The following is a 57,156-nucleotide window of genomic DNA, read 5'->3' as shown; positions in this document are numbered from 1 at the left end:
ACTTGGTGCCCTCGGAGGCGGTGGTGGTCGCGCTGGCGTCGGTGGTGGCCGCGTCCTTGGAACCGTCGGTCGAGCAGCCCGCGAGGACGAGGGCGATCGCGGCGGAGCCGGCGACGAGGGCCTTGGTGGTGCGATGGAGCTTCATGGTGATCAATCTGCCTTTCGGTTAATGACGGCCACTCCGGCGACTACGGCGAGGATGATGGCGAGCAGACCGCCGCCGGCGGCCCACGCCCAGGTGGGCACGCCCTCTTCCTCTTCGAGGTCCGACCCTCCCCCTGCGTCGACCTGGTGGTCGCCGACGGAGAAGGACAGTTTGCCGCGGGTGGAGTGCCCGTCGGACGAGGTGATCTGGAACCCGACGATGTACGCGCCGGGCCCCGGATCCAACGTTTCTGGGATGTCGAAGGAGATGACCTGGTCTCGGAGCTCCGGCTGCTCGGTGAGCAGAACTTCCTTCGTGTCCGCGTTGCTGATTGCGACCGTGTTGAAGGACTCGCGTGGGATGCCGGAAAACGTCATCTCGATGCGACGGGGAAACTCGTCCAGGTTCTGGCCGTCGGCCGGTGTGGAGGCAATGACGGAGTCATGCGCGTGGGCGACCGGAGCGTGCTCGGTCCCCTGCAGGGCGGGCGCGAAGGCCAGCCCCGTTGCGAGCACGGCGGCGACGGCCGCCCGCCCGATGAAACCCTTGCGCATGCTCACCTGCATTGTCCTCCATGGCCGGTCTCGGCCGTATCTGTCTCGGGAACCCAGCGGACCGCACGGATTTTCATGCGGCCCACACGAGTAGTCGGACCAGTGGGTCGATTGGTTCCCGCAATGATCGTTGACAACCCGACGAATACCCCCGAGTGTACCCGGACCATGCGTTTACTTCGATAACCCCGAGGGTGATCCCGGCTACTTCCGGGACGGCCCCGGGCATGCGAAAACCGCCGGAGGCATGGCCTCCGGCGGTTGCGGTAGTCCCAACTGGGTTCGAACCAGCGACCTTTCCGGTGTGAACGGAACGCTCTTCCGCTGAGCTATGGGACTGCACGTAGTCGGGACTCGGTCCCGCTTACGGGTGATTAAGTTAGCACGCCTTCCAACGGTGGCCTAATCGCAAGTTCACCGGGCGTTTGCAAGGCATTCGCGTGACGACGGCCCGGCCCACCCGACGTCCACCCGCACCCCGCGAGAGGCGGGCCCGCTTCACGGCCGGCACGCGCTCCCCACTCGCCGGCCCCCTTGGACGGCACCCACGGCCGGACATGACCGGGCATGGCCGGACGCCTCACTCGCCGGGACGACCCGAAACGGCTCACGTCCAGGGGATTTGTGGATTTTCCGCGAATCCCGCTAATGTTCTTCTCGCACCGCAAGCGGGGCACGGGAAACCGGGCAAGCGCAACGGAACGCAGTGCGGATGTAGCGCAGCTGGTAGCGCATCACCTTGCCAAGGTGAGGGTCGCGGGTTCGAGTCCCGTCATCCGCTCGGATTTTCTCCGGAGAGACGCCATCTGGTATAACTTCGGAGTGAATCACGAGAGGCGGCGACGCCACGGTGGAATGGCCGAGTGGTGAGGCAACGGCCTGCAAAGCCGTGCACACGGGTTCGATTCCCGTTTCCACCTCGCATCAAATTGCATAAGCAGTTCTTGCACAAGCGCGTTTAGCTCAGCGGGAGAGCGCTTCCCTGACACGGAAGAGGTCACTGGTTCGATCCCAGTATCGCGCACCAAGGCACTTGGTGCCTCACGCGGATGTAGCGCAGCTGGTAGCGCATCACCTTGCCAAGGTGAGGGTCGCGGGTTCGAGTCCCGTCATCCGCTCCACTTCCCCGCCGGATCTTCGGATCCGGCGGGGTTTTGCGTTGCGCGGAAAACCCGCCGCGACAACGAACGGCACCCCATCAAACGGCACCGTGTCGAACGGCGCCCCATCGAACAACAGCTCATCGATCGGCACTTCCACGCACCGCGAAACGCCCGCCACCGCATCGAACACGCGGTGGCGGGCGTCGAGAAGCAAACGTTCGCCGGAACGCCGGCCCGGGCCCCTAGGCCTGGCCGTTGAGCTCCTCCTGGCGCGCGCCGAGCTCCTCGTCGATGCGCAGCAGGCCGTGGCCGTCGGCGCCGATCAGCTCGATGCGGCCGATGATGTTGCGGACGGTGTCCTCCTCCTCGATCTGCTCGTTGACGAAGAAGTCGAGCAGCGGGCGGGAGTCGACGTCGCGCTCGTCGGCGGCGAGGTTCCACAGGTCGCGGATGGAGGCCGAGACGCGCTCCTCGTGCTCGAGGGCGATGCGGAAGGCGTCGATCGCCTTCTCCACCTTCACCTCCGGCGCGGCGATGGCGCCGATGCGGGCGTGATTGTCGCGGGCCGCGAGGTGATCGATGAACTTCTCCGCATGGACGATCTCCTCCTCGGACTGGGCGCGCATCCACTGCGCCATGCCCCCGAGATCCAGGCGGTCCAGCTCGATGGCCAGCTGGCGGTACACGTTGGAGGCCTGCATCTCCAGGGTCACCTGGTCGTTGAAGGCCGCTTCAAGCTTGTCGTTGAGTCGCATGCCGCAAGGATAGGCGCAGGCGGATAAATCAAACAAGGATTATTCGGCTTAACTGAGAAGGCTGGCCTTGCCTCGGGAGGTTGGCGGCGTCGCCGCGCCGTGCATAGGCTCGGCGTCCATGGACTGGCTGGGAGACATCGACGACCACCCCGAGTTCGTGGCCCCGCGCGACGGGGTGACGCTGATCGCCGTGACCTCGCTGGACGGGCGCGCGGCGATCGACGGGGCGTCCGGCGGCCTGGGCAACCCGGCCGACGCCGAGATCCTGCGGTCGCTGCGCGCGGCCTCCGACGTCGTGCTCGTCGGCGCGGGCACCGTGCGCGCCGAGGGCTACGGGCCCGCCGCTCCCCCGACCCGCCTGGCGGTGCTCTCCCGCACGCTGAACATCGACCCCGAATCCGCGTTGTTCGACGACCCCGAGAACCCGCCGATCATCATCGGAGGCGCGGACGCCGAGCCGGGCCGGCGCGAAGCCCTCGCCCGGGCCGGCGCGGAACTCATCGACCTGCCCGGAACCGAACCCGACCGGGTGCTCGCGGCTTTGCGACGGCTCGGGTTCCGCCGCATCGCCCTGGAAGGCGGGCCCGGCGTCTACCGGGATTTCCTGCGGGCGGACGCCGTCGACCGGGTGTTCCTGACGCTGTCGCCGATGTTCGTCGGCGACGGGCCCGCCACGTTCGGGTCGCGGGAAGAAGCCGGGCAAGAAGCGGGCGCGGATGCCGCGCACCGCGGCCAAACGTCGTCTCTGCCGGCCACCTTCCGCGCCGAAGCGGCCGCGTTCTCCGACTCGCACCTGTTTGTTCGCTATTCCCGGGGCGCCGCCGGGTAGCTTCATACCCGTGAATAGTTCCCCGACGACGATCTACGGCGCCCGCGCGCGGCGGATGGTGGCCCCGATGCTGTGGCCGCTGGCGATCCTCCTGATCATCCACCGCGCCTGGGCGCTGCCCCACCAAAGCGGCGGCACCGACGACTTCACCACCGTCTGGCGTGCCCTGGTCCGGTTCAGCGACGGCAACCTCGTCTACACCGCGAACTACGCCCACGTGGACCCGCATTACCTGTACTCCCCCGGCGGCACGCTGGCGCTGCAGCCGGTGACGTGGCTGGGCGATTACGACCTCGCCCGGGCCCTGTTCATCTTCACCCAGGCGGCGGGGATCATCCTGGCCATCGTGCTGCTGCTGCGGTGGTGCCGCGTTCCGCTGACCAGCTGGATCGTGCCGCTGACCATTTCGCTGGCGTTCCTCACCGAATCGGTGACCAGCACGCTGCGCTTCGCCAACGTCAACGGCACGCTGCTGCTGGCGCAGACGCTGTTCATGATCCTGCTGCTGAGGGACCGCAGGATCCTCGCGGGCCTGGTCATCGGCCTGGCCATCACGGTCAAACCGATCGTCGCCCCGCTGCTGTTCCTCGCGTTCGTGCGCAAGGACTGGTCGACCATCGTCATCGCGTTCGCCATGCCGGTGATCTTCAACGTCATCGCGTGGCCCATGGCCGCGGACCCCATGGCCTACTTCAACCGCACCCTGCCGTACATGAGCGAGGTCCGCCTCCACGCCAACGCGTCCATCGCCGCCGAGCTGCTCTACTTCGGCGCCCCGGATCTGCTGGTCAAGCTGTGGCTCATCGCCTTCGCCGCACCGGTGATCTTCGCGCTCATCCTGCTGCTGCGGTGGCAGTGGCGCGACGAGATCTTCTGGGCGCTGTCCACCTCGGGCGTGCTCATGACCGGCGTCCTGCTGCTCGGTTCCCTTGGCCAGCAGTACTACGCGCTGCTGATCCTGCCGACGGTCATCGGCGTCTTCCACGGCATCTTCGGCGCCCCGGACGCGCAGGGCGACGCCCCTCGCTCGGTGGTGCTCAACGTCCCGGCGGGCCTGGCGGTGACCATGTTCTACTTCAGCCTGAACTGGTACATGGACGACTACGCCGTCGGGTCCCAGCTGTGGATCCAGGTCATGGCCTGGATCGGCTGGATGCTGCTGTGCCTGACCATGTTCGGGGTGCTGATCAAGTGGACCATCGAGGAGCACGCCGAGGGCTACGACTGGCTGGGCCGCAAGAACGCGTCCTCGTTCTTCCAGGGTTTCCCCGGCGGGGGCCGGGCGTCGGGCGCGGCGGAGGGAACATCCGCGGCGGCCGGCGGAGTTGCACGGGGTGGACGACCGACGGAAAGGACGCACGCATGACGCACGACGGCTCTTCCTCCGCCCACGCCGGCTCGGCGGATTCCTCCGACTGGAACCTCACCGACGACGAGTGGCGCGCCCGCCTGAACCCCGAGGAATTCCGGGTGCTGCGGCGGGCGGGCACCGAGGCCCCGTTCGTCGGCGAGTACACCGACACCGAAACCGAGGGCGTGTACTCCTGCCGCGCCTGCGGCGCCGAACTGTTCCGCTCGACCGAGAAGTTCCATTCGCACTGCGGCTGGCCGTCGTTCTTCTCGCCCCTGGCCGGCGACGCCGTCATCGAGCGCGTCGACGACAGCCTGGGCATGCGCCGCACGGAGGTCCTCTGCGCCCGGTGCACGTCGCACCTGGGCCACGTCTTCACCGGCGAGGGCTACCCCACGCCGACCGACCGGCGCTACTGCATCAACTCGATCTGCCTGACCCTGGAGGAAAAGCCCGTCTCCCCGTAGGGCCATCGGCTTTGCGACGGCAACGCCCCCGCCACCCGATGACCGGGTGCGGGGGCGTCGGCGTCGTGAAGCAGCCGCTACGGCAGCGCGTTGATGATCTCCGCGACGTCGTCGACGCGGCGGCCCGTGTGGAACGGGATCTCCTCGCGCACGTGCAGGCGGGCCTCGGTGTAGCGCATCTTCCACATCAGATCGACGATGCGGTCGAGCTCGGGGCCCTCGAAGGCGAGGATCCACTCGTAGTCGCCCAGCGCGAACGCCGGCACGGTGTTGGCGCGCACGTCCGGGTAATCGCGGCCGGCCTGGCCATGCTCGGACAGGATGCGGCGGCGGTCGGCCGGCTCGAGCAAGTACCAGTCGTAGGAGCGCACGAACGGGTAGACGGCGATCCAGCGGCCCGGCTCCTCGCCCATGATGAACGACGGCAGGTGCGACTTGTTGAACTCCGCCGGGCGGTGCAGCGCGGCGTTCGACCAGTGCGGCGTCGACGCGCGGCCCAGCGGGGTCTCGCGCAGGAAGGCGTTGTAGAACGCCTGGATGTCCTCCATCTTCTCGGCGTGGACCCAGAACATGAAGTCGGCCTCGGCGCGCATGCCCGAGACGTCGTAGAAGCCGCGGACGATCAGGTCGACGTCATCGGCTTCGTAGCGGGAGAGGAACTCGCGGGTCTCGGCGACCGCCGCGTCGCGGTCGTCGCCCAGCGCCCCCGGGGTCACCTTGAACGTGGACCACATGGTGTAGCGGATGGTGTCGTTGAGCTTCTTGTAGTCGAGCTTCGCCATGGAACGGCCGTCTCCTTGAATCGGTCCAACTGGGTTGGATCTGGGTGGATCTGGTTGGAACTGAATGTGTTTGGCCCGAACCGGGTGGGACCGGTCCGAACCGGGTGAAACTTCGGTGGATCGGGGCGGAACCGGCCCGGGCCGGTTCCTCCGGGGCTGCGGCGGCACCGCGATACAGGCTACCCGCGCACGCGGACCGGGCGTTTTCCGGCTCAGGCCAGATCGCGGATGATCTTCGCCGCCGCGGCCTTCGCGTCGGTCAGGCACGCCGGGATGCCGGGGCCGCGGTGCCACGCTCCGGCGGCGGCGACGCGCGGCACGTCGTCGAGGGCCGCATCCGCGAACCGCATGAGGTCCCCGTGGCCGACGCCGTAGCGCGGGATGCCGCCCCACCAGCGCTGCACGATGACCTCCGCCGGTTCGGCGGCGAAGCCCGTCAGGGTCTCCAGGTCGGCCAGCGCCTTGGCCGTGAGCTCCCCGTCGGACAGCTTCACCAGCGAGTCGTCGCCGAATCGGCCGAAGGACCCGCGGACGATCGCGCCGCCGCGCTCGCCGAGGTGCGGCCACTTGCGCGACGAGAACGTGAACGCCTTGGCGTCCATGCCCGCGTCCGCTGCGACGAGGATGCCCGAGTACTCCGGCAGCCCCTCATCGGTGGCGAAGCGCATGGCCACGACCGCCGACGACGCCAGGTCGATCCCGCCGATGATGTCGGCGGCGTCCGGGGCGACCTCCGAGAGCAGCGCACCGGTGACCGGCGCCGGGGCCGCCAGCACGACGGCGTCCGCGTGCAGCACGCGGCCGTCGGACAGGGTCACCTCCTTGCCGCCGTCGGCGTCGGAGAGCTTTTCGACGCCCGCGCCCAGCACCAGCTCCGGCGCCGCCTGCTCCACGAGCGCGTCGTAGACCTTCCGGTACCCGTTGCGGAACGTGCGGAAGATCGGCGCGGACACGGCGCCCGAGGCCAGCCGCGCCTCGTTGGCCTCCGCGCGCTGGTCGAGCACGCGCTGCGCCGCCGCCGTCAGGCTCACCGGCTCGCCCACCGCCGTCATCGCGTCGAGCGCGCCCGCCAGCTGGGGCACGGTGGCGCGCAGGCCGAGGTCGTCGGCGAGGCACGAGTACACGCCGCCGAGCAGCGGCGACACCAGATGGTCGACGACCTCGCGGCCCAGTCGGGATTCCACGAGCTGCCCCAGGTTCACGTCATCGCCGTGGACCCAGTGCAGCGGCGCGGTGGCCGCGGGATCGCCTTCCGCGTCGATGCGGGCGCAGGTGTCGTCGGAAAGCAGGCCCTCCAGGCCCCGCGACGACGCCGGCACGCCCATGACCGTGGTGCGCGGCATGGCGCGCAATTCGCCGGCGGCGAAGATGGTCGACGGCATGCCCGACGGCTCGACGAGCTCGTCGCCCAGGCCGAGCGCCTCGAAGAACTCGGTGGCGTCGGCGCGGAAGCCCAGGTACGCCTCGGCGCCCACCTCGATCGGGCCCTCGTCGGTGTCGACGGTGCGCAGCTTGCCGCCCACACGGTCATCCGGATCGGCGACGATGATGCGGGCGGCCGGGCCGAGGCCCCGGCGCAGCTGGTGGGCGGCGACGAGGCCGGTGAGGCCGGCACCCGCGACGACGACGGTCGGCGGTTGCGCGATCACAGCTCGTGCACCATCTTCACGGTGCGCGTGATGGCGTCGGCGTCGGTGTTCGGCGGCACGCCGTGGCCCAGGTTGAAGATGTGCCCGCGGGCGGTGCCGCGCTCGATGGCGCGGTCGGCCTCGCCGCAGATGCGCCGCACCTCCGCCTCGATGGCCTCGTCGCCGGCGAAGAACATCGCCGGGTCCAGGTTGCCCTGCAGCACGCGGGCGTGGTTCGCGCGGTCGCCCGCGGGATCGGCGTCGGCGAGGGCGCCGGAGATGCGCTGCGCGGCCGCGTCGAGCGGGACGCGCCAATCGACGCCCACGACCTCGGACCCGGCCTCGGCCATGGCGCCCAGCAGCTCGCCGGTGCCCACGCCGAAGTGGATGCGCGGGATGCCGGCGTCGGCGACCTCGTCGAAGATCGCCCGCGAGTGCGGCAGCACGTGGCGGCGGTAATCGCGCTCGGTGAGGAACCCGGCCCACGAGTCGAACAGCTGCAGCGCGTCGATGCCGGCGTCGATCTGGGCACGCAGGAAACCGGTGACGATCGGCGTGATGCGGCGCATCAGCTTGTCCCACAGCTCCGGCTCGGAATGCATGAGCGCCTTGGTGCGCTCGTGGTTGCGCGACGGGCCGCCCTCCACGAGGTAGGACGCGAGCGTGAACGGTGCGCCGGCGAAGCCGATGAGCGCCTGGCGGTCGGTGAGCTCGTCGAGGATGAGCCCGATGCCCTCCGTCACCGGCCGCAGCGTGTCGGGGTCCAGCTCCGGCAGGCGATCGATGTCCGAGGCGGTGCGGATCGGCTCGGCGACGACCGGGCCGCGCCCGGCGACGATGTCCAGGTCCACGCCCGCGGCCTTCACGGGAACGACGATGTCGGAGAACAGGATCGCCGCGTCGACGTCGTGGCGGCGCACCGGTTGCATGGTGATCTCCGCCAGCAGCTCCGGATTGAAGCAGGACTCCAGCATCCCGACGTCCTTGCGGATCTCGCGGTACTCGGGCAGGGAACGTCCGGCCTGGCGCATGAACCACACCGGCCGACGGGACGGGGTGCGCCCGGCGGCGGCCTCCAGCAACGGGGCGTCGGACAACATACGGCGATTAGACATGCCACCATCATGCCCCATCCGGCATCGGCGACACCGCCGCCCCCTTCGCGGCGCGCCTCCACTGCGCGCGCGTTGGACCGCATTAGATTCAAGCACCGTGACCGCCACCGAATCCGCACCGCAGCCTTTCCGCGACGCCGTCGAGTCGATGCATGCGGCGCACGTGCGCGCCGAGATTTCGCTGGGCGACATCAGGCCCCCGAAGAAGCTGGCGCCGTTCAGCCACGCGGTCGGCCTGGAGGTGCTCCACCCGGAAACCGAGCTCGTCCCCGAGACGTCGGAGGGCGACGCCTTCGGCCGCCTGATCCTCCTCCACGACCCCCGCGCGGAAGAATCGTGGTCCGGGTCGATGCGATTGGTCGCCTACATCCAGGCCGACATGGACGCCGACGTCGCCTCCGACCCGCTGCTGCCCCAGGTGGCGTGGCAGTGGCTGACGGAGGGATTCGAGGACTGCGGCGCCGGCTTCAGCAACCTGGGCGGCACCGTCACCACCACGAATTCTGTTCGGTACGGCGAAATCGGCGGCCCGCCCGAGGCTTTCCAGCTGGAGATGCGCGCCTCGTGGACCGCCTCCGACCTCGATCTGTCGCCGCACGTCGAGGCGTTCTCACGCGTGCTGGCCAACGTCGCCGGCCTCCCGCCGGAGGGCGTGTCCGAGCTTTCCCGCCAGTAGCTTCATCTCCGGCGGCGGGGCGCGCGATGGCCGCGACCGCGAGCGGCGCCGTCCCGGCTCAGTAGTAGACGGCCAGGCGCCCGCGCGGGCCGTCGACGACCTCGACCGGGGTGTCGAAGACCTCGGTGAGGATGTCGTCTCGCATGATCTCCTCCGGCGTGCCGAAGTGGACGATGCCGCCGTCCTTCGCCGCGCAGATCCGGTCGGCGTAGTGGCCGGCGAAGTTGATGTCGTGGAGCACGATGACCACCGTGCGGCCGAGTTCCGTCGCGGCCCGGCGCAGGTGCTGCATCATCTGCACCGAGTGACGCATGTCCAGGTTGTTCAGCGGCTCGTCGAGGAGGATGTAGTCGGTGTCCTGGGCGAGCACCATCGCCACGTAGGCGCGTTGGCGCTGCCCGCCGGACAGTTCGTCCAGGTAGCGGCCCTCTAGTTCGGTGAGGCCCAGGAAGTCGATGGACCGGGTGATGATCTCCTCGTCCTCCCGCGTGATCCGCCCCTTCGAGTAAGGGAAGCGGCCGAACCCCACGAGCTGCCGGACGGTCAGCCGCGTGACGAAGTGGTTCTCCTGCCGCAGGATGGACACGATCTTCGCCAGGTCCGCCGACTTCGTCGACGTGACGTCATAGCCGGCGACCTCGATGCTGCCCTCGTCCATGCCCACGAGGCGGCCGATCATGGTCAGCAGCGTCGACTTGCCGGCGCCGTTGGGTCCGACGAGGGCCGTGACTCCCCCGGCGGGGATCGTCAGATCCACCGGGCCGATGGAAACCTCGTCGTCGTAATGCTTGGCGACGTTGGTCAGCGTGATCACAGGCGCCCCTTTCGCAGAATGTGGATGAGGAAGAACGTGCCGCCGACGATCTCGATGATGATGCCGACCGACCCTTCCGCGTAGAAGAAGTTCTTGAGCACGAAATACGAGCCGCACAGCACCGTGAAACCGGTCAGCCAGGCGATCGGGAACACGTGCCGGTGGTCGTACGTGTCGGCGAGCTGGTAGGCGATCATGGCCACCAGGAAGCCGAGGAACGTCATCGGGCCGACCATCGCGGTGGACACGGCCATGAGCATCGAGACCATGACCAGGACGACGATGGTGTCCTTCTTGTGGTCGAGGCCCAGGTTCACGGCGGTCTCGCGGCCGAGCCCGAGGACGTTGAGCTTCGTCGAGCGCAGCCACAGCACTCCCCCGGCGAAGGCGACGATCGGCAGGCTCACCAGCAGGTAGTCGGTGTCGGCGTTGGCGATCGACCCGATCAGCCGCGCGGTGAGCACGTCGAAGTCGCTGGGCGTCATCATGCGCTGCATCACCGTGGACAGCGCTCCCAGGCCGCCGCCGAGGATGATGCCGACCAGCAGCATGATCTGCAGATTGCCGAATCGCCCGCCGAACAGCCAGCCGTAGAGGATCGCCGAGAACGTCACCATGATCGCGACCTGCCCCAGGAACTGCGGGGTGCCGGTGACCGCGACGACTCCGGCGGCGCCCAGGAAGAACACCGCCGCGGTCTGGATGACCGTGTAGAGGGACTCGAAGCCCATGATCGACGGGGTCAGGATCCGGTTATGCGTCACCGTTTGGAACGCGATCGTGGCCGTGGCCTGGCAGAACGCGACCACGGCCATCACCGCCAGATTGCTCGCGCGCATCTCGGCGATGAGCAGGAAGCCCCGGGAGCCGAAGGGCATGGGGTTGTCCCACGCCAGGGTGGCCGTCGCAAAGCCCGCCGCGAGGACGAGCAGCACGGCGAAGATGACCCGGTACCGCCTGCGGGCGCGTGCGGTCGGCAACGGCGCGGTGACCGGACGCTGCCCCGTCGGGTCCCCGGAGCGGCCGACGCCCGTCGCCCCGGACAGCTCGGCCAGTGCCCCGTCCGGAAGTCGGGGGGTGGTTCGGTCGATGGCGGTGCTCATGGTTCGCTCCTCTCGTCGCCGGCGACTCAGGCGCGCCGGCGCCCGCGCAGCAGCAGGGTGATGAAGACGACGGCGCCGACGACCGCGAGGATGGTCGACACCGGGATCTCGAACGGGCGGATGATGATGCGGCTGATGATGTCGCAGACCGTCACCACGGAAATGCCGACCAGGCACACCCACGGCAGATTCGACCGGAGGTCGTCGCCGCGGACCATGGAGACGATGTTGGGCACGATCAACCCCAGGAAGGGAAGGTTGCCGACGACCACGGTGACGATGCCCGTGGCGATGGCGATCAGCCCCGTGCCGATGAAGACGATGCGGCGGTAATTCAGCCCCACGTTGGTGGCGATCTCCTCGCCGAGGCCGGCTACCGTGAAGCGGTCGGCGACGAGGAAGACCAGGACGACGACCACCGCGACGAACCACAGGGGCTCGTACTGGCCCTTGAGCACCGACGTGAACGAGCCCGCGAACCAGATGCCCAGGCTCTGCAGCATGTTCGTGGACAGCGCGATGTAGCTTGACACCGCGCCGACGACCGCGGCGAGCATCATGCCGACGATGGGCACGATGACCGACGAGCGCAGGGTCACCCGGCGCAGGAAGGCGAAGAAGACCATCGTGCCCAGGAAGGCGGCGACGACGGCGGCGGTCATCTTCACCAGGATCGACGACTCGGGGGCGACGATCATGACCAGCAGCAGGCCCAGCCCCGCCCACTCCGTGGTGCCGGTGGTGGTCGGCTCCACGAAGCGGTTCTGCGTGAGCAGCTGCATGACCAGCCCGCACATCGACATCGCCGCCCCGGCGAGGACCAGCGCGATGGTGCGCGGGACGCGGGTGATGCCGAACATCTCGGCGCCGTCGTCGGCGCCGAAGATGTCGTAGACGCCGATGAACAGCGACGACGCGACGAGCGCCGCCGTGATGGCCGCGCCGATGAGGAGCGGCCACGTGAACAGGCGGCCCTTCGCGGCGGCGGGTGCCGCCACGGGGTCGGCCCGGTCTTCCGCCGCGGGGTCGGCCGCCGGGGCGGCGTCGGTGCGTGTGCTGGGGGCTGTCATGCGCTCACGGTCTCTCGTGTTGCGGGTGCTGCGGGTGCTGCGGGTGATCCAGGTGTTGCGGATGATCCGCGTGCTTCGGGTGCTCCGCGTGCCGCGGCGCTACTTCTTCTCCAGGGCGTCGGCCAGGGAGTTGAAGAACTCGGTGTAGGTCTGGATGCCCTCGTCCAGGTAGGTGAACTGGGGCATGTAGACGATGCGGTCGTTCTTGACGGCGTTGACGTTCTTCAGCGCGGCGGAACCTGCGATCAGCTCGTTGGCCGGGGTGTACGACTCGCCCTTGTTCGCGGACACCGACGCGTCGCGGTCCATGACCAACATCAGATCCGGGTTGGAGTCGGCGATGGCCTCGACGGAGATGTCGTCGCCCTCGTGGTCGGTGGAGGCGTTGTCGACCTTCAGCGCCGGGGTCAGGCCCAGGATGCCGAAGGCCGGGCCAACGGAACGGCCGGAGCCGGGGGCGGCGTAGTTGATGTTGCCGCCGGAGGTGATGACGCCCATCACCTTGTCCTTCTTGTCGTAGGCGGCCTTCGCCCGCTCGATGGACTTGTCGAACTCGCCGATGAGCTTCTCGGCCTCGTCCTGCTTGCCGAACATCTCGCCGAGGGCGGTGGTCTGGCGGCGCAGCTCTTCGTCGAAGGGCTTGTCCTCGCGCGGGGTGAGGTCGACGATGGCGGCCTCCGGGGCCAGCTTCTTGAAGTCCTCGCCGTACTTGGCGAAGCGCTGGCCGTTGATGATGAGGTCCGGCTGGGCCGCGACGACCGCCTCGAGGTCCGGCTCGCGGTGGGAACCCAAGTTCACGATGGAGTCGTCGGTCTTGTACCCGAGGGTCTTCGGCATCAGGTTGACCGGCGCGGCCGCCAGCTCGATGCCCCAGTCCTCCAGGGTGCGGAAAACGCGGTTGTCCGTGGCGACGACCTTTTCGGCGGGGACCTTCACGGTCTGGGTGCCGAAATTGTCCTCGATTTTCACGGTTGCGGTCGCGCCGTTGTCGCCGGCGGCATCGGTCTTGTCGGAGTCGCCGGAGCAGGCGACGAGGCCGAGGGTCAGGGCCGCGGCGGCGGCCACGGCCACAGTGCGGCGGCGGAGCGTGGTGATCAAGAGGGTTTCTCCTCGTCGTCTCGGGCGGATGCGGCACCGGCCGCACGCGCCCCATCTCATCTGGGACATGCATTGCAGTGGCCCCGAGGGATGCATTGCTTCCCTCCGGGCCTTAGGCCACGCTAACACACGTTAGGTTTGGCCCACATAAACGGGTATCACCGTTCGACTGCGACCAGCGCCGGCGTCCTTCCGCCCGCAAAAGCTCCGGCCCCGCGACCACGGGGTTAAGCTCGATCCCATGTGCGCAGCTTTGCTATCCCCCCGCGACGGAACGCCGGACGTTCTCGTGACGGCCGATGAAATCGCGGATGCGGGACGGCTTCTGGCCTCCGGCACCGGTCCGCTCGCCGTGGACACCGAACGTGCGTCGGCCTACCGGTACGACGACCGAGCCTTCCTGATCCAGCTGCGCCGCGAAGGCTCCGGCACCATCCTCATCGACCCCGAGACCGTCCCCGGTTCCATCGCCGAGTCCAGGTTGGCGGAGTTCCTCAACCCGCTGGATTGGGTCGTCCACGCCGCCGTCTCCGACCTGCCCTGCCTGTCGGATCTCGGGCTGCACCCGCACACCCTCGTGGACACGGAAATAGCCGGCCGTCTGCTGGGCCTGCCGAAAGTCAACCTCGCCGCCATGACCGAGGAGCTGCTCGGCGTCACGCTGGCCAAGGGCCACGGCCGCGAGGACTGGTCGCTGCGCCCCCTGCCCGCGGAATGGCTCGACTACGCGGCATTGGACGTGGAACTGCTCGTGGAGCTTTCCGACGCATTGTCCGCCGCCCTCGCCGAACTCGACCGAATCGAATGGCTGCGCCAGGAGTCGGAGGCCGTCCGTGCCGCGCACGCCCCCGGAATGAACGCCGTGCCCGACGGGGAGAAGTGGCGCTCGATGAAAGGCGTCGGCAAGCTGAAGCGGCCCGAACAGCTCGTGGCCGGCCGCGAACTTTGGATGGCCCGGGACCGGATGGCGCGGGAGCGCGACGTCTCCCCCGTCACCGTGCTGCCGCATGACGTGCTGGCGTCCATCGCCGAGAAGCTGCCGCGCACCGAAGCCGACCTGGCGGCGCTCAAGGGGTTCCCCCGCAGGCGCCGGGGCGCGTCGAAACTGTGGATGCGCGAGCTCCGCTCCGCGCTGGAACTGCCCCGCGACTCGTGGCCCGCGCGCGAACGCAATTCGGGCTCCTCCCGTCCCCACCACCGCACCTGGGAAGACCGCGCCCCCGAGGCCGCGGCCGTGCTCGAGCGGCTCAAGGACGGTCACGAACTGCTGGCGGAGGACCTGGCCATCGCGCCGGAAACCCTCTTCCGCCCTTCGGACCTCCGCGACGTCGCGTGGACCATGTCCGGCGCGGGCGGCGGCGACGTACCCGCCACCGACGGCGAGGTCCGCGGCATGCTCGCCGGGATGGGCGCGCGGCCGTGGCAGGTCGATCTGATGGCGGGCCTGGTCTCCGAGGCGGTGCTCCTGCCCCGCAGGCAGCCGCTCGGCTGAGATCCCGCCGGAACGGGGCCCGGCCGGGGCCGCGGGAGCTAGTCGCGGTTGATGTCCGCCCACCACTCCGACACGTCGCCGGCGATGGCGTCGGCGGTCAGACCGAGCTCCTCCAGGATCTGGCCGCGCGAGGCGTGGTCCAGGAACTTCTGGGGCACCGCGCACTGGCGCATGGGCACGTCGATGGCGGAGGCGCGGAGCACGTCGCCGAGCAGCGAACCGACGCCGCCGTGGACGACGCCGTCCTCGACGACGACGACCAGATCGTGGCGCTCGACCATGGCCACGACGTCGCCCGGAATCGGCGCGACCCAGCGGGGATCCACCACGGTGACGCCGATGCCCTCGTCCTCCAGCGCGCGGGCGGCGCCGAGGCCCGCGCCGGCGAAGGCGCCGACGGCCACGATGAGGACGTCTCCGCTATCCTCGCGGGTGCGGTGCAGCACGTCGACGCCGTCGGCGGTGCGCTCGACCGCCTCGACGTCGTCGACGACCTTGCCCTTGGGGAAGCGGACGACGGTCGGGCCGTCCTTGACGTCCAGGGCCTCCCGCAGTTCCTCCACCAGGCGGGCGCCGTCGCGCGGGGCGGCGACGCGGATGCCCGGGACGATCGACGTCAGCGCCATGTCCCACACGCCGTTGTGGCTGGCGCCGTCGGAGCCCGTGATGCCGGCGCGGTCGAGCACGAGCGTGACCGGCAGCTTGAGCAGCGCGACGTCCATGAGCAGCTGGTCGAAGGCGCGGTTGAGGAACGTCGAGTAGACGGCCACGACGGGGTGCATGCCCGCCAGCGCCAGGCCCGAAGCCGACGCCACGGCGTGCTGCTCGGCGATGCCGACGTCGAAGAAGCGGTCGGGGTGCGCCTTGCCGAACTTCACCAGCCCGGTCGGGCCGGCCATCGCGGCGGTGATGGCGGCGACGTCCTCGCGCTCGCCGCCGATGGTGACCAACTCGTCCGCGAAAACCGAGGTCCAGTCGCGCACCGGGCTCGACTTGGGCTCGCCGGTGATCGGGTCGATGACGCCGGTGGCGTGCATCTGGTCGGCCTCGTTCTCCTCGGCGGGCGCGAAACCGCGGCCCTTGTTCGTCTTGGCGTGGACGATGACGGGGCCGCCGAATTCGCGGGCATGGCGCAGGGCGTTCTCCAGCGAGCGGATGTTGTGGCCGTCGACGGGGCCCATGTACTTGATGCCGAGGTCGGAGAACATCTCGTGCGGCATGACCGTCGACTTCAGGCCCTCCTTCGCCCCGTAGACGATGCGGGCGACGAAATCCCCGGCCGGGCCCATCCGCTGCAGGCCGGACTTGCCCTGGCGCATGACCATGTCGTACGCGGGCTGCAGCGCGAGCGCCGCGAGGTTCTCGGCGAGGCCGCCGATGGTCGGCGAGTAGCTGCGGCCGTTGTCGTTGACCACGATGACCACGGACCGGTCCTTGCCGGCCGCGATGTTGTTCAGCGCCTCCCAGCACATGCCGCCGGTCAGCGCGCCATCGCCGACGACGGCGACGACGTGGCGGTGGTGCTCGCCGCGGATGGAGAACCCCTTGGCCAGGCCGTCGGCCGTGGACAGCGCGGCGGAGGCGTGCGACGACTCGGTCCAGTCGTGCGGGCTCTCGGCCCGGCACGGGTACCCGGACAGACCGTCCTTCTGGCGCAGCGTGTCGAAGTCGCCGGTGCGGCCGGTGAGCATCTTGTGCACGTAGGCCTGGTGTCCGGTGTCGAAGATGATGGGGTCCGTCGGCGAATCGAAGACGCGGTGCAGCGCCATGGTCAGTTCCACGACGCCGAGGTTGGGGCCCAGGTGCCCGCCGGTCGCGGACACCTTCTCCACGAGGAAGTCGCGGATCTCCCCGGCCAGGTCATCGAGCTGCTCCGGGCGCTGCGCGCGCACGTCGGCGGGTGAGTTGATCGATTCGAGGAGAGCCATGAACCGGTACCCGTTCCTTTCACGTCTCGGCGGCCCGGCGGAATGACCGGGTTGGTCTTTCAATGATACGGCCCGCGGGTAGGCCGGGTCACAATCGCACTGTTGGCGCGTCGTCCCGCGGCGGTCAGCGCGCCGGTGCGAGCACCGCCAGCGTCTCCAGGTGGTGCGTGCCCGGGAAGGCGTCGACGACTTCGAGTGATTCGATGCGATAGCCGTTGTCCGACCAGGTCAGGGCGTCGCGGGCGAAGGTCGCGGGGTCGCAGCCGATGTGCAGGACCCGCTTCGGGTGCGCCGCGGCGATGGCCCGGACGGTCTGGGCGCCGGCGCCGGTCCGCGGCGGGTCGAGCACCACCAGGTCCACCGAATGCCCGAGCTTGCCGACGGCCGTTTCCACCCGGGAGGTGCGGAATTCGACCGGCAGATCGGATAGCGCGGCGCGGCCGACCTTCGCGGCCATGGCGAAGGACTCGACCGACGAGACCTTTCCGTCGTCGCCGACGAGCTCGGCCAGGGCGGCGGCGAAGACGCCGACGCCGCCGTAGAGGTCCCACGCGCGACCGCCCGGGACGGCGGGGAGCAGCTCGCCGATGCGGGAGACGTAATGGTCCGCGGCCGCCGAATGCGCCTGCCAGAAACCGTCGACCGGCACGGCGAATTCGCGCCCGGCGGCGCGCTCGACTGCGGTCGGTTCCCCCTCCACCTGCGTGACCCGGCGTTTGCGCCCCTTGCCGATCACGTGCAGCACGTGGCGCGCCCCATCGGCGTCGCGCACGACGTGGAGCTCGCCTCCGGCGGGCACGGCGCCGGCCTCTCCCAGGCCCGTCGTCAGGCCCGCGACGTTCTGCGCGCAACCCGCGCCCGTGACCAACTCGCGGGACTTGCGCTTGCGCAGCCCCGCCCGGCCCTCCCCGTCGACGCCGAGGCGCACGCGCGTGCGCCACCCGGTGGCCGGGCCGAGGGCGGTGACGGCGGGCTCGGGCAGCGATCCGGCATCGAAGCGGCCGATGCGGCGCAGCGCGTCGAGCAGGACGTCCTTCTTCAGCACGGCGGCGTGGGCGGGATCGACGAACCCGAGGTCGCAGCATCCGGCGCCGGCCTCCGCGGCGTCGCAGACGGGCTCGATGCGGTGCGGCGAGGGATCGAGGATCTCCACCGCCTCGCCGCGCCAGAGCTTCGCCTCGGCGTCGTCCAGGGCGATGCGGACGCGCTCCCCGGGGATGGCGCCGCGGACGAGGATCACCCGGCCGTCGAGGAGGGCGATGGACTCGCCGCCGTGGGCGGGCCGGTCGACGACCGCCTCGATGATCGTGGGGCCGTTGGCCGGGGTGCTCATGGCGATCCTCCTGGATCTGCGGGAACTGCGGGGGTGGATGGGTTTCCGGCCGGACGCGGCCGGAAGCCGGGGCCTACTGGCCCTGGTTGCCCTGCTGCTGATCCTGGCCGCCCTGCTGCGCGGCCTGCTGCTGCGCCGCATAGGCCTGGCGGATCTGCTCCGCCATGGCGACGGGCAGGGTGACCGGCAGCGGCTGGCCGGCCGGCATCGGGTTGTCGCCGCGGTTGACGAAGCAGCGGGCCATCATCCCGCGGCCGATCTCGGCGAGCTCGTCGGCGGAGGACGCCGGGCCGGACAGCGTCAGGCGCATCATCCAGCGCGGGCCATCGGCGCCGATGATGCGCATCTGCATGTCGTCGCGCGAGCCCACGACCTCGTCGCCCCACGGGCCATCCTCCAGGTGGACCGCCAGACCGTCCTTCGACAGCCCCTCGGCGATCTCGCGGCCGGAGGTCTCCCACAGCCCGCCCGACGTCGGCGCGGCGAAGGCGACCGGGGTGATGCGCCCGGCGGTGGTGACCACGTGCAGCATCGTCGGGCCCTGCGGGCCCATCTCGACCTGGATGTCGCCGACGTGCGGCACGGCCAGAAGCACGGAGCCGAGGTTCACGCTGGCCTTGGCGAAGTCCGAGAAGTCGAAATCCTCCGGCTTGGCGTCGGCGACGTCGAACGGGCCGGCCTCCGCCGGGTGCGCATCCGCCTGGCGCGGCTCTTCGCGGCGCGGCTCGGCGGCGGCGGGCCCGGCGTCCGGGGCGGCGTCGTCGCGGTCGACGGCGGCCTCGGGTGCCCCGGCGGTCGCGGCGCCGTCATCCTTGGCGCGGTCGTCTTTCTTCTTGTTGCCAAAGGGCCACATGGCCATCGTCTCCCTAAATGTGTTTGCGCGTTTGATGTTCAGCGTAACGGCTACCGCGGCGCGGGGCCGTCGGGCCCGCCCCCTGCTCAGCCGCGGGCGGGCGGGGCGCCGGCGACGCCGGTGGAGCCGTGGCCCCGTTCCCCGCGATCGGTGGCGTCGAGTTCGTCGACGACGACGAACGGGCTGAGCTCGACTTTCTGCACCAAAAGCTGTGCGATGCGGTCGCCCTTGGCGATGGTGATGGGCTCGCGCGGGTCGAGGTTGATCAGGCTGATCTTGAGTTCGCCGCGGTACCCCGCGTCGACGGTGCCGGGGGCGTTGACGATGGACAGGCCCGCGCGGGCGGCCAGCCCCGACCGCGGGTGGACCAGGCCTACGGTGCCCGGGGGCAGCGCGATGGCGATGCCGGTGCCGACCAGGGCGCGCTCGCCGGGCTCGAGCACGAGGTCCTCGGCCGAGGACAGGTCCACGCCGGCGTCGTCGTGGTGCGCGCGCACGGGCGCGACGGCGTCGGGATGGAGCAGCCGCACCCGGACGGGGGCCGCGGGCGCCGAGACCGACGCTGCGCCGGACTCTGCGCCGGGCGCGGTGCCGTGGGAATCGTTTCGGATGTCGTCGTTCACGCCATCCGACGATACGCACCGCGGTCGACCCCGGAGATCGCATGGGTAGGATGAGTGCCCGTGAGCACTACTGACGACAGCACCGTGACGGCCGCCGACGGCGACATCATCTACCGGGAGCGTTTGTGGGTGCCCTGGTGGTACTGGGCGCTGGCGGTTCCCGCGGTCGTCGTGTGCACCGCGCAGGTCGCGTTCAACCGCAGCATCCTCTGGCTCATCATCGGCGGCACGATCATCACCCTCATCGGGCTGTGGATCCTGGTCACCCTGTCGAAGACGAAGGTCCAGGTCGAACTCGACCCCACCGGCGAGAAGTGGCTCCACGCGGGCACCGCGGTGCTGCCGGCGTCGGTGGTGTCGAAGTCCCTCGTCGTCCCCGCGTCCGCGCACCGCAATGCGCTGGGCCGCCAGCTGGACCCCGCGGCGTTCCTGGTCACCCACAGTTGGGTCCGCACCATGGTGCTGCTGGTCCTCGACGACCCGGATGATCCGACCCCGTACTGGCTGGTGTCGACGCGCAAGCCCGAAGAGCTTCTCGACGCCTTCCTGGGCGCCGACCGCCCCAGGGTCTGACGGCGCTGCGGCGCGAAAACGCCCCGGGCGACGGCCGATCCATGGGATCGGGCATCGCCCGGGGCGTTCTCCGTGCACGGCCCCGGTTCAGGGGGCCGCCGCCGTCACGCGCAATCGCGGCAGATCGGGAAACCGTCGCCGGGGTCGTACGCCATCATCGAGCGGTGCTGCACGAGGAAGCACGACCCGCACGTGAATTCGTCGTCCTGGCGGGGAACGACGGAAATCTCCAGCTCCTCACCGGAAAGGTCGGCGCCGGGGAGCTCGTACGGCTCCACGATCTCGCCGTCGTCATCGTCGGCGATGCGGTTGTCTTCGCCAGCGGCCTGCAGGCCCTCGAGCGAATCGGTGGCGATGTCCTCGTCCTCGCGGGTGCGCGGCGAATCGTAATCGACAGCCATTTGTTCGGCCCTCCTCCAGTGGGGTCGCGGCACTTCGTATGTAGCGCCGTATTCTTCGCGGATACTAGGGCAATTCTAAGAATCTGTCATGTCCCCAGGTCAACGGCGCTTTTTGGGCCACTTTTGCACGTCATGTGAATGGTGCGCACCCGCACCCGGCTAACATTGTGCGCATGACGCACCGCCAGCCGGGCGATTCGCCGCCCCGCAATTACCGGCCCTACGGCATCATCGTCGGCGTTTTCGCCGTCTTCGCCGTGGCCGCCTGGTCCTTCGCGTTCGCCCGGACCGCCGAGGAAACGAGCGTCGCCTGCGAGCATCCCGACGCCGGCACGGTCGTGTCCGCGACGGACCTGCTCGGCGAGGCCCCCGCCGCGCCCGGCGACATCCCGGTGCGGGTCTTCAACGCCAACGGCGAATCCGGGCAGGCCACCGAGGTGTCCGAGGGGCTGGTCGGGCTCGGCTTCGCCACGGTCCCGGAGGGTGCGGTGGGCAACGATCCCCTGACCCCGGACCTCGATCTGGGCTGCTACGGCCAACTGCGCTTCGGCGCGGGGTTCGCCACCCACGGGGCGACCCTCCACGCGGTCTTCCCCTGCCTCGAACTCATCCACGACGCCCGCGAAGACGGTTCGGTGGACGTGGCCCTGGGCAAGGGTTTCCGCGGCCTCGATGATTCGGGGCCGGTCCGGGCGGCGATGGAGACGCTCCAGGCGGGCCGCGACGTCGACGCCGCCACGCTGCAGTCGCTCAGCCGCCGTTCCTGCTGATCGGCCCCAGCGCACCCCGGGACTCCAGCGCGCCGAAGAACTCGTCGGCCACCGTCGGCGCTGCTGCGGCGACCAGCTCCCCCTCGGCGGTCCCCGCGCCCGGATCCGGCAGCTTCACCACGGCGCCGGCCTCCTGCGCGATGAGGGCGCCGGCCGCCCAATCCCACAGATTCAGGCCGTGCTCGAAGTAGCAGTCCACGCCGCCGGCGGCCAGCAGGCAAAGGTCCAGCGCAGCCGAGCCGATGCGGCGGATGTCGCGGACGTCGGCAAGCAAATCCGCCACCAGCGCGCCCTGCACCGCCCGGCGCTTCGCGGAGTACGAGAAACCCGTGGCGACCAGCGACACCCCCAGATCCTCGGGTGCGGAGCACCGGAGCTCCACCTCACGCCCGGACGAGTCGCGCAGCGCCGCCCCTCCCCCGACCGCCGCGTGGAAGATGCGCCCGCCCGCCACGTCCGCGACGGCGCCGGCGACGATGCGGCCGTCCTTCTCGCACGCGACGCTGACGCCGAAGGCCGGGATGCCGTAGAGGAAGTTGACCGTCCCGTCGATGGGGTCGACGACCCAGCGGATGCCCTCCGCCCGGGCGCCCGCGCCGCCCTCCTCCTCGCCGAAGACTGCGTCGCCGGGCCGCAGCGACGCGACGAGCCCGCGGATCAGCTCCTCCGACTCGCGGTCGACGACCGTGACGGGGTCTACGCGGCTGGATTTGACGTCCGTGCCCTCGGCCCGGCCGCCGCCGACGCCGACTTCGCGGCGCCGCACCCGGATGTGCTCGGCCGCCGCGGACGCCAAAAACACGGCCATCCGCCGCAAATCGGCGGGCGAGTCGGAGCGGGCGGGGGTGTGCGCGGGTTCGGCTTCTGCGAAGGTCATGGGGCCATTGTCCCCGTTTTCGTACAATCGGCCACATGGCAGAGAACATCGGTTTTGGCGTGGACGTGGGCGGTTCCGGCATCAAGGGGGGTGTCGTGGACCTCGACACCGGGGAGCTGGTGGGCGAGCGGATCAAGATCCTCACGCCGCAGCCCGCGACCCCGGACGCGGTGGCGGAGACCATCGCGGAAATCGTGCGCATCGCCGGGTGGGAGGGGCCGGTGGGCGTCACGCTGCCGTCCGTCATCCGCGACCAGACCGCCCTGCTCGCGGCGAACATCGATGAGTCGTGGGTGGACATGGACTGCCGTGAGCTGTTCTCGCGCCACCTGCCCGACCACCGCACCCACGTGCTCAACGACGCCGACGCGGCGGGGCTGGCGGAGGCGCGCTTCGGCGACGCCCACGCGCGCCAGGGGTCGGTGGTCCTGCTGACCTTCGGCACCGGCATCGGTTCGGCCCTGCTTCACGACGGCCTGCTGTACCCGAACTCCGAGCTCGGCCACCTGCACATCGGGGACGACGAAGCCGAGCACATCGCGTCGGCTGCGGCGAAGGAGCGCGAGGACCTCAGCTACAAGAAGTGGGCCAAGCGCGTGTCGAAGGTCCTGCGGACGTACGAGGCGCTGTTCTGGCCGACGCTGTTCGTGGTCGGCGGCGGCATCAGCCGCAAGCACGAGAAGTGGGTGCCGCTGCTCGAGTGCCGAACCCCGGTGGTCCCCGCGAAGCTGCACAACAACGCGGGCATCGCCGGCGCCGCCCTGGCGGCATCCGAGGGGCTCCTGCCCTGACCGCGGCGCTCCCGGCGCAAACCCCCGCACGGGGGCGCACCGGGGCGATCATCCCCATTGGGTTACACTGGGGAGTTGATTCACGGACGGTTGAACATGACGAAGGCGGGGCGGCGCGACCGAACCCCCCAATACGGCAGCCGAGATCCGTGGCACGAATCATCGACATTGCAGGCATTCGGCCGGCGGTGGCGCACACGCGGCGTCCCGTCCCCCGTCGACCCGATTACGGTCGGCGGGGCCGCGCACCGGTTCTTCCCGGCACGCCGGCGGCAATCGACATCATCGTGAAAGGGCTTTCGTGACAGCCAAAGAATCCGAGCAGCCGAACGGCCGGGAAACTGCGGGCGGCGCCGCCGAGTCGCCGGCCCCGGCCAAGAAGGCCGTGAAGAAGGCGATCAAGAAGGCCGTGAAGAAGACGGCGGCCAAGAAGACCGCCGCCAAGAAGGCCGCGCCGGCGGCGACCGAGTCCGCCGCAGCCGAGCAGGAGCCGGCCGCCGAGGCGAAGGCCCCCGCGAAGAAGGCCGTGAAGAAGGCGCCCGCCAAGAAGACGGCGGCGAAGAAGACGGCCAAGAAGGCCGCGAAGAAGACCGCCGCCAAGAAGACGGCGAAGAAGGCCACCGCGAAGAAGACGGCGGCCAGGAAGACCGCCGCCAAGGCCACGAGCGCCAAGGCGAAGGATGCGCAGGCCGCCGAGGGCGCCGACGAAGACGAGCTCGAGGACGACGATTCGGACCTGGCCATCGACGGCGACTTCGATCCGGAGCTCGACGAGGGCGCGGAGACCGCCGACGACGATGCCGAGGACGAGACGGACACCGTCGACGAGGTCTGGAACGAGGACGAATCCGCGGCGCTGCGCCAGGCTCGCAAGGACGCCGAGCTCACGGCGTCGGCGGACTCCGTTCGCGCGTACCTGAAACAGATCGGCAAGGTCGCCCTGCTGACCGCCGAGGAAGAGGTCTCGCTGGCCAAGCGCATCGAGGCCGGCCTGTACGCCCAGTACAAGATCGACCAGGCCAAGGAAGCCGGCGAGCGGCTCGCCCACGCCCAGCGCCGAGATCTGCGGGAGATCGCGCGCGACGGCCAGCGCGCCAAGAATCACCTGCTCGAGGCCAACCTTCGTCTCGTCGTTTCGCTGGCCAAGCGCTACACGGGCCGCGGCATGGCGTTCCTGGACCTCATCCAGGAGGGCAACCTCGGCCTGATCCGCGCGGTGGAGAAGTTCGACTACTCCAAGGGCTACAAGTTCTCCACGTACGCGACGTGGTGGATCCGCCAGGCGATCACCCGCGCGATGGCGGACCAGGCGCGCACGATCCGCATCCCGGTGCACATGGTGGAGGTCATCAACAAGCTGGGCCGCATCCAGCGCGAGCTGCTCCAGGATCTCGGCCGCGAGCCGACTCCGGAGGAGCTGGCCCGCGAGATGGACATCACCGAGGAGAAGGTGCTGGAGATCCAGCAGTACGCCCGCGAGCCGATTTCGCTGGACCAGACCATCGGCGACGAGGGCGACAGCCAGCTCGGCGATTTCATCGAGGACTCCGAGGCCGTCATCGCGGTCGACGCGGTGAGCTTCACGCTGCTGCAGGATCAGCTGGGCGATGTGCTGGAGACCCTGTCCGAGCGCGAGGCGGGCGTCGTGCGCCTGCGTTTCGGCCTGACCGACGGCATGCCGCGCACCTTGGACGAGATCGGCCAGGTCTACGGCGTGACGCGCGAGCGCATCCGCCAGATCGAGTCGAAGACGATGTCGAAGCTGCGCCACCCCTCGCGGTCGCAGGTGCTGCGCGACTACCTGGAGTAGGCCGCTTCTCCCCCGCCCGCCGTCGCTTTGCGACGGCCCGCGCGGGATGATCCGACGCGAAACGCCCGCCCCACCGCGAAGGTGGAGGCGGGCGGTTCGCTTTTCGGGGCGTGGGTGCCCGGTGTCGCGGGGCCGCTCCGGTAAACCCCATCGACGGGGCGCCCCGTCGTCCCGGGGCTAGTAGACGACGCCGAAGACCCAGCCGAGCAGCGTCATGGCGGCGGCGGAGACGACGACCAGCGCGATGATGTTCAGCCAGATGCCGGCGCGGACCATGTTGCCCATCGAGACGTAGCCGGAGCCGTAGGCGATGGCGTTCGGCGGGGTGGCCACGGGCATCATGAAGGCCGAGGTCGCGGCCAGGGCGACCGGCACGGCCAGCAGCATCTGGTCGACGCCGAGTCCGATCGCCATCGCGCCGACGAGGGGCAGGAACGTGGCGGCGGTGGCGGTGTTCGAGGTGAACTCGGTGAGCACCAGCACCACCAGCGCGACGGCGACGACCAGCAGGGCGATGGGCAGGAAGCCGAGCCCGGACATCTGCTCGCCGATCCAGTCCGACAGGCCGGAGTCGGTGAACTGCTTCGACAGGGCCAGGCCGCCGCCGAAGAGCAGCAGCACGCCCCATGGCAGCTCGAGGGCGTCCTCCCAGCGCAGGAGCTTCACGCCGTCGGGGCCGCCGGGAATGATGAACAGGGCGATGCCCACGGCCATGGCGATCACGGCGTCGACGATGATCGTGTCGGGCCAGATGACGGGCACGAACACCCACGCCAGGGCGGCGGCGACGAACACCAGCAGCACACGCAGCTCGCCCCTGGACATCCCGCCGAGCTTGGCCAGCTCCTCCTTCATCAGGGCGCGGCCACCCGGGATGTGGTCGATCTCCGGCTTGAAGATCACCCCGGTGAGCAAGAACCACGCGGCGGCCATGAGCACGATGGCGACGGGCACGCCGACCAGCATCCACTGCCCGAAGCCGATGTGGACGCCCTGTTTGGCCATGTACCCCGCGAGCAACGCATTCGGCGGCGTGCCGATGATGGTGCCCAGCGAACCGATCGATGCGGCGTAGGCGATGCCGAGCATCAGCGCGATGCCGAAGTTCGACTTCGGTTCGGGGTCGGTCGAGTGCTCCGCCTTCTCTTCCCCATCGGCGACGTCGGCGTCGGCGTCGAGGAGCTCGGAGGCTCCTTCGGAGAGTCCTTCGTCGCCTTCGCCGCGCGCCGGCGCCGCCTTCTCCGCCTTCGCCTCGTCGCGGACGATCTTCACGATGAGCGAGAGCACGGACACGCCGATGGGGAGCATCATCACGGCGGTGGCGGTGTTGGACACCCACATGGACAGGAAGCCGGTGGCGACCATGAAGCCGAGGATCAGCAACTTCGGCGACGACCCCATGGCCACGAGCACCCACAGCGCGATGCGCTTGTGCAGGTTCCACCGCTGCATGGCCAGGGCGAGCAGGAAGCCGCCCATGAACAGGAAGATCGTGGGCGCGGTGTACTCGCCCGAGAAGTCCCCGATCTTCGCGATGCCCAGCGCGGGGAAGAGCACCAGCGGGAGCAGGGCGGTGACGGTGATGGGGATCGCCTCGGACATCCACCACGCGGCCATCAGAACGGCGATGGCGGCGGTGCCGCGCAGCATGTGGTCGAGGTCGGAGGGCATGAAGAAGTACACCGCGACCGAAAGGACGAGGCCCGTGATCAGGCCGAATCGCTTTCGGAAAAGCTCGCGGGGGCCGTCGCCCCGATCTTTCTGCCCCGGGGACAATTCCGCGGCGGTGGTCGCCGTCCGTCGGGTGGCGTCCGTGGTCGACATCGTGGCGTCGCTCCCTTGTGGCGGGCGCCGGAGTTGCCCTGGTGCGGCGGATCACGGCGCGGGTCGAATGTGATTCGCCGCCCACGATATCGCACCGACAACAATGTCCTATTCCGACCCCGCCGTTCCATCGCCCGCTGCGGCCGGCGGCGCCTCAGCCCCTCGGGCCGTAGGTCAGGCGCCGGTGCATGGCCTCGAGCGGGCCTGCTTTTCCGGCCTTGGCCAGCAGCCATGCGCCGATGAGCGTGACCAGCCACACGGCGGCGCCCCACAGGCTGACGACGGTCACCGATTCACCGGAGAACCGGTCGAGCAGCCAGCCGCCCGCGAGCGGCAGGAACAGCACCGACTGGGCGACGTAGCCGGACATCGACCGCTGCCCCAGCGCCTGCATCATCGCCAGGGGCGCCGGCGGGGCGAGGGTCGTCCCCTGGGCCGCGGCCTCGCGGATCCGCCGCTGCACCGGCCTGCACAGCAGGGCGATGACGGCGATGAGGCCCGGACCGGCGAGGATGCCGGCCGACTGGCTCACCGCCTGCGCCCACGTGCCGCCGATGATGCCGAGCTTTGACAGGCCCGACAGGACGCCCGTGGACACCGCGGCGGTCGCCCCGATCGCTGCGACGATGGCCAGCAGTTTCCCGTGCGTCTCCGAATCCTCCAGGATGCGCATGCGGGCGGCGACGACGCCGACGAGCATGAGGGCGATCAGCTGCGGCCCGGCCAGCACGAGGACGACGGGCACGGAGACCACGGTGAAAACGCCGAGGATGAGCTGGCGTCCCAGGTAGCCATCGCCGCCGAAGGGGATCCCCCCGAAGTCCCCCGGTTGGGCGTTGGCCGCGCCCATGCCGGACATCGGGCCCTGCATGAGGAACGCGACTCCGATCGACAGCACGCCCAGCACGGCGGCGATCCACAGGAGCGTTTTGTTCCGCAGCGGCACGAGGAACGTGACCATCAACCCCATCAGGGCGTACGTCAGCAGGATGTCGCCGAAGAACAGGAAGATCCCGTGCAGGACGCCGAACGCCGCGAGCCAGCCGTAGCGTTTGAGCAGCAGTCCGCGGGCGTAGGCCCACGGCACTCCCCTGCCGTATTCCCGCATGACCAGCATGCCGATGCCGTACCCGAAGAGCATGGCGAACATCGGCAGGCCGCGGACGTGGAACAGGACGTCGTTGGCCACGGTCACGATGCCGTCGGTGGGCAGGCTGCGCCGCTGCCCGAGCGGGGCCGAACCGAAGACCATCCACGCGGTCACCGCATTGGCCACCGCGATGCCCAGCAGCATGAAGCCGCGGGCCACGTCGGGGGCGAGGATGCGTTCCTTGACGGCCGTCCGGCGGAAGGTCGGCTTCGGCTTGGCGACGGGCCACTGCGGAGCCGCGTGGCCCGGAGGGGGCGGAAACGGCGGGGGCGGATTGCCGGGAGCGTCGTGAAGCTCTTGCGGGTTGCGCTGGCCCATGGGTTCCTCCGGCGTCCGTCGGCTCGGCGTTCGCGGCGTCACTGCTCGCTGAGCTTGCGCAGGCATTCCGCGTATTCGGGGGACGTCCTGTCCAGGTGTCCGCACTTCTCCTCGGCGTCCTCGAAAAAGTTGAACGCGGCGACGATCAGCGCCAGCGAAATGGCGATCGCCAAGCCGCCGGTGATGACGCCGATCAGCCCCATGCCGAACGCACCGCCGGTGCGGGGCTCGCGGCCGGCCTGCTCGATGCGCTTGTGCGCGCCGATCGACTGCACGATCGCGATGAGGCCCAGGACGACGGCGACCATGCCCAGCGCCGCTCCGATGACGAAGGCCGACGTGATGAGTGCGCCGATTCCGATGACGAGGGAGACGAGCCCGATCTTGCGGCCGACGGCGGAGCCGTCGATGCCGTCGGGGCCGTAACCGTCGGTGGCGGGGTTGCTCATGGTGGTGCTGCTCCTGGTTTTCATGCGCCGGCAGTGGCGGCGGGTGTCGTGGGAGGGGTGGGAGGGAAGGTGTCGCGCGAACGGGTCAGTTCAAGCCGAAGCGATGCATGACCGAGTCCTGGATGCATGCGTCGAAGGCCGCCTGGTCGCCGATCAGGTGGTTGCACTCCGCGGCGACGCCGGCGCCCATGGCGATCGCCCACAGGACGAGCGCGGAAATGACGAGCCCGAGGATCGCCGCCAGAATGCCGATGACGGACATCGCGGTGGTCCCCCCGGTCTGCGTCGCCCCGAGCCGGCGCGCCTTGGCGGCGGTCCGCAGGGCCACCGCGGCGAGGATGATCGCCAGAATCGCCAGCAGGCCCCCGAACACGGCGAACGCGAAGGGAACCGACAGCACGCCGAGGATGAGGGCCGCGATGGCCGGGCCCGTCCCCGTCGGCACCGCCGGAGCGCCGCCGGCCCGAACCTGATGCGGGTTGCGGGACGGGTCGGAGTAGTACCCCTCGTATCCCGGCCCGCCCCCGAAACCCGGGGTGCCCGAGCCGGCGGCCGGACCCGGGTGCGCGGGGCCAGCGGCCGGGGCCGGGTCGTCGAACGGGTCGTATCCGGCGTGGTCGGGGCGCGACATCGATGGTCCTTCCGGCGGGTCCTGCTGCATGCCGCGCCAACGCTACCACACGGGGGCGCAACCAACCGCCCCGACGACCCCGACGGCCCGGGAGCGCGCACCCGCGCCCGACCACTGCGTCACCAGTTGCGCAGGTACCCGATGCGGTCCCGCAACTGCTGCTCGGTGCACAGCGCGGTCGGCGGGCCGCCGCAGTTGCGGCGGACCTCGTTGTGGATTTCGCCGTGCTTGCGGCCGGTGCGCGCCGCCGTCATGGCGACGAGCGTGTTCAGTTCCTTGCGCAATTTCGGGATGGCCTCGCTGGCCACGCCGCCGGGCCGGGGCGACGGCACCGCGGGGGCGCCACCGGGGCCCCCGGCCGCTCCCGCGTCGCGGCCCATCGCCTCGCCGAGGTCGAGCTCCCCCATCTTGCGCATGTGCTCGGCCTTCGCCTCGGACGCCTTCAGCTGCTCCTCCTGGCGCTTCTGCAGCAAGGTGCGCATCTGCTCGGCGTCGAGAAGCCCGGGCAGGCCCAGGTAGTCGGCCTCCTCCTCGGACCCCGCCACCGTCGCGGTGCCGTAGGAGGAACCGTCGTAGATGAGGTAGTCCAGCTCCGCGTCGGCGCCGAGGGACTCGTAGGCGGGCAGGTCGTCGGGCTCGTCCTTGGTGCGGTTTGCCTCCGCGACGAGGTCGTCGTCCCAGCCTTCGCTGGGGCGGTGCGGCTTGCCCAGGATGTGGTTGCGCTGCACCTCCATCTGCGAGGCCAGGTCCAGCAGCACCGGCACCGAAGGCAGGAACACCGACGCGGTCTCGCCGGGCCGCCGCGAACGCACGAATCGGCCGATGGCTTGGGCGAAGAACAGCGGCGTCGACGAGCTCGTCGCGTAGACGCCGACCGCCAGGCGGGGCACGTCGACGCCCTCCGACACCATCCGCACCGCGACCATCCACTCGTCGGTCGAATCCGAGAAGGTCTTGATGCGCTCCGACGACCCCGGCTCGTCGGAAAGCACGAGCGCGACCGGGGTCGAGCTGAGCTGCTCCAGGATGCGCTTGTACGCCCGCGCGGTCGTCGCGTCCGTGGCGATGACCAGGCCGCCGGCGTCCGGGATGTGCTTGCGCATCTGCACCAGCCGCGTGTGCGCGGCGCGCAGGACCGACGGGATCCAGTCCCCGCCCGGGTCCAGCGCGGTGCGCCACGCGCGGGTGGTCTCCTCCGGGCTCATGATCGTGCCCAGGCGCGCGGCGAACTCCTCGCCAGCCGAATCGCGCCAGCGGGCCTCGCCCGAATACGCCAGGAAGACCACGGGGCGGACCACCCCGTCGCGCAGCGCGTCCGCGTAGCCGTAGACGTGGTCCGCGACCGATTTCTGGTGCCCCTCGCCGTCGTCGGCGTAGCGGACGAACGGGATGGCCGCGTCGTCGGAGCGGAAGGGCGTGCCGGTCAGGCACAGGCGCCTCGCCGCGCCGCCGTAGGCCTCCGCGATGCCGTCGCCCCAGCTCTTCGCGTCGCCGCCGTGGTGGACCTCGTCGAGGATCACCAGCGTCGGGCGCGCGTCGGCCACCGCGCGGTGCTTGAACGGGTGCACGGCCACCTGGGCGTAGGTCACCACGATGCCGTGGTAGGCGGGGTTGACCACGCCCTTGGCGTTGGTGAACGCCGGGTCAAGAGCGATCCCGGACCTCGCCGCCGATTCGGACCACTGCACCTTCAGGTGCTCGGTCGGCACGACGACGACCACCCGCTCGACGATGCGGCGGGTCAGCAGCTCGGCGGCGATGCGCAGCGCGAACGTCGTCTTGCCCGCGCCCGGCGTCGCCACCGCGAGGAAATCACGCGGATTCGTGGCCAGGTACTTGTCCAGCGCCTCCTGCTGCCATTTGCGGAGCCCGCTCACTTGCGGCGGAGGGTCTTGTAGATCCGCTCGCAGTCCGGGCACACCGGCGAGCCCGGCTTGGCGGACTTGGTCACCGGGAAGGTCTCGCCGCACAGCGCGACGACGTAGCTGCCCGACACGGCGGAGTCGACGATCCGGTCCTTCTTGACGTAGTGGAAGAACTTCGGCGTGTCGTCGCGCGTCGTCTCGTCGACGCGGGTGTCGGTCCGTTCGATGGTCTTCGTTGTCTTCAGGGGCGTGCTCACGATCCCGATTGTGCACCATCGGCCGGATCGGCACGTGTGCGGCCCCGTAATGCGGGACTTTGCCCGGGGAGTACCGTTGTGCCCATGGCGAGTCGGCGGACGAACCATCGGGGCAGGCGCGGTTCCGATGCGGTGCTGATCACGGACGCGCGGCAGTCGCGCATCCGCAATTACAACTACCGCCGCCACACCTACGCGGTCCTGCAGTGGTCCCGCATCCCGCTTCTGCTGCTCGCGGCGGCGGCGTTCATGTGGTGGGACCTGCCGTGGCTGGCGGCGATCGTCACCGTCGTGTCGGTGCCCATGCCGTGGATCGCGGTGGTCATCGCGAACGGCGTCGGCGAGCCCGCCGACAAGCGGTCCCCGCGCGTCTACAAGCCGGGGGTCATCCGCGAGCAGAACCGCCGGTGGGAGGAGGCGCAGCGCGAACGGCTGGCCCGGCTTGCCGACGGCCCGTCGGCTGCACTGGAGGGGCCGGCGGAGGGCGGACCCGCCGCCAACCTCCCCGCCGTCCCCGGCGACGCCGACGCGCCCGGCCCCTGGGCCGGTTTCGACCCGTCGATGGTCATCGACATGGACGACGACGGGGCCGACAAATCCGAGGCCGATGAAGCCGCGGCCGAGGAAACCGCCGCCGGCGATGCCGACGACGCCGCACCAGACTCAGCCGGGGCCACCGATCCCGGCACCGACCGACGGGAGAACCCCAGAACGTGAGCACGGACCCGATCACCGCCCCGCCCACCGACGAGGAGCTGACCGGGCTGCCGGCGCTTGCCCCGCACTTGGCCGATGCACTCCGCGACCTCGGTTACGGGGTCGGCGGCCTGCGCCGCCTGCTCGGCGACGACGGCCTCGCCGCCCTCGATCGCGGAGAGCCGGAGGCCGTCGCCCGCAGGCTGCATCTCGCCCTCGACCAGCCGGGCCTCGCCGCCGCCGTCGCGGCGTTCGTCGTCGGCGATCCCGTGGACCTCTCCCCCTGGCTGGGCGGCGACCTGGTCGCGCGGTGCGTCGAATGCGGGGTGCTGCGCGTAATCGACGGGCACCACGTCGCGGCGATCGACGTGCGCCCCGTCGAGGTCGCGGGCGTGGAGCGGCTGGTCTTCTCCGACCGCGATGCCTCGATGACCGACCACGTGCCCGGGCCGGATCACGTGCTGGGCGTCGGCCGCGCTTCGCGGTCGCTGCTGGACATCACGCCGATGGATCCGGTGGGCTCCGTCCTCGACCTCGGCGCCGGTTGCGGAGTTCAGGCGCTCGGCCAGCACGGCGCGGACTCGATCACGGCCACCGACGTCCACCCGCGCGCATGCCTCTATGCCCGGGCGACGCTCGCCGCCGCGGGATTGGGCGCCCGGGCCGAGGTCCTGGACGGCTCCTGGTTCCACCCGGTGGCGGGGCGCCGTTTCGACCGGATCGTGGCCAATCCCCCGTTCGTCGTCGGCGTCCCCGAAGTCGGGCACGTCTACCGCGACTCGGGACTGGATCTCGACGGCGCGACCGAACTGATGCTGCGCGAGGCCCCGGATCACCTGGTACCCGGCGGCACCGCCCACCTGCTCGGCGCCTGGGCCCACCTCGACGGCGTCGACTGGGCGTCGCGCGTGGCCTCCTGGCTTCCCAGGGAGGGCGTGGAGGCGTGGATCATCCAGCGGGACGTGGTGGATCCCGCCGCCTACGTGGGCACGTGGCTGCGCGACGAGTCCATCGATCCGCGGGGCCGCGAGGGCCGCGAGAAGACGCGGCGGTGGCTGGACCACTTCGCCGCCAACGACGTCGTCGGCGTCGGTTTCGGGTACGTGACCCTGCAACGCATCGACGGGCCGTCGTCGATCACGTGCGAGGACATGCCGCAGCCCCTCGGCGGGCCCTTCCGCGACGAGGCCGCCGAATGGCTGCTGCGCACCGCATGGCTGCGGGGCCGCGACGCCGATGGCATCCTCGGCGCCCGGTACCGGGTCCGCCCGGGGGTCGCCGTCGAACGCGTCGAGCTCGCCGGTGCCGGCGAGGATCCGGAACAGGGCTTCGCCCCCGCCGCCCTGCGCCTGACGCGCACCGACGGCCCCCGGTGGAGCCACGACACCGACGACGCCATCGTGCGGATCCTGTCCGCCATGACGCCGGACGCGCCGTTGTCGGCGGTCCTCGACATCATGGCCATGCTCGGTGCCCTGCCGGAGGACGGCCTGGACGACGTCAAGGACGCCCTCGTCCCGGTGATCGTGGACCTCGTCCGGCATGGGCTGGTGCTGCCGGCGGAGTTGATCGGCGACGGTGCGGACGACGGACCGGACGACGGTTCCGATCGGAACGACGGGCATGGGAACGACGGGTAAGGACGAGCGGAAGATCTCGGAGAAGAAGAAAAAGAAGAAGGAGGAGCGGAAGCGATGAAGGCGGTTCTGACGCGGGTGACCCGCGCCGCGGTGCGGGTCGACGGCGAGGTCGTCGGGGAAATCGACGGCGGCGACACGGGCGGGATTCTCGCGCTCGTCGGCGTCGGGCGCGAAGACGACGGGGACGCGTGGGAGACCATGGCGCGCAAAATCGCCGAACTCCGCATTCTCGACGGGGAAAAGTCCGCGTCGGATGTCGGCGCGCCAATTCTCGTGGTCAGCCAATTCACTCTCATGGGCGCAACCAGGAAGGGCCGCCGCCCTTCGTGGACCGACGCCGCGCCCGGGGACGTCGCCGGACCCGTCATCGCGAAGATCGTCGACCGCCTCCGGGAACGCGGGCTGGAAGTCGCCGAGGGACGCTTCGGCGCGATGATGGACGTCGAGTCGGTCAACTCTGGCCCCTTTACGGTGCTCGTGGAATGCTGACGCCGCCACAAAAGGGTGCCGCGGAGGGCGTTCCACGCGGGTCCGTCGCAAAGCGGCTCACCTCCCCCGAAATGGGGCATATTTTCACGGGCCGGAACGCTTCCCGGTAAAGGCATCTTTTCTCTGTGACGCAGCCCACCAGCACTTTTCTCGATAAAATCGATAAATGTATTCGGAATGGGCGCGACCACCGTTCGCCGGGGAACTCGGCCCCGGGAACATTCCGCGCCGGACGTCCGTTGAACCCTGTGAGATCGTCGACTTCGCAATGAAAGGCCGGATCACATGACTAGTGCCGATGTCCGAACTGACGAGCAGAACGCCCGGGAGCGAGATCGCGGGCGCCGCAGCGGGAACAACAACAATCCTTCAGCGGACCTCGTTCGCGTGTATCTGAACGGAATCGGCAAGACGGCCTTGCTCAGCGCCGAGGAAGAGGTCGAACTCTCCAAGCGCATCGAAGCCGGCGTGTACGCCGAGCACCTGCTCAAGACCGGCGCGAAGATGACCCGCGCGATGAAGCGCGACGTGAAGATCATCGCCAAGGAGGGCAAGGCGGCCCGCGCCCACCTGCTGGAGGCGAACCTGCGCCTCGTGGTGTCGCTGGCCAAGCGCTACACCGGGCGCGGCATGCCGCTGCTGGACCTCATCCAGGAGGGCAACCTCGGGCTGATCCGCGCGATGGAGAAGTTCGACTACACCAAGGGCTTCAAGTTCTCCACGTACGCGACCTGGTGGATCCGCCAGGCCATCACCCGCGGCATGGCCGACCAGTCCCGCACCATCCGCCTGCCCGTCCACCTGGTGGAGCAGGTCAACAAGATCTCGCGCATCAAGCGCGAGCTCTACCAGCAGCTCGGCCGCGAGGCCACGAACGAGGAGCTGGCGGAGGAGTCCGGGATCGCCGAGGCGAAGATCGAGATGCTGCTCCGCCAGTCCCGCGACCCGGTGAGCCTGGACATGCCGGTGGGCACCGACGAGGAGGCGCCGCTGGGCGACTTCATCGAGGACTCGGAGGCCACCGACGCCGAGGAGGCCGTCGTCGCGTCGCTGCGCCACCACGACGTGCGCCGCGTCCTGTCGACGCTCGAGGTCCGCGAGCAGGAGGTCATCAAGCTGCGCTACGGCCTGGACGACGGCCTGCCGCGCACCCTGGACCAGATCGGCCGGCACTTCGGCCTGTCCCGCGAGCGCGTCCGCCAGATCGAGCGCGAGGTCATGGCCAAGCTCCGCGAGGGCGAGCGCGCCGACCGCCTGCGCGCCTACGCCAAGTAAGGGCCCGTTCCCACCCGCCGCCCCGTCACCGCATATGCGCGGTGACGGGGAGCGCCGCGTCTTCGGGAACAATCCGACCCCGAATGCGGTTATTGTTGAAGTATTCGCGCCACCCGTCCGCTTATCGGTGAGGCGGCGCATCGCCGCGTTTCCGCGCGGCCGGACGTTTCGAGCACCCGGAGGACAGCAGTGAGGGATCTGGTAGACACCACGGAGATGTATTTGCGCACCGTCTTCGAGCTCGAGGAAGAGGGCATCATCCCCCTGCGCGCCCGCATCGCGGAGCGTTTGGAGCAGTCCGGCCCGACCGTGAGCCAGACCGTCGCCCGCATGGAGCGCGACGGCCTGCTCACCGTCGCCCCGGACCGGAGCCTCAAGCTTTCCGAGGAGGGCCGCGCCCGCGCGACCTCCGTCATGCGCAAGCACCGCCTCGCCGAGCGTCTGCTCACCGACATCATCGGTCTGGAGTGGGACAAGGTCCACGACGAAGCGTGCCGCTGGGAGCACGTGATGAGCGACGAGGTGGAGCGTAAACTCCTGCATGTGCTCGACGAGCACACGCTGTCGCCGTTCGGCAACCCGATTCCGGGCCTGTCGGAGCTGGATTCGACCGCCACCGCCGAAATGCCGGCGGATGCGGTCCGCCTGTCCGACCTTCCGCCCGGCGGGCCGTACGAAGTGACGGTGCTGCAGATCAACGAGATTCTTCAGGTCGAGCCGACCTACATGAAGCGGCTCCACACGGCCGGCATCATGCCGGGCGCGGAGGCCGAGGTCGAGCTCAATCCGGGGCGGGTGACCTTGGCGCGTGGCGATCATTCGCTGGACATCCCGGACACGCTGTCCCACGCGGTCATGGTGGTGCGAAACAAGTGAAACTTCTGGTGACCGGCGGTGCCGGCTACGTCGGCGGAGTGACCGCCGCAGTACTGCTCTCCGAGGGCCACGACGTCACGGTGCTCGACGATCTGTCGACGGGCAACCGTGACGGGGTGCCCGAGGGCGCCGAATTCATCGAGGCGAACGTCGCCGACGTCATCGGCGACGTCCTGACGGACGGGAAGTTCGACGGGGTGCTGCATTTCGCGGCGCGCTCGCTGGTCGGCGAATCCGTCGAAGTCCCCTCGGAGTACTGGCACGGCAACGTCGGCACCACGCTGACGCTGCTCGACGCCATGCGGGACACCGGCACGGACAACCTGGTCTTCTCGTCGACCGCCGCGACCTACGGCGAGCCGGAGCAGGTCCCGATCACCGAGGACATGCCCACCGCCCCGACCAACGCGTACGGCGCGACGAAGCTGTCCATCGACTACGCGATCACCTCCTACGCCCGCGCCTACGGCCTGGGAGCGACGAGCCTGCGCTACTTCAACGTCGCCGGCGCCTGGAACGGGTACGGCGAGAACCGGGTCGTGGAAACGCACCTGATCCCGCTGGTGCTGCAGGTGGCGCTGGGCCACCGCGACAAGATCATGGTCTTCGGCGACGATTGGCCGACGGCGGACGGCACCGCGGTCCGCGACTACATCCACGTCAAGGACCTGGCCGACGCCCACCTGCTCGCCCTGAAGTCCAACGAGCCGGGCACGCACCGCATCTTCAACCTCGGTTCCGGCGACGGCTACTCCGTCCGCCAGGTCATCGAGGCCTGCCGCGAGGTCACCGGCCACCCGATCCCCGCGGAGGACGCCCCGCGCCGCGGCGGCGACCCGGCCACCCTCATCGCCTCCTCCGCCCGCGCGATCTCGGATCTCGGTTGGGAGCCGAAGCTGACGGACCTGAAGACCATCGTCTCCGACGCCTGGGAATTCACCGCGGCCCTCGGCGACCGCGCCCACTCCGCTCATCGCTGATCGCCCCTCAGCTTCACGACGGCCCCGTCCCCCGCATCCGCCGGGAGACGGGGCCGTCGCCGTCGCCGGGGTCCGCCGGGTGCACCTCGTCGAGGATCGCGGACGTGGCGCGGAGCATCGACCGCAGTGCTTCTTCGCCGCGGCCGGAGGCCATGGCGGCGAAGAGCAGCTGGGACAGAGAGTGCTCGGGATCGGTCTCCAGCGCCGCGTCGAGCGCGGCCCGGGCGATGCCCGGATTCCCGTGGACCTGCCTGTCGATGGCGTAGCACGCGAGGGCGTTGGCGCGCGCCGTGCCACGGAACAACCGGGCGCAGCCGAGCCACATGGCGCGCGCGGTTTCCCCGGCGGGCCCGAGGATCTCGCACATGGTCAGATCCCGCAACAGGAGGCTGGCCAGCGGGCGCGCGAGGGTCCGCAGATGACCGGGGTCGGTCAGCGCCTCCTCCACGCAGATGTCGCCGCGGTCGACGGCGTCGATCAGTTCCAGCCATTCCAGATGGAACTGCCGGACCCGCGTCATCGCCTTCGCCCCGGGCAGCCCGCCGGCGCGGCGCACCCCGCGCACGTCCTCGTGCGCCGCGCGCAGAGCCTCGCCCGCGCCGATGCGGCAGCCGGCGGGCTCGGGGCGGAACCTCTCTCGCATGGCGTCGGCGTTCGCGGCGATGGCCTCCCCCGTGCCGTGGAGCTTGCGCGACGCCCACGATGCCGAGGGTTCGCCCAGCGGCCCCAGCGACCGGCCATCCGAATCGACGACCTCGGCGCCGGCGCGCAGCCTGGCGACGCCCGCGAACACTCCGACGTCGATGCCCGCGCGGGCCAGTTCCGGTGCGATGCCCGCGAACCGCGTGCCGCCGTCCCGGAGCTCGGCGGGCCACCGTTCGGAAATGACGTACGCGTCCGCCCAACCGTGGCCTTCGAGGGCCATCTCCTCGGCGGCCACGGCCACCGCGTCTTCCTCGTTTCCGTCGAGTTCCCTGACCAGCAGGGGCCCCGGTTCGCCGAATTCGCGGTCGCCGAACACCAGCACCAGGCTTTCGTCCGGGTAGTAGCCGAGCAGACCGGGGAGGTTGGTCAGGAAGTCGACGGGATCGCCGACGTCCATGGGTTCCTCCTCCAATCGGATGCCGGGCAGCGGGCGGGGGCTTCGGGGGTCGGGGGCGTCGGCGTCATGGCTTCCACGTGTCATGGCCGCAGCATGCGGGACGCGCCGGGAAGGGGCCCGCGATGATGCGCTCCGGCGACCGCCTAATGTGGAGCAAACGCGCCCTGTGGAATATTCGCCGGGCGGCGCGGGTTGCACGGATCAGTTGCCGAAGACGGCAAGGAAGTTTCACCCGATACGGTGAGTGAGGAGGCGCAAACCATGGACGAGGACCACGAGATGTACGAGATGCAGTTCCCCGCCCCGGATGTGGGGCCCAAGAACGGCGGTCTGACCATGGTCGTCGCGCTGCAGGGTTACGCTGACGCGGGCCTGGCGGTGGCCGGTTCGGCCGGCCATCTCATCGATGCGCTGGATCACCGGCCGCTGGTCAATTTCAACAACGACGAGCTGGTCGACTACCGGTCGCGCCGCCCCGCCGTCACGATGGTCGGCGACGCGGTCGCGGAAAGCGCCCAGTTGGATCTGTCGCTGCAGGTCGTCCGGGACAACTCCGGAAAGCCGTTCCTGCTGCTGTCGGGGCCGGAACCGGACCTGCGCTGGGATGCGTTCTCCGAGGCGGTCGCCGATCTCGCCGAGCGTTTCGGCGTCCAGCGCACCGTGTCGCTGTACTCCGCGCCGATGACGGTTCCGCATACCCGACCGCTGGGCATCATCGCCCACGGCAACGATCGCGATCTGCTGTCGGGCCACCGCACGTGGGGACAGCGGGTGACGGTGCCCGGCGCCGCGAGCCTGCGCATCGAGCTGGAGCTCAACCGCCGCGGCCGCAAGACCTGCGGCTTCACCGCCCAGGTGCCGCATTACGTGGCGGCGTCGGACTACCCGCTCGCGGCGCTGCGGCTGCTGGAGGCCGTCGCCGATGCGGGCGACCTCGACTTCCCGCTCGGCGCCCTGGAGCGCGAGGCGGAGAAGGTCGCCGAGATCCTCTCCGAGCAGGCGACGGACTCGGAGGAGGTCGCCGGCATCGTCCGCATGCTCGAGCATCAGCACGATGAAGAGGAGCGCCGCCGTTCCACCCTCGAGTCGAACCCGCTGGTCCGGGCGGACGGCACGATGCCGTCGGCGGACGAGTTGGGCGCGGAGTTCGAGCGTTTCCTGGCCACGCAGATCGACGCGTCTTCGCGTGACGACGAGCCGGCGCGGGACCCCGGAGACGACGACGGGGCCGCGGGCTCCGAGCCCGACGAGGAACCGGGCAACGCCCGCGGTGATGCGGGCGACGACGCCGAGGCCGCCGGCCCTGACGCCGACGATCGCGAGACCGGAGACGGCAACCGTGAGTCCGGCGACGACGACGATGCCGGCCATGATGAGCCCGGCGAAGACGACGGCGGCGATGGGCGCGGCGGCCGCCGCCCCCGCCGCCCCTGGTTCCGCTTCTAGCGGCGCCCGCCCGAACAGTTGGCCCCCGGAGTCGAAGGGCTCCGGGGGCCTCGGCGTCAGAACTGGCAGGTCGCCGGCAGTTCGATGCCTCCCGGGGTGCTGGTCCAGGCTTCCTTGAGGGCGACGCCGAATGCCGCCGCCAGGTAGTGCGTGGCCAGTTCCGACCCCGACATCATCGGCGCCGCGTGACCGATGCCCAGCCCGGGCGCGAAGCGCGGGATTTCGGCGGCCACGAACGTGACGTCGGCGCCCTGCGCGCACCAGTCGCGGGCCAGCTGCTCCGCCTGGCCGAAGGGGATGACGTCATCGTGGCGGCCGTTCAACACCAGCACCGGGGCATTCGGCTTGAGCCGTCCGATGCGGTGGTGGTCCAGGACCCGCATGATCTCGGGGTGCTCCGCGAAGTGGTCCGACAGGGAACGACCGTCGACGGTCCACGAGTTCGTGCGGTGCAGGCCGACGCGTTCCATGGAGTCGCCGATGCAATCGCCGGACAGCTCCGAAATGACCCGCTTGCCGTACGGCGAGGCGATCTCGTCCATGAGCGGGCGCAAGTCCGGGTTCGACTCCAGGAACCCGTTGACGGCGTACCCGATGGCGCCCATGATCGAGCTGCCGTCGATGCGGGTCAGCACCTGCGACAGATCCGCGGGCGGCGCGCCGGCGAAGGTGACCACCACGTTGAGCTCCGGCGCGTAGGTCGACGCCAGTTCCGCCGCCGATGCCGTCGCTCCCCCGCCCTGCGAGTATCCCCAGAAGGCGATGGGCGAGTCCGCCGGAAGCCCGTCGATGGCCAAACCCGCCCGGGCGGCGTCGAGAAGCGTCTGCCCCTGGTCGAGTCGGTTGGCGTACGTGTGCACGCCCGGCGCCCCCAGCCCGATGTAATCGCTGACCACGACGCGGAAACCCTGCTCCAGCAGCGGTTCGACCTGTCCGATCTGCCCGCCGCCGGGTTCGCCGAACGTGGCCGACGGCGCGCACTTGTCGGCCTGGCCGACCGTGCCCGGTGCGACGACGACCGTCGGCCGCGGGCCTTCGTGCTGCCACGGGACGTCCGGGACGACGACCACCCCGCCGACTTCGCGGCCCCGGCCGGCGCCGTCGGCGGTGGCGAAGCGCATGATCCGCGACGTGAAGTCCACGGGCTCCCGCCCCGATGAACCGCTGCCCGAGGATCCGCGCGACGACCCGCCGCCGGAACCTCCGTCCGACGTCTCCGGCGCGGGCTCGGAGGCCAGCACGGTTCCGGGCGCCGCATCGACGACGGGGAGTTCTTCGACGGGGACGCCGCCCTCGTCAGTCAGCGCCTCGGAGGCGCTTTCTCCCCGCTCGGAGGCACTTTCCGCGGAACCCGTCCCGAAGCGGTCCAACGGCGACGCGGTGGCGGGGACGGCGGCTCCCGCGGCATTGATCATGAGCCCGGCCACGATCACCGCGGCCGCGCGCTTCAGCATTTTCGTTTCACGCACCGAATCATCCAATCATGTGCAGCCTCCGATTTCGGGCGATTGGATAGTCTGGACGGCGTGTCTCTCTCCGCCATGCTCCCCGACCTCGCCGACGTCCCCGAATCGCTGATCGACGACGCGATCGTCGACTCCTTCGTCGCCTGGACCAGGGACACCGGCATCACGCTGTACCCGGCGCAGGAGGAGGCGACGCTGGCGCTGGCCGGCGGCGATCACGTCATCCTGGCCACGCCGACGGGCTCCGGTAAGTCGATGGTGGCCATCGCCGCGCATTTCGCCGCGCTGGCGCGGGGGCAGCGCAGCTTCTACACCGCCCCGATCAAGGCGCTGGTCAGCGAAAAGTTCTTCGCCCTGTGCGATGTATTCGGCGCGGAGAACGTGGGCATGATGACGGGCGACGCCACCGTCAACGGCGGCGCGCCCATCATCTGCGCCACCGCGGAGATCGTGGCCAACATCGCGCTGCGCGAGGGCCCGGACGCCCGCATCGACCAGGTGGTCATGGACGAGTTCCACTTCTACGCCGAGCCCGACCGCGGCTGGGCGTGGCAGGTGCCGCTGCTGCTGCTCAATCGCGCGCAGTTCCTGCTCATGTCCGCCACGCTCGGCGACGTGTCCATGTTCCGGCGGGACCTGAAGGAGCGCACGGGCCGCGACGTCGAGCTCGTCGCCGGCACGACGCGCCCGGTGCCGCTGGACTTCCACTACGTGCACACGCCCGTCCACGACACGCTCGCGGAGCTGCTCGACGACGGCAAGGCGCCCATCTACGTGGTCCATTTCTCGCAGCGCGAGGCCGCCGAGCGGGCGCAGGCGCTGACCGGCCTGAAGCTGCTCGACGCCGAAGAAAAGGAGCGCATCCGCGCCGAGATCGGGGATTTCCGCTTCACGACGTCCTTCGGCCGCGTGCTGTCCAAGCTCGTCCGCCAGGGCATCGGCGTCCACCACGCGGGGATGCTGCCCAAATACCGGCGGCTGGTGGAGCGTTTGTCGCAGACGGGCCTGTTGAAGGTCATCTGCGGCACCGACACCCTCGGCGTGGGCATCAACGTGCCCATCCGCACGGTGCTGATGACCGGGCTGGTGAAGTACGACGGAACGCGCCAGCGCATCCTCAAGTCCCGCGAGTTCCACCAGATCGCCGGCCGCGCGGGCCGCGCCGGATACGACACCGAGGGGACCGTCGTCGTGCAGGCCCCCGACCACGAAATCGAGAATTCCAAGCTGCGCCGCCGGGCCGGGAAGGACGAGGCGAAGCTGAAGAAGCTGCGCCTCAAGGCCGCGCCGAAGGGCGAGGTGACGTGGTCGCAGAACGCGTACGACAAGCTCGTCGACCAGCCGCCGGAGGCGCTGACCAGCCGTTTCCGCGTGAGCAACGGCATGCTGCTCAACGTCATCGCCCGCGGCGGCGACACCTACGCCAACATGCGCGATCTGCTGCGCGGCAACCATGACACGCGCCACCAGCAGAACCAGGCGATCCTGACCTCCATCGAACTCTACCGAGGCCTGGTCGCCGCCGGCATCGTGGAAGAGCTCCCCGGCCCCGGCGGCGAGGACGACGTCCGGCCCCGGCTCACGGTCGAGCTGCAGCGGGACTTCGCGCTCAACCAGCCCCTGGCGCCGTTCGCCCTGGCCGCGCTGGAGCTGTTGGATCCGGAGGCCGAGGATTACGCGCTCGACGTCATCTCGGTGTTCGAGTCCATCCTCGATGACCCGCGCCCGCTGCTCGCCGCCCAGCAGAAGGCGGCGCGCGGCGCGGAAATCGCGGCGCTGAAGGCAGAGGGCGTCGACTACACCGAGCGCATGAACATCGTGGAGGACATCACCTGGCCGAAGCCCCTCGAGGAGGAGCTGGAGCAGGCGTACCGGACGTACGCGCAGGGCCATCCGTGGGTGCGCGAGTTCGAGCTGTCGCCGAAATCGGTGGTCCGCGAGATGGTGGAGAAGGCCATGACGTTCTCCGACGTCGTCTCCGAGTACGGCATCGCCCGCGCCGAGGGCGTGTTGCTGCGCTACCTCACCGACGCGTGGCGCACGCTCCGGCACACGTTGCCGCGAGAGGCGTCGAACGACGAGCTCGCCGACATCGTCGAGTGGCTGGGCGAGTTGATCCAGCAGGTGGATTCCTCGCTGGTCGACGAATGGGCGCGCATGGCGGACCCGGACAAGCCGGTGGACGAGGAGACGCTGCGCGAGGCGGCGTTCGGCGGCGACGAGTCCCGTCCGCTCACCGGGAACACGCGGGCTTTCACGCGCATGGTCCGCAACCTCATGTTCCGCCACGTCCAGCTGTTCGCCATGGAGAAGGAGCGCGAGCTCGCCGAGCTCGATTCGCATCTCGACGACGCCCCGGATTGGCCGGCCCTGATGGACGACTACTTCGACGAGTACGACGACGTCGATCTCGGCCCGGCCGCGCGCGGCCCCGAACTGTTTCGCGTCGACGACTCACACGCGGTGGGCGAGGCTCCGGACGGGGGCTTCTGGCGCGTCGAGCAGACGATCCTCGACCCCGAGGGCGACCGCGGATGGCGGCTGGTCGCCGACGTCGATCTGGCCGAGTCGGATGCGGCCGGCGAGGTCCGCCTGCGGTCGCTGGAGGTCAAGGCCGGCTGACGGACCGCGCCTTCTCCTGCTGGCGGGGTACGGTCCCCCCTCCCCGCGGGCGCCGCTCTCCCCCGGGCGCGCGCCCGCTCCCCCGTGGGCCCGCGGATCAGAGGTCCGCGATGGCCTTCTCGTAGGACTGCTTGACCAGATCGCCGATGCGGGAGAACTCGTCGCCGCGCACGGAGGAGGCGCGGTGGACCAGGCCGATGGTGCGGCCGGGGCGCGACGGCCCCTCGAAGCGGGCGGTGGCCAGGCCGGGCCGCTGCGCCTCGACCTTCAGGGCGGAGGCCGGGACCAGAGTCTCGCCGAGGCCTCCGGCGACGCACTGCACGACGGTCGACAGGGACGCCGCGCGCGTCTCCAGGCCGAGGGTGTCGTCCCGCTGCGCGTCCACGCGGCGGCACAGGTCCAGGACCTGATCGCGGAGGCAGTGGCCGTCGTCAAGCAGAAGCAGGTCCAAGTCGCCGAGGACGTCCAGGGGAACGTCGTCGCGCCCGGCGAGCTTATGCCCCTCGGGCAGGACCAGATGGAACTCTTCCTCGTACAGCGGGGTTTCGGCGAAGGACGACACGCCCGACGGCAGCGCCAGCACGGCGGCGTCGATGGCGCCGGAGCGCAGGGCCTCGATGAGGTGCGCGGTCGGCTCCTCGACTATTCGGGGCTCGAGCTCCGGCAGTTCCTCGCGGACGTTCACCAGGAAATTCGGGAGGATGTACGGCGCGATCGTGGGAATGAAGCCGATGGCCAGCGGGCCGGCCAGCTCATCGGTGCGGCCGGAGGCGCGGGCGACGATGTCGTCGACGATCTCCGACACCTGGCGGGCGTACGGCAGGATGCCCCGGCCGAGCGGGGTCACCAGCACCCGCCGGGTCGAGCGCTCGACGAGCTGGACGCCGAGGCCCCCTTCGAGGGTGGACAGGGCCTGTGAAAGGGAGGGCTGGGAGATGCCGAGCCGCTGGGCGGCCTGGCCGAAATGGCCGGTGTCGGCGATCGCGACGAATGCGCGGAGCTGCGGCAGGGTGGGGCGGTATTCGCGATTACGCATGCCTATAAGCGTACACGACACTGTTTCGGATTTCCTCTTGACGTACCGGGGTTTCATAGGCATAATGGCTTTCGCACCGGTTGGAGCGATTGTTTGGCCAGGTGGCACCCGTCCCAGGGGGACACGTCATCTACCCCCATCGGGTACGCATTTGGGACCGATCGCCTTGCACGCCGTCTGCAACGTACGAATCACATTCGACACCGAAGCCGATCCCCTAGGAGGATTCACATGGCTCTGCTCACCGTTGGCGACCAGTTCCCCGAGTTCGATCTCACCGCCCTGAAGGGCGGCAACCTCCGCGAGGCCAACGCCGCCTCGCCCGACGACTACTTCGAGCAGGTCACCAACAACTCGTACGAGGGCAAGTGGAAGATCGTCTTCTTCTACCCGAAGGACTTCACCTTCGTCTGCCCGACCGAGATCGCCGCGTTCGGCAAGCTGAACGAGGAGTTCGAGGACCGCGACACCATCGTCCTCGGCGGTTCCGGCGACAACGAGTTCTCCCACTTCAACTGGCGCGCCACCCACGAGGAGCTCCTCGACGTGCCGTTCCCGATGTTCGCCGACGTGCGCCACGACCTGATGCGCGCCCTGGGCGTCGAGAACGCCGATGGCGTCGCCGACCGCGCCACCTTCATCATCGACCCGGATGGCGTCATCCAGTTCGTGTCCGTCACCCCGGACGCCGTCGGCCGCAACGTCGACGAGGTCCTCCGCGTTCTGGACGCCCTGCAGTCGGAGGAGGTCTGCGCCTGCAACTGGCAGAAGAACGACCCGACCAAGAACATCGACAAGATGGACGTCCTCAAGCAGGAGCTGAAGTAATACATGAGCATCGATAATCTGCGCTCCGGTCTGCCGGAATACGCCAAGGATCAGAAGCTGAACCTGGGCTCGCTGACCCGCTCGACGGAGCTCAACGAGCAGCAGCTGTGGGGCACCCTCCTGGCGTGCGCCGCCGCCACCCGCAACGACACCGTGTTCTCCGAGATTGCCGAGGAGGCCCGCGAGCACCTGTCGGACGAGGCGTTCGACGCCGCCGCCGGCGCCGCCACGGTGATGGCCATGAACAACGTGGCCTACCGCGCCAAGCACTGGCTGGGCGACGACTTCGCGAACGTCAAGATGGGTCTGCGGATGAACATCATCTCCAAGCCGGGCGTCGAGAAGGCCGACTTCGAACTGTGGGCCCTGGCCGTGTCCACCATCAACGGCTGCGAGTTCTGCGCCGTGGCGCACGACAAGACCGTCCGCGAGGAGGGTCTGACCAAGGAGCAGGTGTGGGAGGCCGTGAAGGTCGCGTCGGTCGTGCAGGCCGTCGCGCAGGCCGTCCAGATCGAGGGCGCGCGCTAAACGCACCGTCGTTTCGCGGCACCGCAAAAGGCCGCCGCACTCCCCCGGTTTTCCGGGAGGGTGCGGCGGCTTTTCGCTTTGCGACGCCCACGGCCCCGTGGAGGGGCGCGGAACGTCGGGGAGACTACGACACGATGGGCACCGGGCGGCGCCCGCCGATCAGCTGGCGGTAGATCTCCACGTAGGCGACGGTCTGGATCGGGATGGTGTATATGAGGCCGATGAAGCAGGCGAAGATGCCGACGAATCCGACCAGGGCGGCGAGGATCAACGAACCGAGCACGGGCCAGTACCGGTCCTTGACCAGGTTCCAGGCCACGCCGGGCGCCTCGAGCACCTTCGACCGTCCGTCCATCACCAGCAACGGAACCAGGCTCACGATCGGGAGGATCGCCAGACCGAAGACGAGGCTGAGAAGGTACGCGAAGAAGGTGAACAGGGCCGAGCCGCCGCCGGTGCCGTCGGCCGTGGAGCCGACGAGGAAACTCAGCAAGTAACCGGGAAGCTGCGCGACCAACGCGATGACGACGGTGAGGGCCGCCGCGCCCACCAGCGAACCCCATCGGTTGACCCGGAAGAAGGTGGCGAAGCCGGGCATGCGTCCGTCGATTTCCTCGAATGCGCCTCGGTTCGCGAACATCGAGATCACGAAACCGAGGGCCCCGAGCAACGCGTAACCCACGAGAAATCCGACCATCAGCACGCCGACACCGGTGCCCCAACGGGAGACTATGGAAGAGGGATCGGACGAGGCGCCATCGATGATGTTGACGGTCGTCATGGCGGTTCCGATGAAGAAAAAAGCGAACACCGTGTAGGCGGCGAGGAACACGGCGCCCGCAGCCGCCGAGAACCCGAGCCACGGGCCGATGTTCGCGTTGACGCGCCTGAAGGCGGTCGAGATCGGCTGGGTGACGTTGAATTGGGACGGGCCGGACATCACCGGCGACGTCGGCGGCAATTCACCGCCGGGCTGCGCCACACCGGGGCCGGGATCGCCGAAGGACTGCTGGCCCCACTGCCCCTCGCCCTGGTAAGCGCCGTAGGCCTGGTAGCCGGACTGGTCGTGGCCCTGGTACCCGGCGTGGCCGTAGCCCTGCTGGCCGTAGGCATCCTGGCCATATCCCTGCTGGGCGTAGCCCTGCTGGCCCTGCTGACCGTATGCGTTCTGGTCGTATCCTTGCTGGCCGTACCCCTGCTGGCCCTGCTGACCGTATGCGTTCTGGTCGTATCCCTGCTGGCCATACGCATCCTGGCCGTAGCCCTGCTGCCCGTAACCGGTCTGGCCGTGCCCCTGGGATCCGTAGGGATCCTGCCCCTGATTCCCGTTCTGGCCGTATCCGTGGCTTTGACCGTACGGATCCCGCCCATTGCCGTCGGCGGCGCCTTCGCCGCCGTTTGCGTTGCCGCCGTCGGGGCGGCCCTTGTCATCGGTCATGTGGACTCCATTCGTAGGTCAAACAGGTATCCCAGTGTAAATCTTCGGGGTATCGCCCGCAGGGCGGACCTTCCGGCGAGTCGTCCGCCGGTCATTCCACGGTGACCGGGGCTTCGCCCTCGAAGGGGCTCAGGTCGCCGCCGATGCCCCGGGCCGACCCCCGGTACCGGATGACGTAGTCGCCCGGCTCGGCCCCGGCTGTGTCCCAGGTGATGGTCGTGGTGGTCGACGCTCCATCGACGGCGAATTCGATCACGGTCGCCTCGTGCGAATCGTCGGCGATCCGGGTCCCGTCCTGCTTTTCGACGGACAGGAACCCCGATTCATGCCGAAGATCCGAATTCGGGTTGGCGCCGGCGAACGCGACGGCCACCGCCGTTCCCGCGGCGACCGGGCCGTCGGGGGCGGTCAGGACCTCGCCGAACCGCTTGCCGGCGGGGGCGACGTCGACCAGCGGGCTGCCCACGGGCGACGGCGGGATCTTCCCGGTCAGGTCACCTTCGGCGGCGCCCGCGTCGACGGGCACCCCGGAGGCCATCGCCGTGGCCAGGCCATCGAGGATCTGGGTGGCGGCGGGCAGCGTCAGGCGCCCGAAGATCGTGGCCCCGCCCTCGTAGTCCTGCTGGTCGTACTCTTCCGGGGTGGTCATGTAGTGGCCGTAGCCGGACACGTAACCCTGGACGATGACGACCTCCATGGGAACGTCGAGCGCTTCGGCGATGGCGCGGCGCATGCGCAGCCCGGCGACGACGGTCGGCTCGAACGCCAGCGATGCGATGACGATGCCGCCGATGCGGTGCAGGTGGAACAGGTGGGTCTGCTGCACCATGCCGGGGATGTAGCCGACGGGCAGCAGGTTCTCCTTGGCGCCGTGGATCGCCGATGCGGACGCGGGCACGGCGACCTTATTGACCTGCTGCACCCAGGGCGTGCCGCCGCGGGAGCCCTCGTTGAAGCCGAGCGCGGGTTCGCCACCGCCGTCCTCCTGCGAGGATGCCGCGAAGGCGGCGCCCAGGATCGCCGGGCCCGTCGTCCCCGGCTGGCCGTCCGGGGTGAACCGCCCCTCGATCTTGACGTCGCGCATGTCCACCCACCGGTGGCGGGAGTCGATGCCGCCGCCGGCCAACGCGATCGCGCGGCCCGCGACGCCGTCCAGCTGCCGCCGGCCGAGGATCCGCGCCGATTCGTATTCGTTGCCTGCGGCCGGGCCGGTGTTGGGCTCCAGGCCGTGGTTGGGGCTGACGTCGCCGGGCGTCGACATGGCGAAAGCCGCGACGTACGGCGCGTCGGCCGGGTTGGAATGGTCGACGCCGGCCTTGTGCTCGGCGAGCCAGGCGGCGTAGCCCTTGTTGTCGCCCGAGACGATCTTGTGCTCGGGCCCGAACGTCGTCGGGTGGATGCCGTACCAGTTGATCAGGCCGACCGCCCCGCCGTCGCGAAGCACGTGCAGGGTCACGGACTCGCGGTCCACCCCGTCGGGGAACACCGACTTGTCGGAGTCGGGGTTCCGGTCGAACGCGGCCTTGGAGCGGTTGACGCCGGCGTCGGCGACGGTCCCGCGGGTCAGGGCGATGCGGGAGGGCGCCATGTCGGCGTCGGCGCGCTCGATGGCCAGGACGATGCCGGCGACGGTCGCCTCGAACGTGATGGGCCGGAAGCCGACAGTGGTCAGGTCGACCATGAGGTGGCCGGAGGTGCCGCCCGGTGCGACGTGGGTGTGCGAGGCGCCGATGAGCACGTTGCCCTCGTGGTAGACGTCGCCGAAGCGGGCCCGCAGCCTGCGCAGCACCTCCAGCTGGATCGACTGGAACATCAGTCCCATGTCGGCGGTGACGTGCGCGACGCGGCCGCCCTTTCCGTCGTCGAAGACGAAGGCGCGCGCGAACTGCCGCTGCCGCAGGCCCGCCGCCTGCTGGGAGGGCACCGCGTAGCCGTTCATGCCGGCGCCGAGCGGCTCGCCGGTCATGTCCGCCATGCCGCGGCCGACGGTCATGGGCACGCTCGACGTCGCACCCGATCCCCCGTCGGCGGCCGGACGGGCATTGGCGGTCGCGGGCCCGCCCAGGTTCGCGGCCAGCGCCGCGCCCATCGCGGTCGCGGCGGCGGAGGCTCCGAGAAATGCCCGGCGCGGCATGGTCGGGATTCGGCGGATGGCGTCGTTCATGCGTGGTGTCCCCTTGAAGTTCGTTCGGCCGCAAATTCTCAGGTGAACCTTAATGTGACACCCCTCACTTGTGTGTAATTTCGCCGAAAATTCAGCGAATGGACCATATCGGGGTAGAGACTATTGCAAATATGAAATATTTTAGCCGGGTCAACGACGTTCGAGCGTCCGGAAGCGTCTCACGGCGCCATGCGGTCCCGACGTCCCCGACCACGCGCAGCCCGCACATCCGCCCTTCTCGACCAGGAGCAATCGTGTCTTCTTCCTCCCACCGCACCCGCCGCGCCGCCGTTGCGGCGGCACTGGCCGCCGCCATCGCCGGCGCTTCGCTCACGGCGGCGCCCGCGGCCCATGCTCAGCCGATGGCCGTCCCCCAGAGCCTGTCGCTTTCGGAGAGCGCCGCCGATTTCTCCGGCGCGAACGCGTTTTACATGCCGCCGGAGCAGATCCCGTCGACGCCGGGGTCGGTGATCCGATCCGAGCCCATGCAGCTGGCCATCACGCTTCCCAACACCGGCGCCCCGTGGCCCGGCAAGGCGAAGCGGTTCATGTACACGTCGACCACGCAGCACGGCGATCCCGTGGCCGTGACCGGCATGGAGTTCGAACCCATCGCCGAGTGGAAGGGCGAAGGGCCCCGCCCGACGGTGGTCATGGGTTCGGGCACCATCGGCCAGGGCGACCAGTGCGCCCCGTCGCGCCTCGCCCCCACCATGCTCGGCCTGGATCCGGCGCAACCGTCGATCGGCCTGAACTACGAGCTGTTGTTCGCCAACACCCTGTTGGCCGACGGCGTCCGCGTGGTCATGTCCGACTACATCGGTTTGGGCACCCCGGGCATGCACACGTACATGAATCGCCTGGATCAGGGGCATGCGCTTCTCGACGCCGCCCGCGCCATCCCGGAGCTCACCGGCGAGGCGAAGGCGCCCGTGGCGTTCTGGGGCTACTCCCAGGGCGGAGGTGCCGCGGCCTCCGCCGCCGAGTTGGCCGGCACGTACGCACCCGACGTCGACGTCCGCGGCACGTTCGCCGGTGCGCCGCCGGCGAATCTGGCGAAGGTCGCCGGCGCCGTGGAGAACACCCTCATCGTCGGCGTGCTGGGTTACACCATCAACGGCCTGCTCGAGCGGTACCCGGAGCACCGCGGGGAAGTCGATGAGCTGATGAACCCGATCGGCGACGCGGTGCTGACGACCACGGCGCGGCAGTGCCTGGCCGACAGCGCCATCTCGTTGGGCCCCATCGGCCCGACCGTCCCGAACGCCACGTCCCTGCTGACCACCGACGGATCGAGCCTCACGCAGGTCATCGAGACGAACCCGCGCCTGCGCGCGATGGTCGACGACCAGTACATCGGCACGATGGCGCCGAACGCGCCGGTGTTCGTGGCCAACAACGTCACCGACGACGTCATTCCCCACGACCAGGCCGAGGAGCTCGCCCGGCATTGGTCGGACCTCGGCGCGGACGTCGAGTTCCGCTCCATTCCGCTGCCGCCGGCGCTTCCGGGCAGCGTCCTCGGCCACGCCATCCCGATGTTCGAGGGCTTCGAAACCGCCAAGGACTGGATCATGGAGCGCTTCGGGGTGACCTCGACGACCGGCTCGGCGGGCAGCTCGGGTTCGGGGTCCGGCTCCGCGTCGTCGCCGTCGAACGTGTCCGCCGATGAGGTCGGCGGCACGGGCGGAGACGAGGCGGGGGCGGACGGCGCGGGCGAAACTCCGTCGAACCCCGCCGATGGGGTGGCCGACCGGCCGAGGCGCTAGTCGAACGGAGCCGAGGCTTCGCGACGGGGCCGGACAGCCGAGCCAAAGCGCACTGCCCTGGCTCCCGGGAGTCGTCAGCGGCCGGGCACCGCCCGGATCGCGGCCTCGACCATGTCCCAGAACTTCCCGTGGTCGAGCTTCACCGCCACCTGGGTTGTGCAATCCTCCGGGATCGGCGGCCGGAAGTCGGCCACGGTCATGCCCGTGGTCAGTGCGCCGCAGAGCTCGACGTCCAGCGGCACCTTTTGCGTGGACACCACCGCGGGGTCGATGAGGTACGCCACGGCGCACGGATCATGCACCGGCGGGTCGTCGAACCCCTGGTTCTCGCGGTACGCCTCGCGGAAGAACCCGATCAGGCCGACCACGAAGTCAGCGGTGTCGGAGCCGATGGCCTTGATCCGCTCCTCCACCTCGGGCGTCGCCAGCGCCTGGTGCGTGAGGTCCAGGCCGACCATGGTCAGCGGCCAACGCTCATTGAAGACGATGTGCGCGGCTTCGGGGTCGACGCAGATGTTGAATTCGGCGACGGCGGTCTTGTTGCCCTCGTGGTAGCCGCCGCCCATGAGCACCACTTCGGCGACGCGGTCAACGATGGCGGGTTCCTTGCGCGCGGCCATGGCGATGTTCGTCAGCGGCCCCGTGGGCACCAGCGTCACCGTCCCGGGCGGCTCGGACATGATCGTGTCGATGATGAAGTCGACCGCATGGACGTCGTCAAGCGGCACCGTCGGCTCGGGCAGGGCGTAACCGTGCACGTCCATGCCGGAGTCCCCGTGGACCTCCGCGGCGACGACGCCCTCGCGGACGAGGGGGCGCGTGCAGCCGGCGTAGACGGGAACGTCGGCGATTCCGGCGATGGTCAGGACGGTGCGGGCGTTGCGGGTGACCTTTTCGAGCGTCTGGTTGCCGCCGATGGTCGTGATCCCCTTCAGGTCGATCGCCGGGTCGCCGGCGGCCAGGAGGATGGCCACGGCGTCGTCGTGGCCGGGATCGCAGTCGAGGATGATCGTTCGGGGTCGGCGGTCGGGCGCGTTGCTGGCGGACATGGCGGCTCCTTCGGGGCGTTCGGACCTTCCCCACCAGCATTGCCCCGCCCGCCCGGCGCGTCAACGGTCGCCGAAGCTGTATTGGGCCCGCCGCACGCACGGACACCCCATGACGTTGACGGCAAGCGTGTTTGGGCATGATAGATGTCATGTCGACGGTCAATGATGTGTTGTCTGCCCTCCGCCAGTTTCCGACGAATTCGGAGCGCGGGACGGCATTCGAGAAGTTGATGGTGCGGTATTTCCAGGTGCACCCGATTCTCAGCCAGGAGTACGACACCGTGTGCCGGTGGGCGGACTGGGACTACCGCGACAACCGCTCTGATGCCGGCATCGACCTGGTCGCACGAAATCGAGACACCCGGACATGGACGGCAATCCAGTGCAAGTTTTACGAGCCGACGCATTATTTGTCCAAGCGGGACTTGGACAGCTTTTTCACGGAATCGGGCCGCGGTTTCCGAACTCCCTAAGGCATCGAGCACTTCACCAACCGGATCATCGTGTCGACGACAGACCGCTGGGGCAAAAACGCCGAAGCGTCTCTTGCGGAGCAGGCGATTCCGGTGCAGCGATTTGGGCTCGCCGACATCGCGGATGCCCCTCTCGACTGGGACATCGTCTACCCAGGTTCGGATATCGAACCGCGTTTTGAGTTGGCGAAGCGGAAGATATTCACGCCGCAACCGCACCAGCAAGAGGCGATCGACCGCACCATCGAGGGCTTCGTCGCCCATGACCGCGGCAAGCTGATCATGGCGTGCGGCACCGGCAAGACCTTTACCGCGCTGAAACTCGCCGAGCAGTTCGCCGAAGCAAACGTCACCCCGATCGGCACGCCCGGCCGCGTGCGCGTGCTTTTTTGCGTGCCATCGATTTCTTTGCTGAGCCAGACCCTGCGTGAGTGGACGGCCAATGCCGTGCTCGATCTGTGGCCGTTTGCGGTGTGCTCCGATACGAAGGTGTCGCGTGCAGCCGAGGACATTTCGGCCTACGACCTGGAGATCCCGGTGACGACCGATGGCAAGAAGCTCGCCGACAAGATGAGCGAGGGCGGCAAACGCGCAGCTGGCCTGCAGGTCGTCTTCAGCACCTACCAGTCGCTGCCGACTGTCCATGCGGCGCAGAAATGTGGTGCGCCTGCATTCGACTTGGTCATCTGCGACGAAGCGCACCGCACGACGGGCATCACGATGGCCGGCGAGGACCCCAGCCACTTCACCCGTGTGCATGACGAAACATATATCCAAGCCGCCAAGCGCCTGTACATGACCGCCACCCCCCGGCTTTTCGACGACAAAGTAAAGGACAAGGCGGCGGAGTTTTCCGCGGAGGTCTCCTCGATGGACGATGAAGCCATATTTGGCCCGGAGTTTCATCGCTTGGGGTTCGGCGAGGCCGTGGAGAAGGGCCTGCTGACCGACTACAAAGTTTTGGTTCTGGCCGTCGACGAGGACGTCGCGGCGGAGACCACCCAACGAAGCCTCCGGGATTCCGACGGCATGTTGACCTTGGATAACACCTCCAAGATCATCGGCTGTTGGAATGGGCTGGCCAAGCGGTCGGGACGGGATCAGGACGGCACGGAAAGTTTCGAGTCCACCGAGGTACCGATGAAACGGGCGGTGGCGTTTGCCCGGGACATCAAGAGCTCGGAGCATTTCACCGAGGCTTTCCCCTTCGTCACCGAGAACTTCGCCGAATCCCTGCGGGAGAAGGCTTCACAAAACGAGGACCTGAGCACCCGTAACCTGGATCTGCGCGTGTCCGCCCAGCATGTCGACGGCGGCATGAATGCGCTGACCCGCGGCGAAAAGCTGGCGTGGTTGAAGGCGCCGGTTCCGGAAAACGAGTGCCGCATACTGACCAACGCACGTTGTCTGTCGGAGGGCGTCGATGTACCGGCTCTTGATGCCGTGTTGTTCCTCAATCCGCGCAACAGCGTCGTCGACGTGGTGCAGTCGGTTGGCCGGGTGATGAGGAAGTCGGCGGATAAGCAGTACGGCTACATCATTTTGCCAGTGGGCGTTCCCGCCGGAGTCAAGCCGTCCCACGCGCTGTCTGACAATCGCCGCTTCAAGGTGGTCTGGCAGGTGCTAAATGCTTTGCGCGCTCACGACGACCGGTTTAATGCGATGGTCAATTCCGCGGCGCTCAATGCGAAGCAGCCCCCCGGAAAAGCCGCGGACGGCACGGCAGCCGGGGTTTTGGGCACGCAGCCGTTCGACTCGAACGCGGAGCTGAAGAAGAAGCTCGAAGTCGACTTCGTCGGCACCGGCGACGGATCGGAGACCGAGTCGCAGCGGGAACGCGCCGAGCGCGGCTTCCAGGCGGCCCTGTTTTCCCTGGAGGAATGGCAGGAGGCCATTTACACCCGGATCGTGGAAAAGGTCGGCGACCGCACGTATTGGGAAGACTGGGCCGATGATGTCGCCGACATTGCCGCGGCGCAGATCGCGCGAATCAGGGTGCTGTTGGACGCTGCTGATGAGCACGTGCGAGCCGAGTTCGATCGTTTCGTCGACGGGCTTCGGCGAAACCTGAACGACTCCATTTCACCGGATGATGCGATCAGCATGCTGTCGCAGCACCTGATTACGGCACCGGTGTTTGATGCCCTGTTCGCAGAGCATGACTTCGCCTTGCACAACCCGGTGTCCCGGGTGATGCAGCGCATGGTCAATGCGCTCGATGACAGCGAGCTGGATGCCGAAACCCACAAGCTGGAGAAGTTCTACCGCTCCGTACGCGTGCGCGCCGCGGCGGTCACCAGCGCGGCGGGCAAGCAAGACGTGATTAAAGAGCTGTACGAGCGGTTCTTCCGCAAGGCCTTCCGCAAACAGTCGGAGGCCCTTGGCATCGTGTACACGCCGGTGGAAATCGTCGACTTCATCCTCCGGGCCGCCGACGACGTATCGAAGGCGCACTTCGGCCGAGGTCTGACGGACGAGGGCGTGCATATCCTCGACCCATTCACCGGAACCGGCACGTTCATGGTGCGTCTCCTGCAGTCCGGCCTAATTAAGCCGGAGGACTTGGCGCGCAAGTACGCCGGCGAACTCCACGCGACGGAGATCATGCTGCTTGCCTATTACGTCGCCGCAGTCAATATCGAGACGACATTCCACGCGCTGGAATCCGAGCGCGCGACTCGCGAGGAACGCGAAGCACCGGAGTATCAGCCGTTCGTCGGCATCGCCCTGGCGGATACCTTCCAGGTGTACGAGGACGACGACGAGCTCGACCTGGAGATCTTCACCAACAACAATGAACGAATCGAAAAACAAAAGAAGGCTCCGATTCACGTCATCATCGGTAACCCACCGTATTCGGTGGGCCAGACCAGTGCGAACGACCTCAATGCCAATGTGAAGTACCCGACCCTGGATCGCCGGATCGAGGAAACCTACGCCGCGAAGTCGACCGCCACGAACAAGAACAGCCTGTACGACTCGTATTTCCGAGCCTTCCGTTGGGCCACTGACCAAGTGATCGACGACGGCATCGTCGCGTTCGTGTCCAACGGCGGCTGGATCGACGGTAACAGCGGCGATGGCGTCCGGCTGAGCTTCGCCGAGGACTTCTCGCACCTGTACGTCTACAACCTGCGCGGCAATCAACGCACAGCCGGAGAACAGTCCCGCCAGGAGGGCGGCAAGGTCTTCGGCAGCGGCAGCAGGGCCACCGTGGCCATCACCATCGGAGTCAAACGGCCTGAAGGCGACAGCTCCCCCTGCACGATCCACTACCGTGACATCGGCGACTACCTGACCACCAAGGACAAGCTACGCATCGTCAACGCCTCGACCATTGGCAACGTCGAGTGGCAGTCGATCACCCCGAACACCCACGGTGACTGGGTGAATCAGCGCAGCGAGGAGTTCGAGACCTGGCCACGACTGGGCGAAAAGAAGGAAGCCCAGGCGGTCTCCTTCTTCACCAACTACTCTCGTGGGCTTTCAACCGCCAGAGACGCATGGTGTTACGCGCCGACGAGCTCGCAGATTGTCGACAATATGACGCGCCTAATCGAAACGTACACCCAGGCCCAGGTTGCATTTCAGGAATGGGCGGAGTCTCCTGGCGACTCAACACTGAAGGAATCCGACGTCAACGAATTCCTGCGGACATATCCCAAGTTCGCCGACACGACGAAGATCTCGTGGAACCGCAGCCTGAAAACGTCGCTTGCACGGAACCATGCCATTGACTTCGACGGTGGCCGAATGGTGCGGTCGCTTTACCGTCCATTCACCGGCTTGGCAGTTTACTTTGACCGCCAGCTCAATGACATGGTTTATCAGCTGCCGTCGATGT

The 57,156-nt window shown here is 69.2% G+C and carries 48 protein-coding genes, 5 tRNA genes and 1 pseudogene (2 of these 54 cut by a window edge); 25 read left to right on the top strand and 29 right to left on the bottom strand.

Annotated elements, in window-relative coordinates; all coding sequences use genetic code 11:
* The 3 genes from CHAN_RS06350 to CHAN_RS06340 all read right to left on the bottom strand — a co-directional run.
* Positions 1–145, bottom strand: partial view of a copper chaperone PCu(A)C gene (locus CHAN_RS06350; protein WP_065421561.1) — the 5' portion only. Its footprint begins 488 nt before the window's first position; the window shows 145 of its 633 coding nt (coding positions 1–145); its start codon is at positions 143–145; its stop codon lies off the left edge, out of view.
* Positions 146–150: 5 nt separating this feature from the next.
* Entirely contained in the window at positions 151–699 is a 549-nt protein-coding gene (locus CHAN_RS06345) for a copper resistance CopC family protein (protein ID WP_290293382.1), read from the bottom strand.
* A 267-nt stretch (positions 700–966) separates the two neighbouring features.
* Positions 967–1,038: transfer RNA gene (locus tag CHAN_RS06340), tRNA-Val, on the bottom strand.
* A 369-nt stretch (positions 1,039–1,407) separates the two neighbouring features.
* Between CHAN_RS06340 and CHAN_RS06335 the strand changes: the two genes are divergently transcribed.
* The 4 genes from CHAN_RS06335 to CHAN_RS06320 all read left to right on the top strand — a co-directional run bounded on the left by CHAN_RS06335 (position 1,408) and on the right by CHAN_RS06320 (position 1,820).
* Positions 1,408–1,480 (top strand) — tRNA-Gly (locus CHAN_RS06335).
* A 68-nt stretch (positions 1,481–1,548) separates the two neighbouring features.
* Positions 1,549–1,619: transfer RNA gene (locus tag CHAN_RS06330), tRNA-Cys, on the top strand.
* 32 nt (positions 1,620–1,651) lie between these two features.
* Positions 1,652–1,726, top strand: a tRNA-Val gene (locus CHAN_RS06325).
* Positions 1,727–1,744: 18 nt separating this feature from the next.
* Positions 1,745–1,820 (top strand) — tRNA-Gly (locus tag CHAN_RS06320).
* 224 nt (positions 1,821–2,044) lie between these two features.
* Here the strand turns inward: CHAN_RS06320 and CHAN_RS06315 are convergent.
* A complete protein-coding gene (locus tag CHAN_RS06315) occupies positions 2,045–2,557 on the bottom strand; it encodes a ferritin (RefSeq protein WP_048743802.1) in 513 nt (170 codons plus the stop codon).
* Positions 2,558–2,675: 118 nt separating this feature from the next.
* On the opposite strand from CHAN_RS06315, the gene CHAN_RS06310 reads away from it, so the two are divergent.
* Genes CHAN_RS06310 through msrB form a run of 3 tightly spaced genes read left to right on the top strand, consistent with a single transcriptional unit; the run spans position 2,676 to position 5,204 of the window.
* Positions 2,676–3,386 (top strand): dihydrofolate reductase family protein, encoded by a 711-nt coding sequence (locus CHAN_RS06310; RefSeq protein ID WP_290292989.1) that lies wholly within the window; start codon positions 2,676–2,678, stop codon positions 3,384–3,386.
* A gap of 10 nt (positions 3,387–3,396) precedes the next feature.
* Positions 3,397–4,752: a glycosyltransferase family 87 protein gene (locus CHAN_RS06305; protein WP_290292987.1), complete on the top strand. Its 1,356-nt coding sequence runs from the start codon at positions 3,397–3,399 to the stop codon at positions 4,750–4,752.
* Positions 4,749–5,204 (top strand): peptide-methionine (R)-S-oxide reductase MsrB, encoded by a 456-nt coding sequence (msrB, locus tag CHAN_RS06300; RefSeq protein ID WP_290292985.1) that lies wholly within the window; start codon positions 4,749–4,751, stop codon positions 5,202–5,204. The genes CHAN_RS06305 and msrB overlap by 4 nt, the downstream gene beginning before the upstream one ends.
* Before the next feature lie 77 nt (positions 5,205–5,281).
* Here the strand turns inward: msrB and hemQ are convergent, their stop codons facing one another.
* The 3 genes from hemQ to hemE form a co-directional block, all read right to left on the bottom strand.
* Positions 5,282–5,986, bottom strand: a complete 705-nt coding sequence (gene hemQ, locus CHAN_RS06295) for a hydrogen peroxide-dependent heme synthase (RefSeq protein ID WP_048743810.1) — start codon at positions 5,984–5,986, stop codon at positions 5,282–5,284.
* Positions 5,987–6,198: 212 nt separating this feature from the next.
* Positions 6,199–7,635 (bottom strand): protoporphyrinogen oxidase, encoded by a 1,437-nt coding sequence (gene hemG, locus CHAN_RS06290; RefSeq protein ID WP_290292981.1) that lies wholly within the window; start codon positions 7,633–7,635, stop codon positions 6,199–6,201.
* Entirely contained in the window at positions 7,632–8,729 is a 1,098-nt protein-coding gene (hemE, locus tag CHAN_RS06285) for a uroporphyrinogen decarboxylase (RefSeq protein WP_290292979.1), read from the bottom strand. Before hemE ends, hemG begins: the two co-directional genes overlap by 4 nt.
* Here hemE and CHAN_RS06280 point away from each other — a divergent pair.
* Positions 8,728–9,405 (top strand): DUF3000 domain-containing protein, encoded by a 678-nt coding sequence (locus CHAN_RS06280; protein WP_082144574.1) that lies wholly within the window; start codon positions 8,728–8,730, stop codon positions 9,403–9,405. The two genes, hemE and CHAN_RS06280, sit on opposite strands and share 2 nt — an antisense overlap.
* A 58-nt stretch (positions 9,406–9,463) precedes the next feature.
* Here the strand turns inward: CHAN_RS06280 and CHAN_RS06275 are convergent, their stop codons facing one another.
* The 4 genes from CHAN_RS06275 to CHAN_RS06260 all read right to left on the bottom strand — a co-directional run bounded on the left by CHAN_RS06275 (position 9,464) and on the right by CHAN_RS06260 (position 13,490).
* Positions 9,464–10,219: an iron ABC transporter ATP-binding protein gene (locus tag CHAN_RS06275; protein WP_290292975.1), complete on the bottom strand. Its 756-nt coding sequence runs from the start codon at positions 10,217–10,219 to the stop codon at positions 9,464–9,466.
* Entirely contained in the window at positions 10,216–11,322 is a 1,107-nt protein-coding gene (locus tag CHAN_RS06270; RefSeq protein WP_290292971.1) for an iron chelate uptake ABC transporter family permease subunit, read from the bottom strand. The genes CHAN_RS06275 and CHAN_RS06270 overlap by 4 nt, the downstream gene beginning before the upstream one ends.
* A gap of 26 nt (positions 11,323–11,348) precedes the next feature.
* The gene (locus CHAN_RS06265; protein WP_290292969.1) at positions 11,349–12,392 is read right to left on the bottom strand and encodes an ABC transporter permease; all 1,044 of its coding nucleotides are present in this window, start codon (positions 12,390–12,392) and stop codon (positions 11,349–11,351) included.
* A gap of 99 nt (positions 12,393–12,491) precedes the next feature.
* Positions 12,492–13,490 carry a siderophore ABC transporter substrate-binding protein gene (locus CHAN_RS06260; protein ID WP_290292967.1) on the bottom strand — a complete coding sequence of 333 codons (999 nt, stop codon included), beginning with the start codon at positions 13,488–13,490 and terminating at the stop codon, positions 12,492–12,494.
* Between the two features lie 289 nt (positions 13,491–13,779).
* On the opposite strand from CHAN_RS06260, the gene CHAN_RS06255 reads away from it, so the two are divergent.
* Positions 13,780–14,982 carry an HRDC domain-containing protein gene (locus tag CHAN_RS06255; protein ID WP_290292965.1) on the top strand — a complete coding sequence of 401 codons (1,203 nt, stop codon included), beginning with the start codon at positions 13,780–13,782 and terminating at the stop codon, positions 14,980–14,982.
* Between the two features lie 38 nt (positions 14,983–15,020).
* Here the strand turns inward: CHAN_RS06255 and dxs are convergent, their stop codons facing one another.
* The 4 genes from dxs to dut form a co-directional block, all read right to left on the bottom strand.
* On the bottom strand, positions 15,021–16,910 hold the full coding sequence (dxs, locus tag CHAN_RS06250) for a 1-deoxy-D-xylulose-5-phosphate synthase (RefSeq protein WP_290292964.1): 1,890 nt from the start codon (positions 16,908–16,910) through the stop codon (positions 15,021–15,023).
* 124 nt (positions 16,911–17,034) lie between these two features.
* Positions 17,035–18,243 carry a class I SAM-dependent RNA methyltransferase gene (locus CHAN_RS06245; protein ID WP_290292961.1) on the bottom strand — a complete coding sequence of 403 codons (1,209 nt, stop codon included), beginning with the start codon at positions 18,241–18,243 and terminating at the stop codon, positions 17,035–17,037.
* A gap of 73 nt (positions 18,244–18,316) precedes the next feature.
* Positions 18,317–19,102 (bottom strand): DUF3710 domain-containing protein, encoded by a 786-nt coding sequence (locus CHAN_RS06240; protein WP_290292959.1) that lies wholly within the window; start codon positions 19,100–19,102, stop codon positions 18,317–18,319.
* An 80-nt stretch (positions 19,103–19,182) separates the two neighbouring features.
* Entirely contained in the window at positions 19,183–19,626 is a 444-nt protein-coding gene (dut, locus tag CHAN_RS06235; protein ID WP_290293380.1) for a dUTP diphosphatase, read from the bottom strand.
* 153 nt (positions 19,627–19,779) lie between these two features.
* Here dut and CHAN_RS06230 point away from each other — a divergent pair, with 153 nt between their 5' ends.
* Positions 19,780–20,292 (top strand): DUF3093 domain-containing protein, encoded by a 513-nt coding sequence (locus tag CHAN_RS06230; RefSeq protein WP_290292957.1) that lies wholly within the window; start codon positions 19,780–19,782, stop codon positions 20,290–20,292.
* A 104-nt stretch (positions 20,293–20,396) separates the two neighbouring features.
* Here the strand turns inward: CHAN_RS06230 and CHAN_RS06225 are convergent, their stop codons facing one another.
* Positions 20,397–20,693, bottom strand: a complete 297-nt coding sequence (locus CHAN_RS06225) for a DUF4193 domain-containing protein (protein WP_048743825.1) — start codon at positions 20,691–20,693, stop codon at positions 20,397–20,399.
* A gap of 173 nt (positions 20,694–20,866) precedes the next feature.
* On the opposite strand from CHAN_RS06225, the gene cei reads away from it, so the two are divergent.
* Positions 20,867–21,463, top strand: coding sequence for an envelope integrity protein Cei (gene cei, locus CHAN_RS06220; RefSeq protein WP_290292953.1), 597 nt, complete (start codon positions 20,867–20,869; stop codon positions 21,461–21,463).
* On the opposite strand, the gene CHAN_RS06215 is transcribed toward cei, so the two are convergent.
* Positions 21,444–22,340, bottom strand: a complete 897-nt coding sequence (locus tag CHAN_RS06215) for an inositol monophosphatase family protein (protein ID WP_290292951.1) — start codon at positions 22,338–22,340, stop codon at positions 21,444–21,446. The two genes, cei and CHAN_RS06215, sit on opposite strands and share 20 nt — an antisense overlap.
* 35 nt (positions 22,341–22,375) lie before the next feature.
* Between CHAN_RS06215 and ppgK the strand changes: the two genes are divergently transcribed.
* Both ppgK and CHAN_RS06205 read left to right on the top strand, forming a co-directional pair.
* Complete coding sequence (gene ppgK / locus CHAN_RS06210) at positions 22,376–23,131, top strand: polyphosphate--glucose phosphotransferase (protein WP_048743829.1); 756 nt, start codon at positions 22,376–22,378, stop codon at positions 23,129–23,131.
* 301 nt (positions 23,132–23,432) lie between these two features.
* Complete coding sequence (locus CHAN_RS06205) at positions 23,433–24,941, top strand: RNA polymerase sigma factor (RefSeq protein ID WP_290292948.1); 1,509 nt, start codon at positions 23,433–23,435, stop codon at positions 24,939–24,941.
* Positions 24,942–25,118: 177 nt separating this feature from the next.
* On the opposite strand, the gene CHAN_RS06200 is transcribed toward CHAN_RS06205, so the two are convergent.
* The 6 genes from CHAN_RS06200 to CHAN_RS06175 form a co-directional block, all read right to left on the bottom strand.
* Complete coding sequence (locus tag CHAN_RS06200; protein ID WP_290292945.1) at positions 25,119–26,765, bottom strand: SLC13 family permease; 1,647 nt, start codon at positions 26,763–26,765, stop codon at positions 25,119–25,121.
* A 154-nt stretch (positions 26,766–26,919) separates the two neighbouring features.
* Positions 26,920–28,233, bottom strand: a complete 1,314-nt coding sequence (locus tag CHAN_RS06195; protein ID WP_290292943.1) for a DUF418 domain-containing protein — start codon at positions 28,231–28,233, stop codon at positions 26,920–26,922.
* A 38-nt stretch (positions 28,234–28,271) separates the two neighbouring features.
* Positions 28,272–28,682: a YidH family protein gene (locus tag CHAN_RS06190; protein ID WP_048743836.1), complete on the bottom strand. Its 411-nt coding sequence runs from the start codon at positions 28,680–28,682 to the stop codon at positions 28,272–28,274.
* Positions 28,683–28,767: 85 nt separating this feature from the next.
* A complete protein-coding gene (locus CHAN_RS06185; RefSeq protein ID WP_290292938.1) occupies positions 28,768–29,343 on the bottom strand; it encodes a hypothetical protein in 576 nt (191 codons plus the stop codon).
* Positions 29,344–29,432: 89 nt separating this feature from the next.
* On the bottom strand, positions 29,433–31,190 hold the full coding sequence (locus CHAN_RS06180; RefSeq protein ID WP_290292934.1) for a DEAD/DEAH box helicase: 1,758 nt from the start codon (positions 31,188–31,190) through the stop codon (positions 29,433–29,435).
* Entirely contained in the window at positions 31,187–31,435 is a 249-nt protein-coding gene (locus CHAN_RS06175) for a DUF3039 domain-containing protein (RefSeq protein WP_035121909.1), read from the bottom strand. The genes CHAN_RS06180 and CHAN_RS06175 overlap by 4 nt, the downstream gene beginning before the upstream one ends.
* Before the next feature lie 84 nt (positions 31,436–31,519).
* Between CHAN_RS06175 and CHAN_RS06170 the strand changes: the two genes are divergently transcribed.
* The 6 genes from CHAN_RS06170 (at position 31,520) to galE (ending at position 37,391) form a co-directional block, all read left to right on the top strand.
* On the top strand, positions 31,520–32,152 hold the full coding sequence (locus tag CHAN_RS06170; RefSeq protein ID WP_290292930.1) for a DUF3099 domain-containing protein: 633 nt from the start codon (positions 31,520–31,522) through the stop codon (positions 32,150–32,152).
* Complete coding sequence (locus CHAN_RS06165; RefSeq protein WP_290292927.1) at positions 32,149–33,771, top strand: DUF7782 domain-containing protein; 1,623 nt, start codon at positions 32,149–32,151, stop codon at positions 33,769–33,771. Before CHAN_RS06170 ends, CHAN_RS06165 begins: the two co-directional genes overlap by 4 nt.
* 54 nt (positions 33,772–33,825) lie before the next feature.
* Positions 33,826–34,260 (top strand): D-aminoacyl-tRNA deacylase, encoded by a 435-nt coding sequence (dtd, locus tag CHAN_RS06160; protein WP_290292925.1) that lies wholly within the window; start codon positions 33,826–33,828, stop codon positions 34,258–34,260.
* A gap of 285 nt (positions 34,261–34,545) precedes the next feature.
* Positions 34,546–35,535 carry a sigma-70 family RNA polymerase sigma factor gene (locus tag CHAN_RS06155; RefSeq protein ID WP_048743845.1) on the top strand — a complete coding sequence of 330 codons (990 nt, stop codon included), beginning with the start codon at positions 34,546–34,548 and terminating at the stop codon, positions 35,533–35,535.
* Positions 35,536–35,724: 189 nt separating this feature from the next.
* Entirely contained in the window at positions 35,725–36,411 is a 687-nt protein-coding gene (locus CHAN_RS06150) for an iron-dependent transcriptional repressor DtxR (RefSeq protein ID WP_290292921.1), read from the top strand.
* The gene (galE, locus tag CHAN_RS06145; RefSeq protein ID WP_290292918.1) at positions 36,408–37,391 is read left to right on the top strand and encodes a UDP-glucose 4-epimerase GalE; all 984 of its coding nucleotides are present in this window, start codon (positions 36,408–36,410) and stop codon (positions 37,389–37,391) included. The genes CHAN_RS06150 and galE overlap by 4 nt, the downstream gene beginning before the upstream one ends.
* A gap of 13 nt (positions 37,392–37,404) precedes the next feature.
* Here galE and CHAN_RS06140 read toward each other — a convergent pair whose 3' ends face one another.
* A complete protein-coding gene (locus CHAN_RS06140) occupies positions 37,405–38,577 on the bottom strand; it encodes a DUF4192 domain-containing protein (protein ID WP_290292916.1) in 1,173 nt (390 codons plus the stop codon).
* A 177-nt stretch (positions 38,578–38,754) separates the two neighbouring features.
* Between CHAN_RS06140 and CHAN_RS06135 the strand changes: the two genes are divergently transcribed.
* Complete coding sequence (locus CHAN_RS06135; protein ID WP_290292913.1) at positions 38,755–39,939, top strand: PAC2 family protein; 1,185 nt, start codon at positions 38,755–38,757, stop codon at positions 39,937–39,939.
* A 56-nt stretch (positions 39,940–39,995) separates the two neighbouring features.
* On the opposite strand, the gene CHAN_RS06130 is transcribed toward CHAN_RS06135, so the two are convergent.
* Positions 39,996–41,408, bottom strand: coding sequence for a lipase family protein (locus CHAN_RS06130; RefSeq protein ID WP_290292909.1), 1,413 nt, complete (start codon positions 41,406–41,408; stop codon positions 39,996–39,998).
* Positions 41,409–41,480: 72 nt separating this feature from the next.
* On the opposite strand from CHAN_RS06130, the gene CHAN_RS06125 reads away from it, so the two are divergent.
* Complete coding sequence (locus CHAN_RS06125) at positions 41,481–44,027, top strand: DEAD/DEAH box helicase (RefSeq protein WP_290293378.1); 2,547 nt, start codon at positions 41,481–41,483, stop codon at positions 44,025–44,027.
* 97 nt (positions 44,028–44,124) lie between these two features.
* On the opposite strand, the gene CHAN_RS06120 is transcribed toward CHAN_RS06125, so the two are convergent.
* Positions 44,125–45,063: a hydrogen peroxide-inducible genes activator gene (locus CHAN_RS06120; RefSeq protein WP_048743855.1), complete on the bottom strand. Its 939-nt coding sequence runs from the start codon at positions 45,061–45,063 to the stop codon at positions 44,125–44,127.
* A 231-nt stretch (positions 45,064–45,294) separates the two neighbouring features.
* Between CHAN_RS06120 and CHAN_RS06115 the strand changes: the two genes are divergently transcribed.
* Positions 45,295–45,891 carry a peroxiredoxin gene (locus CHAN_RS06115; protein WP_048743856.1) on the top strand — a complete coding sequence of 199 codons (597 nt, stop codon included), beginning with the start codon at positions 45,295–45,297 and terminating at the stop codon, positions 45,889–45,891.
* 3 nt (positions 45,892–45,894) lie between these two features.
* Positions 45,895–46,419, top strand: coding sequence for an alkylhydroperoxidase, AhpD family (ahpD, locus tag CHAN_RS06110; protein ID WP_048743857.1), 525 nt, complete (start codon positions 45,895–45,897; stop codon positions 46,417–46,419).
* Between the two features lie 124 nt (positions 46,420–46,543).
* On the opposite strand, the gene CHAN_RS06105 is transcribed toward ahpD, so the two are convergent.
* Positions 46,544–47,857: an ABC transporter permease family protein gene (locus tag CHAN_RS06105; RefSeq protein WP_290292905.1), complete on the bottom strand. Its 1,314-nt coding sequence runs from the start codon at positions 47,855–47,857 to the stop codon at positions 46,544–46,546.
* Between the two features lie 91 nt (positions 47,858–47,948).
* Positions 47,949–50,021: a neutral/alkaline non-lysosomal ceramidase N-terminal domain-containing protein gene (locus tag CHAN_RS06100; RefSeq protein ID WP_290292903.1), complete on the bottom strand. Its 2,073-nt coding sequence runs from the start codon at positions 50,019–50,021 to the stop codon at positions 47,949–47,951.
* A 362-nt stretch (positions 50,022–50,383) separates the two neighbouring features.
* On the opposite strand from CHAN_RS06100, the gene CHAN_RS06095 reads away from it, so the two are divergent.
* Positions 50,384–51,790 (top strand): lipase family protein, encoded by a 1,407-nt coding sequence (locus CHAN_RS06095; RefSeq protein ID WP_435384057.1) that lies wholly within the window; start codon positions 50,384–50,386, stop codon positions 51,788–51,790.
* 74 nt (positions 51,791–51,864) lie between these two features.
* On the opposite strand, the gene uriH is transcribed toward CHAN_RS06095, so the two are convergent.
* Positions 51,865–52,839 carry a uridine-preferring nucleoside hydrolase UriH gene (uriH, locus tag CHAN_RS06090; RefSeq protein ID WP_290292897.1) on the bottom strand — a complete coding sequence of 325 codons (975 nt, stop codon included), beginning with the start codon at positions 52,837–52,839 and terminating at the stop codon, positions 51,865–51,867.
* Positions 52,840–52,988: 149 nt separating this feature from the next.
* On the opposite strand from uriH, the pseudogene CHAN_RS06085 reads away from it, so the two are divergent.
* Positions 52,989–57,156, top strand: a pseudogene (locus CHAN_RS06085) (DEAD/DEAH box helicase) (it continues 893 nt past the right edge of the window).

The organism is Corynebacterium hansenii, from assembly GCF_030408795.1.
In the GTDB taxonomy this organism is placed as follows: Bacteria; Actinomycetota; Actinomycetes; order Mycobacteriales; family Mycobacteriaceae; genus Corynebacterium; species Corynebacterium hansenii.
Note: the sequence above shows the minus strand (reverse complement) of the source record. Positions and strands in the feature narration are given on the sequence as shown.

Bases quoted from the DNA above. Each gene is read 5' to 3' on its own strand.
- CHAN_RS06345 (WP_290293382.1), bottom strand. From the start codon at position 699: ATGCGCAAGGGTTTCATCGGGCGGGCGGCCGTCGCCGCCGTGCTCGCA.
- CHAN_RS06315 (WP_048743802.1), bottom strand. From the start codon at position 2,557: ATGCGACTCAACGACAAGCTTGAAGCGGCCTTCAACGACCAGGTGACC.
- CHAN_RS06310 (WP_290292989.1), top strand. From the start codon at position 2,676: ATGGACTGGCTGGGAGACATCGACGACCACCCCGAGTTCGTGGCCCCG.
- msrB (WP_290292985.1), top strand. From the start codon at position 4,749: ATGACGCACGACGGCTCTTCCTCCGCCCACGCCGGCTCGGCGGATTCC.
- hemQ (WP_048743810.1), bottom strand. From the start codon at position 5,986: ATGGCGAAGCTCGACTACAAGAAGCTCAACGACACCATCCGCTACACC.
- CHAN_RS06280 (WP_082144574.1), top strand. From the start codon at position 8,728: ATGCCACCATCATGCCCCATCCGGCATCGGCGACACCGCCGCCCCCTT.
- hemE (WP_290292979.1), bottom strand. From the start codon at position 8,729: ATGTCTAATCGCCGTATGTTGTCCGACGCCCCGTTGCTGGAGGCCGCC.
- CHAN_RS06270 (WP_290292971.1), bottom strand. From the start codon at position 11,322: ATGAGCACCGCCATCGACCGAACCACCCCCCGACTTCCGGACGGGGCA.
- CHAN_RS06265 (WP_290292969.1), bottom strand. From the start codon at position 12,392: ATGACAGCCCCCAGCACACGCACCGACGCCGCCCCGGCGGCCGACCCC.
- dxs (WP_290292964.1), bottom strand. From the start codon at position 16,910: ATGGCTCTCCTCGAATCGATCAACTCACCCGCCGACGTGCGCGCGCAG.
- CHAN_RS06245 (WP_290292961.1), bottom strand. From the start codon at position 18,243: ATGAGCACCCCGGCCAACGGCCCCACGATCATCGAGGCGGTCGTCGAC.
- CHAN_RS06240 (WP_290292959.1), bottom strand. From the start codon at position 19,102: ATGGCCATGTGGCCCTTTGGCAACAAGAAGAAAGACGACCGCGCCAAG.
- CHAN_RS06225 (WP_048743825.1), bottom strand. From the start codon at position 20,693: ATGGCTGTCGATTACGATTCGCCGCGCACCCGCGAGGACGAGGACATC.
- cei (WP_290292953.1), top strand. From the start codon at position 20,867: ATGACGCACCGCCAGCCGGGCGATTCGCCGCCCCGCAATTACCGGCCC.
- CHAN_RS06215 (WP_290292951.1), bottom strand. From the start codon at position 22,340: ATGACCTTCGCAGAAGCCGAACCCGCGCACACCCCCGCCCGCTCCGAC.
- ppgK (WP_048743829.1), top strand. From the start codon at position 22,376: ATGGCAGAGAACATCGGTTTTGGCGTGGACGTGGGCGGTTCCGGCATC.
- CHAN_RS06200 (WP_290292945.1), bottom strand. From the start codon at position 26,765: ATGTCGACCACGGACGCCACCCGACGGACGGCGACCACCGCCGCGGAA.
- CHAN_RS06195 (WP_290292943.1), bottom strand. From the start codon at position 28,233: ATGGGCCAGCGCAACCCGCAAGAGCTTCACGACGCTCCCGGCAATCCG.
- CHAN_RS06190 (WP_048743836.1), bottom strand. From the start codon at position 28,682: ATGAGCAACCCCGCCACCGACGGTTACGGCCCCGACGGCATCGACGGC.
- CHAN_RS06185 (WP_290292938.1), bottom strand. From the start codon at position 29,343: ATGCAGCAGGACCCGCCGGAAGGACCATCGATGTCGCGCCCCGACCAC.
- CHAN_RS06170 (WP_290292930.1), top strand. From the start codon at position 31,520: ATGGCGAGTCGGCGGACGAACCATCGGGGCAGGCGCGGTTCCGATGCG.
- dtd (WP_290292925.1), top strand. From the start codon at position 33,826: ATGAAGGCGGTTCTGACGCGGGTGACCCGCGCCGCGGTGCGGGTCGAC.
- CHAN_RS06155 (WP_048743845.1), top strand. From the start codon at position 34,546: ATGACTAGTGCCGATGTCCGAACTGACGAGCAGAACGCCCGGGAGCGA.
- CHAN_RS06140 (WP_290292916.1), bottom strand. From the start codon at position 38,577: ATGACACGTGGAAGCCATGACGCCGACGCCCCCGACCCCCGAAGCCCC.
- CHAN_RS06135 (WP_290292913.1), top strand. From the start codon at position 38,755: ATGGACGAGGACCACGAGATGTACGAGATGCAGTTCCCCGCCCCGGAT.
- CHAN_RS06125 (WP_290293378.1), top strand. From the start codon at position 41,481: ATGCTCCCCGACCTCGCCGACGTCCCCGAATCGCTGATCGACGACGCG.
- CHAN_RS06120 (WP_048743855.1), bottom strand. From the start codon at position 45,063: ATGCGTAATCGCGAATACCGCCCCACCCTGCCGCAGCTCCGCGCATTC.
- CHAN_RS06115 (WP_048743856.1), top strand. From the start codon at position 45,295: ATGGCTCTGCTCACCGTTGGCGACCAGTTCCCCGAGTTCGATCTCACC.
- ahpD (WP_048743857.1), top strand. From the start codon at position 45,895: ATGAGCATCGATAATCTGCGCTCCGGTCTGCCGGAATACGCCAAGGAT.
- CHAN_RS06105 (WP_290292905.1), bottom strand. From the start codon at position 47,857: ATGACCGATGACAAGGGCCGCCCCGACGGCGGCAACGCAAACGGCGGC.
- CHAN_RS06100 (WP_290292903.1), bottom strand. From the start codon at position 50,021: ATGAACGACGCCATCCGCCGAATCCCGACCATGCCGCGCCGGGCATTT.
- CHAN_RS06095 (WP_435384057.1), top strand. From the start codon at position 50,384: ATGGCCGTCCCCCAGAGCCTGTCGCTTTCGGAGAGCGCCGCCGATTTC.
- uriH (WP_290292897.1), bottom strand. From the start codon at position 52,839: ATGTCCGCCAGCAACGCGCCCGACCGCCGACCCCGAACGATCATCCTC.